Genomic DNA, 57671 nt, shown 5'->3' with positions numbered 1-57671 from the left:
GGCGAGCGCAGCCGCCGCCGCCGGTCGGCAGGGCAGGTGGGCCGCCGCCTCCACCAGGTAGGGAGTGGCCATCACCTGCACGAGAACCTGACCGCGCCCGGTGCCCAGCCGGGCCAGTGACGCCAGCCGGTTCGCGGCCTCGGCGTGCCGGCCGTCGACCAGGTCGAGCACCGCCAGGGCCCACCCGGCGAGCGCGTGCGGACGGCTGCCCGGCGTGGGCGTCTCGCCCATCTCGCGGATCCGCCGCAGGCTGGTGTCCCGGTCGGCCCGGACGGCGGCAAGCACGGCGAGCATGCCGAGGTGGACGTTGGCGCAGTTGACCTGGCCGGTGGCCCGGGCGACCCGCAGCCCGTCGCGGGAGCTCTCCGCCGCCGCTTCGTGCCGACCCAGCCAGTACTCGGCGACGGCCCGCAACTCCAGCGCCCGAGACAGCATGGACAGCTCACCCCGCTCCCGGGCCAGCGCGGCGGCGCGATCGGCGAGGCGGTGTGCCGCCCCGTCCACGGCGACCACCAGGCCGGCCGCGGCGGCACAGCTCAGAGCGGTGGGAGTCAACGCCGACCCGGTCAGTCGGCCACCCAGCACCACGGCGCGACGCAGCGCGGGGCCGGCCCGCTCGTGGTCGCCCCGCAGGGTCGCCGCCACCCCGCCGACCAGACTGCCCATCAGCTCCATGGCGGGAGGATCGTTCGGCCGCCGCAACGCCGCCGCCCGGCGGCCGACCTCGGCGTACCGGTACTGGTCACCGGCGAAGCAGACCGCCTCGCCGGCCCGGACCAGCCCGGACATCGCCAGCGCGCGGTCGGTGCCGGCCACCGCTCCGGCCGAGGCCAGCAATCGTGCCGACGCCCGTGCGGCGGTGCCGCACCGCAGCTCCAACTCACCGCGCAGCAGGTCGGCGCGACCCCGGAGGGCCGGATCCCGGTAGACCGCGCGGAGACGGTCGAGCAGGAGCCGGGCCACGTCGGGCTGGCCACCGGTCCAGGCGTAGTGGGCGGCGGTCAGCAGGCGGGCGGCTGACTGGGTCGGTTGGTCGCTGAGGTCGGCGGCCCAGCGCAGCGCCGCCGACGCGGTGGCCCAACCGTCGGCGCCGCCGGCTGCCGCCGCTTCCAGCTCGTCGGCGAGGGCGGGATCGGCACCCGCCGCCGCGCAGGCGAGGTGCATCGCGCGGCGCAGCCGCTGCCCGTCGGCCACCAGCACACCGGCCAGCAGTCGGTGCGCCGCGCGCCGCTCCGCCAGCGGGGCACTGGCCGCGATCATGGTGCGCACCAGGGGCTGCGGAAAGGTGACCCCTCGCGGCTCGACGCGGACCAGGCCGGCGACCTCCGCCGGGGCGAGCGCCTCGATCTCGGACCCGGCGGCGCCTGCGGCCCGGATCAGGGTGCCCGGCTGGCCGTCCTCGTCGAGCGCCGCGAGCAGCAGCATCCGCCGGGCGTCCGGCGGCAACCGGTCCAGCCGGGCCCGGTACGCCCGGCCCAGGGCCCCGTCCGCCGGTGGCGCGGTGGGCAGCGACTCCTCCCCCCGCCACTGACCGGGACTGAGCACGTCGACGAGGTCCACCAGGGCCTGCGGGTTGCCGCCGCCGATCGCGGCCAGCGCGGTCACGACCGACTCGGCGGGCCGCTCGGGAAGCCGGTCGCCTCTCCCCCGCTCGATCACCGACCGGAGCCGGTCGGTGAGGACGGCGGCGCTCTCGTGCTCGGTCAGCGCGCGCAGTCGGTGCGCCGGTATCCCGTCGACCGTGGTGGTGACGTCCGCGGTGAGCAGGATGGCGATCGGCAGGTGCCTCAGCCGACGGGCCACGAAGGCCAGCACCTGGGCGGTCTGCGGGTCACCGCGGTCGACGTCGTCCATCGTGGTGAGCAGCGGACGGTCTCCGGCGGCGGCGGTGAGCAGCCCGAGCACCGCCATCGACAGTGTCAGCCGGCGGTCGGCCGGGCAGCCCTCGCCGGCCAGCACGCGCCGCAGCAGCCGGCACTGCTCGTCGGGCAGAACGGTGGCCCGGTCGAGCACGGGGTCGACCAGACGTTGCAGGCCGGCATAGGGCAGGGCGGCCTCCTCGGCGAGCCCGCTCCCGGCGAGCACGGTGCAGCCCTCGGCGTGCCGGTGGGCGTAGCCGACCAGCGCCGTCCGACCCGACCCCGGCTCACCGTGCAGCAGCAGGGCACTCCCGCCGTGGGGCACGCCGTCGAGGAGGCTCCGGACCGACCGGCACTCGTCGTCCCGGCCACGCAGCACGGTTAGTTGCACTCTCGATGCAGTAACCATGCACGTCAGTGTTACCCATCGGAAACCGAATGGAAAGAGGGGGCGATATCGGGCCGGGCCGGAATCAGTCGGACGCGACCTCGGCCAGCAGGGCACCCACGGTCCGGGACATCACCGCGCGGGCCTGGTCCACGCCCAGCCCCAGGCCGTAGCGCAGCATCGACCAGGCCTGCCACATGCTCGCCGCCACCACGGCGTTGAGCAGTTGCTCCCGCTCCTGCCCGGCCTGGGTCAGCTCGACGGCGAACAGCTCCTCGACCTCGTCGCGGACCCGGTCGATGTGCATGAGACGGTTGCGGTGCAGTTGCTCGGAGACCGGCTCCCGCATCTGGGCGGCCCGCGCCGACGGTGCGATGAGCTGGAGCAGCCGGGCCCGTTGCCGGCAGTACGCGTCGACCCGCTTCGCCAGCGGCAACGCGGGCGAGACCGGCCGGTAGGCGGCGTCCTGCTGGCGGAGCACCTCCGCCCCGCTGGCCTCGAAGAGCGTCTCCATGTCCTTGAAGTTGGTCCAGAGCGTGCGCAGCGAGATGCCGGCCCGTTCGGCGATGCGCTCCCCGGTCGGGCGGAGGTCCCCCTCGCCGATCAGCGCGAGGTGGGCCTCGACGATGGCCGCCCGGGTGCGCTCGGCCCGGGCGGTACGCCCGTCGACCCGGCTCGCGACCTCGACCCCGTCCATCCGTCCCCGCCCTCTCACCGCCACGGCGCCTCCTGACGCACCGCCGAGTCTAGACAGGCGGTGATCAGCGGTTCCGGGCCGACCGCCGGGGGTGTCATCCGGCTCGACCGGTCAACGAGACGCCGCCGTCGCAGACGATGGTCTGCCCGGTGATCCAACTGGCCTCGTCGGAGGCCAGGAAGGCGACCGCGCCCGCCACGTCCTGCGGCAGGCCGAGACGGCCCAGCGGGTACCGTGCCGCGACCTCGTCCTCGCGCCCCTCGTAGAGCGCTGCGGCGAAGCGGGTCTTCACCACGCCGGGGGCGACGGCGTTGACCCGGACCGTCGGCCCCAGCTCCACGGCGAGACTGGCGGTGAGGTGATTGAGCGCGGCCTTGCTCACCCCGTAGAAGGCGATGCCGGGCGAGGGCGCGAGACCGGCGATCGACGAGACGTTGACGACGCAGCCACCCCGCTCGGCCATGCCGGCGGCACACACCTCCTGCACCCAGCCGAGCGTGGCGATCACGTTGACGTCGAGGATCTTGCGGGCCGCGGCCGGGTCCAGCCCGATCAGCGGGCCGTGCACCGGGTTGATGCCGGTGTTGTTGACCAGCAGATCCACCGGGCCGAACGCCTCGCCGACCTGGTGCACCGCCTGGGCGCGATGCTCGGGGTCGTCGGAGCGGCCGGGAACGGCGACGGCGTACGCCGACCCGCCCAGGGCGGCGACCGCCTCGGCGAGCGCCTCGGGACGTCGGGCGGTCAGCCCGACCCGGGCGCCTTCGGCGACGAGGCGTTGGGCGATGGCCAGGCCGATGCCCCGACTGGCGCCGGTCACGATGGCGACGCGTTGCGCGAGCCGACCCGAATATGCATTCACGGTGCAGATAGTAGGAGGACTGATCGGTGTCGGTCAACGTCTCGGACAGCGGGTCGGGAGACCCGGTCACCCGGGCGCGCACAGCCGTCCGACCGGGCGTGGTCACGCGAGACCAGGCCCGGTCGGACGTCGCTGGTGCGGTTCTCAGGAGACGGTCGGCACCCCGTTCGCCGGCGGCGCGGCCGGAGCGGCGGTGTACTCGTTGACCGGCCCGTCCGCCTCGTCGGTCTCGTACGCGGGCCCGAAGTAGGTCTGCACTCCCCCGGTCACCCGGCTCAGCCGCTGGCCGCCGTAGCCGGAGTGGTCCTTGGCGGAGAAGCGCAGCGGCACCAGCCCGGGGCCCTGGAAGCCGCCCTTCTGCACGGCCTCCAGCACCTTCTCCCGGGTGACGTCCTTACCGGCGGCGAGCAGCACCTGCACGAAGAGGTAGCCGACCGACATGCCGTAGACGGTGTTGCCGTCGAACGGCGCGTCCCCGTTGTGCTCCTTGTTGATCTTCGTGAAGAGCTGCACCCACGGGTTCGCGGTGTCGTTCTGCATCGGCAGGTAGTTGGTGCCGACCAAACCCTCCAGCAGCGGGGCGGCGGCACCGAGCTGCTTGGCCAGGGTCGGGTGGTCGGCGCCGACGTTGGACACCAACCACTGCGGCTTGAAGCCCAGCCGAGCGGCGGTGCCGACGGACAGCGCGGTGAAACCGGGCACGGTGGCGAGCACGACGACCTGGCATCCGGCCGCCTTGAACGCGCCGATCTGGGGCGCCACGTTGGTGTTGCTGGTGACGTACGTCTGCTTGACCGCCACGGCGGTGGCGCCGAGCACCTTCTCCACGCCGGCCAGGCTGTCACGGCCGAAGTCGTCGTCCTGGCCGAGGAAGCAGACCTTCTGGCCGGCCAGGTTCGTCTTGGCGTAGGTGGCGAGGATCTTGCCCTCCACGGTGTAGTCCGGGTTGAACCCGAACGTGCCGGGATACTTGTCCGGCTGGTCCCAGCTGCGGCTGCCGGAGGCGACGAAGAGGTCCGGCACGCGGTTGCTCTTCAGGAAGTCGAGCACTCCACTGTGGGTGGGCGTGCCGAGGCCGTTGAGGATCGCGAAGACCTTGTCCTGGAGAACGAGCTGACGCACCACCTGCTGGGTGTTCGCCGGGTTGTAGCCGTCGTCCATCACCTTGTAGGTGATCTTCCGACCGTTCACACCGCCGTTGGCGTTGACGTAGTCGAAGTACGCCTTCGTCGCCGGAGCGATCTTCGAGTAGCCGGCCGAGGCCGGCCCGGTGAGCGGCATGTGGGTGCCGACGACGATCTCGGTGTCGGTCACGCCCGGCACCGACGCCGCGCCGGGACCGGAGCCGTCGTCGCCGCTGCAAGCAGCGGCGGCGGCCAACAGGGCGATGGTGCTGGCGATCGCGAGACCACGTTGTGCCAAACGGTGCATGGAGAACACCGACCTTTCTCGGTCTGGTTCGGGGAACGGTGTGGGTGGTGGAACGCCCGGCCGCGGCCGGGCGCGGAGCAGCTCAGGAACGCCGGGCCCGCAGGCGCCGACCAAGACGGGACAGCAGCCCCTGGATGCCACCGGGTGCGGCGATCATGACGACGATCAGGGTGAGGCCGAAGATCGCCAGCGGCAGGTTGCCCTCCAGCCGCTGCGCCACCGCGGGAGAGAGCGTGAGCATCTCGGTCGCGGAGTGGGTGAGGTCGGGCAGGGCGACCAGCAGGACGGCCCCCCAGAGCGCGCCGGTGAGCCGGCCGAGACCGCCGATCACCACGGCCATCAGCAGGAACAGCGACAGGGTCAGCGAGAACGCCCCGGGCGAGACGCTCTGCGCGAGCACCGCCAGCAACGCCCCGCCGAGCCCGGCGGTGGCGGCACTGACCACGAATGCGAGGACCTGGGTGCGGGCCACGTGGATGCCGGCGAGACGGGCCGCCACCTCGTCGTCCCGCACCGCGCGGAAGGTGCGCCCGTACCGGCTGCGGATGAGGTTGGCCAACAGCAGCAGGGCGAGCAGGGTGGCGGCGCCGGTGAGCCAGAGCTGCCACCGCTCGTAGGGGAAGTACGGGCCGAGCGCCATCGGCGGCGGCTCCACCGGCACCGACAGCCCCTGCTCGCCGTTGAAGACGCCATCGAAGGTGACAGCCAGCGCCGGCACGACGATGGCCACCGCCAGGGTGACCCCGGCCAGGTAGGGACCACGCAACCGGGCCGCCGCCACGCCGACGACCGCGCCGACCGCGACGGTGCTGACGATCGCCGCGCCCAGCGAGAGCGGCAACAGCCAGCCGCCGGTCATCCCCCGGTCGGCGAACGCGTTCTGGCACAACGCCACCGTGTACGCCCCGGTGGCCATCAACGCGCCGTGCCCCAGCGACAGCTGACCGTTGAGACCGGTGAGGACGGTCAGCCCGGCGGTCGCACAGAGGTAGGCCGCCACGGTGGCGAGCTGGAAGTTGCGGAACGGCTCGACGGCGTAGCTGACCCCGACCAGCAGGAGCCCCACGACGAGCACGACCGCGAGGTGGCGCAGCAGGGTCGAGCCGCGACGCCGGTCGACGGGTCGGCCCGTGTCGACGAGCTGCTGTTTCGGCGGCAGGGCCGCCCTCGTGGCGCTCACACCCGCCTCGCCGTGACCGGGGCGAACAGCCCACCGGGCCGGACCAGCAGCACCGCCAGCAGCAGGACCAGCACCGCGAGCGGCGTGAGGTCGCTGCCGGCGTAACCGCTCACGTAGGACAGCAACAGCCCCACCACCAGGCCGCCGACCACCGCCCCCGGTGGGCTGTCCAGCCCACCGACCACCGCCGCCGTGAACGCGGAGACGAACACCAGGTCCATCGCGTGCGGGTGCAGGCCCAACTCGGTGGGGATGACCAGCATGGCGGCCAGCGCGCCCACGCCGGAGGCGAGCGCCCAGCCGAGGGTCAACATGCCACCGACGTTGACGCCGAGCAGCCGGGACACCTCGGGGGCGAAGGCCGCCGCGCGCATCCGCAACCCGACCGGGGTACGGGCGAACATCCAGGCCAGGCCGCTGACCACCACGCCGATCGTGGCGAAGACGAACAGGTCGTACGGCGACAGCACCGCCACCCCACCCACGGTGAGGGCGGACCGGCTGAACGGCGCCTCGGCGGGACGGAACTCGTTGCCGTACACCATGCCCAGCACGGCCTGGATCAACAGCACCAGCCCGAGCGCGACGATCACGGGGTTGAGGTGTGAGGTGTGGTCGACGTGTCGCATCACGACCCGGTCCACCAGCGCACCGAGCAGCAGACCGGCGACGAGCGCGACCGCGAAGCCCAACCAGTAGGAACCGGTCGCGGCAGAGACGGTGTAGGCGACGTACGCGGCGGCGACGGCCATCGCGCCCTGGGCGAAGTTGACGACCCGCGCCGCCCGCCAGATGAGCACCAGGGCCAGCGCGAACGCGGCGTACACCGCGCCCCGGGACAGGCCGTCGATGGTGAGGAAGACGAAGCGGTCCAACAGTCCTCCTTCCGGGGGACGAGGTGGTGGTCAGAAACCGAGGTACGCGTGGCGCAGGTCGACGTCGTCACGCAGTTTTTCCGCCGGGGCGGCGATCACCACCCGGCCGAGGGACATCACGACGCCCTGGTCGGCGACGGCGAGTGCGCTGCGGACGTTCTGCTCGACCAGCAGCACGGTCAGGCCGGTGCGGTCGCGTAGCTGACGGAGCAGCGCCATCGTCCGGGCGACGACCCGCGGCGCCAGACCGAGCGACGGCTCGTCGAGCAGCAGCAGGCGGGGTCGGCCGACCAGAGCCCGACCGAGCGCGAGCATCTGCCGCTCACCGCCGGAGAGCTGGTGGCCGAGGTGCCGGCGACGCCGGGCCAGGGGCTCGAAGAGCTCGTAGACCTCGTCGAGGGCACGCCCGGCGTCGGCCCGGTCGCGCCGCCACAACCCGCCGAGGCGCAGGTTCTCGTCGACCGTCAGCTCGCTGATCACGCCCCGCCCCTCCGGCACGTGCGCCATGCCGCGTCGGACGAGCTGCTCCACCGGCGTGCCGCGCAGGTCCTCCCCGGCGAGGAGCACCTGGCCGGCGGCCGGGCGGATCATGCCGGAGAGCGCGCGCAGCAGGGTGGTCTTGCCGGCGCCGTTGGCGCCGACGACCGCGGCGATCGTGCCGGCCGGGACGGTGAGGTCGATGGCCTGCAACACGGGCGCGGCACCGTAACCGGCCACCAGCCCGCGCACCACGAGCAGGTCGGCCGTGCTGTCCGCGCTCACGGGTAGGCCTCCTCGACGGTGGCGCCGAGGTAGGCGTCGGTCACCGCCGGGTCGTCGCGGATCTCGTCCGGGGTGCCGGCGGCGATCACCCGACCGAAGTCGAGCACCACGAGCTCGTCGCAGACGGCCATCACCAGGTCCATGTGGTGCTCGACCAGCAGCACCGCGCAGGGGTTGTCGTCGCGCCGGGGCAGCCCCCGGACCAGCTCGGCCAGCTCGGCGATGTCGTCGGCGCCGAGGCCACCGGCGGGTTCGTCGAGCAGCAGCAGCCGGGGCCGCGCGGCGAGCGCACGGGCCAGGGCGACCCGCTGGCGTACGGCGAAGGGCAGGGTGGTCGGTGCGGCCTCGGCGTGCCCGGCGATCCCCAGGTCGTCGAGGATGTCCAGGGCGTCGCGGCGCAGCCGGCGCTCGTCGCGGTCGCTGGCCGGCAGCCCGAGCAGCGCCGGGACGAAGCCCGCCCGGGCGGTGTGCGAGGCGCCGGTCATCACGTTCTCCAGCACGGTCAGCCCGGCGAAGAGCCCGGTCCCCTGGAGGGTCCGGGCGATGCCGAGCCGGGTCAGCCGGTGCGGCCGTGGCCGCAGCGGTCGACCGTCGAGGGTGAGCGAACCCGTCTCCGGTGCGACGAAACCGCAGATCACGTTGAACAAGGTGGTCTTGCCGGCGCCGTTGGGCCCGATGACGCCCACCACCCGGTTGGGTGGCACCCGCAGTGAGACGTCGTCGAGGGCGGTAAGGCCGCCGAAACGGACGCCGATGTGGTGCAGTTCGAGGCCGCGCTCCATCACCCATCCCTCTGTCGTGGCGGGTGTTTATTTACACTCGCAGTGTACGTTTCTCGGGTATCGCGTCAAGACCTTCAATACCCCGCCCCACACGCGGACGGGGCGGCCGCCACCGGCGACCGCCCCGCGACCACGATCAGGCGCTGGGACAGGTGTTGCGGTACTCCTGGATCTGCGACCCGCTCGGGCCCGGGCACAGGAACTGCTCGTAGCGGGTGTCGTCGTCGACGAAGCGCTTCAACCAGGCGACCATCTGCCGGGCGGTCGGCGTGTTCGTCGACTGCGGGAAGAAGTGGCTCGCCCCGTTCAGCTCCAGGTACGCCTTCTCGGCGGAGGCCGGGATGCTGTTGTAGAACGGCACCGAGTGCGACGAGACCGGTGCCACGGTGTCGCTCTCCCCGCCGATGATCAGCGTGGGCACCCGCAGCTCGGACCAGCTCTTGTCCGTGTTCCACGGCGCGAGCGGCACCGCGGCCTGCAACGACGGCCGCGACGAGGCCGCCTCCAGGCTGCCCCCGCCACCCATGGAGTGACCGGCCACCGCGAGTCGACTGCTGTCGATCCGGGTGCGCACCGAGCTGCGCTGGGTGAGGTAGTCCAGTGCGGCGAGGAGCTGCCGGCCACGGCTGGCCGGCTGGTCCAGCCGGCTGTTGGTCTCGATGCCGATCACGACGAACCCGTGCGAGGCGAGACGCGGCCCGAGCCAGCTGATGCTGGACCAGGCGGCGGTGTAACCGGGCGAGATGGCGATGGCGCCGAAGGTGCCCTCGCTGGTGCTGGTCGGGTAGTAGATGACGCCGCCGCCGAAGCCGGTGACGCTGAGCGAGGACACGCTCTGCGACGCCGTGGCGAACGGACCGCGACTGGCCTCCAGGATCGCGGTGGTCGGTGCGGGGCCCCGCTCGTACGGGCCGGCGGCCTGGGCGGCGCCGGACGACCCGGCCAGGACGCCGCCGGCGGCCAGGACGGCGGCCAGCGCGAACCGGGTGGCTCGGGCGGCGACGGAACGGGGGGCGGTGGTGGTTGGTGACGACACGTCGGGCACTCCCTAGAGTCGAGGGATATCGACGTGCGTCAGTTTTGGCTGTTCCGCCGATCCACACATCGGTGAAATCACCAGTCCCGGTGACGGATGCCGCCGCCAGTTGTGTTTCGACCCTCTGACCAGGGGTAGCAGGGCAGGCGCCTGCCCGACACGCACCACGGAGAGGTTCGTTCAGTGGATTCCAGCAAGCCCGCCGAGGCGGTCAAGAACGTTGTGAAGAGCGCCTCAGGAAAGATCGCCGACGCGCTGTCCCCCGATGTTCCCGGCGCACCGGGCAGCGCGACGCCCACCGTCGAGGAGCCGACGACTCCGCATGACCCGCTGCCGCCGAAGCCGGAGCAGGGTGCGCCGCAGACGCGTACGCCGACCGGCGCCGAGACCGGCGCGCCGACGATCGCGAACGGTCAGCAGGGCGCGTACCTCACGACCGCTCAGGGGGCGCGGCTGCGCGACACCGATCACTCGCTCAAGGCCGGCCCGCGTGGCCCGGTGCTGCTCCAGGACCACCACCTGCGCGAGAAGATCACCCATTTCGACCACGAGCGCATCCCGGAGCGCGTGGTGCACGCCCGTGGCGCCGGCGCGCACGGTGTGTTCACCGCGTACGGGAACGCCGAGGCGGTCACGAGGGCCGGCTTCCTGAAGAAGGGACGGGAGACCGAGGTCTTCGTACGGTTCTCCACAGTGCTCGGCTCGCGTGGTTCGGCCGACACGGTCCGCGACACCCGCGGCTTCGCGACGAAGTTCTACACCGACGAGGGCACCTTCGACCTGGTCGCCAACAACATGCCGGTGTTCTTCATCCAGGACGCCATCAAGTTCCCCGACATCATCCACGCGGCCAAGCCGCACCCGGACCGCGAGATCCCGCAGGCGCAGAGCGCCCACGACACGTTCTGGGACTTCGTCTCGCTGCACACCGAGGCACAGCACCACGCCCTGTGGAACATGTCCGACCGCGGCATCCCGCGCTCGTACCGGACCATGGAGGGCTTCGGCGTGCACACCTTCCGCCTCGTCAACGAGGCCGGGGAGACGGTGCTGGTCAAGTTCCACTGGAAGCCGAAGCTGGGCGTGCACTCCCTCACCTGGGAGGAGGCCCAGATGCTGGGCGGGATCGACCCGGACTTCCACCGCCGGGACCTCTACGACGCCATCGAGGCCGGCGCGTACCCCGAGTGGGAGCTCGGCATCCAGGTCTTTCCGGACACTTCCGAGGAGACCTTCGCGGGGATCGACCTGCTCGACCCGACGAAGATCGTGCCGGAGGAGCTGGCGGAGGTGCAGCCCGTCGGGAAGCTGGTCCTCAACCGGACGCCGACGAACTTCTTCGCCGAAACCGAGCAGGTTGCCTTCCACCTCGGTCACCTGCCGCCGGGCATCGACGTGACGAACGACCCGCTGCTGCAGGGCCGGCTCTTCTCGTACGTCGACACGCAGCTCACCCGGCTGGGCGGGCCCAACTTCTCGCAGATCCCGATCAACCGCCCGCACGCCGCGGTGAACGACATGCTGCGCGACGGCTTCCACCAGCACGCCGTGCATGCGGGCGTCGCGCCGTACCGACCGAACTCGCTCGACGGCGGCAACCCGTTCCCCGCCGGTGACGCCGAGAACGCGTTCGTCGACGTGCCGGTCACGGTGGCCCAGGCGCCGAAGGTACGCGCGAACCCAGCCTCGTTCGACGACCACTACAGCCAGGTACGCCTGTTCTGGCTGAGCATGTCGCCGGTCGAGAAGGAGCACATCATCCGGGCGTACACCTTCGAGCTGGGCAAGTGCTACCACCAGGCGATCAAGGAGCGCCAGCTCCAGTGCCTCGCCAACATCGACCCGGTGCTGTGCCAGCAGGTCGCCACCGGTCTGGGCCTGCCCGCACCGCAGCCCACCGTGCCGCTGGCCGAGGTCACGCCCAGCCCCGCGTTGTCGCAGGTCGGCCGGGAGTGGCCGGCGGACGGTCGGATGGTCGGGATCGTGGTCGACCCCGACGGTGACCTGGACGGTGTCGCCGCGGTCCGTCAGGCCGTGTTCGACGCCGGCATGGTGCCGCTGCTGATCGCCCCGCACGGTGGCATGGTCGACGGCATGCCGGTCCAGCGCACCTTCGCCACCGGCCGGTCTGTGGAGTTCGACGCGGTCCTGCTGGCCGGAGCGCCGGCACCCGCGCCGGATGCCATCCCGGCCCGCGACGACAAGGCGGGCCAGCCGGGCCCGGCGGCCGTGGACCCCCGCGTGCTGCTCCTCGTCGAGGAGTGCTGGCGCCACGCCAAGGCGATCGGCGCCTGGGGCGCCGGCGTCACCGTGCTGGAGCAGGCCGGGGTGGCGGGCACCCCGGGCATCGTGGCGGCGGGCTCCGGCGCCGAGGCTCTGACGGCGGTGCAGCAGTTGATGGCCGCGCACCGGGTGTGGGAACGGTTCCCGGCCTCGGTCGCCTGACCCGTCTCCGCCTGACCGATCACCGGCGAGGGCTGTTCTCCGCAGTACGGGAGGGCAGCCCTCGCCGCTGCTCAGGCTGTCACTTCCGGGTCCACCGGAGGTGGTTCGTGTCGGGGGCGCAGCTCCGCTGCTCGATCGACGCGCCGCTCGCGGTGCTCTGGCCGACCGCCCCCAGGCACATCCCGCTGTGCGCGTTGACCAGGTGCTGGTCCTTGTCGAGGGTGAACTGCTGCGCCGGTGTCGTGTTGCAGGTGGTGAGCTGGATCGCCGCTCCGGCGTCGCTGGACGCGCCGAGCACGTCCAGGCAGCGCCCGCCCAACTGCACGCTCCCGTCCGGCCGCATCGTCCAGAGCTGGTTGCGGGCCCGGTCGTCCCCGCAGGTCGCGAGCTGGAGCCGGACCGGGTCGGGTGAGTCCGGCGTCGCGATGTCCAGGCACCGGTTGCTCGCCACCCCGACGAGCCGGTGGCCCGACCGGCCGGCAGGGGCGCTGGGCGTCGGTGACACGCTGAGGTCGGGCCTGGCCGACGGGGTCGCCCCGCCCGCCGTCGACACCGGCCGGAAGCCCGCGGTCACCTCTCGGAACGCGTCCACCCCGGCCGCCCAGGCGGCCTCGGGCGTCAGCCAGGCGATGCTGTAGCCCTTCCGCTTCGCCGTCGTGAAGGTGCGCTGGCGCGCGTGCATCGCCGTGCCCGCGTCGCTGGTGTACACCCACTCCAGGTCGGCGGCCCTGAGCTGGTAGTTGACGGCGTGCAGCTCGACCCGGCGGTAGTCGCGGTACCGCTCACCGACCGCGGGGCGGCCCAGCTCGACCACCGGGTCGGTGGGCGGTGAGTCGGTCTGGCCGACGACCAGCACCCGTTCGCCGTCCGGCTCGCGGAACTCGACCTGCTGACCGTGCCGGACCACCCGCCAGTCGCGCGGCGCCGGCACGGCGAAGCCGCTGCCGTCCCGGTAGAGGGACCAGGAGACCGGCGGGAGGGTCGCGGCGGTCGGTGTGCTGTCAGGGGTCGACGGCGCACCCGGCGCGGCGGCGTCCACCAGTTCGGCTTCGCCGCTCGACCCGCGCGGGTGGTGGCGGCCGACCAGCGGGACCCCGATCACCAGGCCGAGCGCGACCAGGGCCGCGAGGCCACCGAGGAGCACGGTCCGCCGTCGGCGGGCCGGCCCCGGCCCGTCACCGTCCACCGCGTCCCCGGCCCCTGCCCGGGGTACGCCGTGAGCGCCGATCGGGTGCGGCACCGCCCCCGCCTTCGGCACGGTCGCCGCCGTCGACGAGGGAACGGTGGGCGCTGGACGCCAGGTCACCGTGATGGGCGGTGGTACGCCGTCGAGCGCGGCGCGCAGCAACTGCTCGGCGGCGTCGGCGTCCAGCCGCTCGGCCGGGTCCTTGCGCAGCAGGCCGGTCAGCACCGGTGCGAGCGGTCCGGCGTGTCGCGCCGTCGGTGGTGGCTCGGTGACCAGCGCGGTGAGGCTCATCAGACTCGACGGCCGGGCGTACGGCGACTGCCCCTCGACCGCGGCGTAGAGGGTCGCGCCGAGCGACCAGAAGTCCCCCTCCGGACCCACGGTGCCGCGCATGGCCCGCTCGGGCGAGACGTACGCGGGCGAGCCGAGCACCACACCGCTGAGCGTCAGGTTCACGTCCTCGACGGCGGTGGCCAGGCCGAAGTCGGTGAGGACGATCCGGCCGTCCGCGCCGACGAGGATGTTGGCCGGTTTGACGTCGCGATGCATGATCCCGGCGCGGTGGGCGGCGCGCAGCGCGCCGAGCACGGCCAGCCCGATGGCGGCCGCCCGCGCCGGTGGGATCGGGCCGTCGGTGGTGATGGCGTCGTGCAGGGAACGGGACGGCACGTACTCCATCACGATCTGCGGGTCACCGTCGGCGCTCAACAGCACATCGAAGACCCGGACGACGTTGACGTGGTCGAGCTGGGCGATCGCCCGGGCCTCCCGGAGTGACCGAACCCGCAATTCCTGTCGCGCCTCAGTGGTCAGATTGGGCGGCGGAACGATCTCCTTGATGGCGACGTCCCGTTGCAGCATCCGGTCGCGGGCTTTCCACACTCGACCCATTCCGCCCTGGCCAAGGAGCTCCACGACGTCATACCGATCGGTAACAAGTAGCGGTGGGATCTGCGACACCCGGAGAGGCTACCTGGCACGCCTCGTGAACAATTTCCGGCGGCCCGGACGACCTTTATCTGGGGGATCATTCTGCGTCTGCGACAACTGGGACCATCCTGCGGAGAGCCCCGTAACGACGCCGGCCCTGGTGACCACTCGACCCGTGCGTCTGCTCCGAGGTCGCCGGCCGGCCCGGACGGTGTCGGCCGTCGCTTCCACAGTGGCGCCGTCGGGTGAGAGCACGGTCGGCTCCGCAGTGGGCGGTGGTCGGATGCTGGCAGGCCGTGGTGCCATCCGACAGATACCACCCTGAAACTACCTCAATCGTCATCAGACACAGGTGGACGCCAGCTTCCGTTGACCCCGCCGGACTACGTCGTTTCAGGTGCTTGACGTGTCAATTTTCCGCCGGTAGTTTAAATTTGCATCTACAAGCATCTATCTAAAGCAGGTGAACCGTGCTGTTGAAATCCATCGCCATCGCCATCGCCGCGTCCGTCGCAGGCGTGCTGGCCGCCGCCCCCACCGCCTCGGCGGCAGCACCCGGAGTGTCGATACAAGGCTGGGGGTCCGGGAACTGCCCGCAGGGCAAGCTCTGCATCTGGCCCAACTGGAATCACCCGCCGCAGGGCCCCGTGGAGACGCCGTCTCTGACGACCGACAGCGAGTGGACCGGCAGCATCCAGGGATTCACCTTCTACAACGGCACAGGCCGCGACGCCGTGATATCCGGGTTCACTTTCGGCTCGTCGACTCCCTTCAAAAACTGCGCTCCTGCCGGCGGGACCGGGGGCGACCTGTATATACCGGTCAACGTGACGAAGGTGACCTGGCAGCTGACCCCCTGCTGATCCTCCACCGGGCCTTTTCAAACAGGCTGTCCTGGTGATCCGCTGGCTGATCGACGGCACCCGCATCTCGCAACTCGCCGGCGACAACGAGCCGACCGTGTGACGGACGCAGCCGCGCCTACGCGCCCGAGATGGCAGTGAGTGCCGTGTCGAGTGCCTGGTCCGCCGGGACCTGCACATCGGGGACCACTCCGACTCCTTCCCAGTTGGTGCCGGTGACGCTGTTGATGGTCCGGGCGGTCGGCACGGTCACGAGGATGTGTTCGGTGACCGCGTGGCGGGCCGTCGGATGCGCGCCGCCACGTGTCGTCTCACCGACGACGACGCTCCGGCCGTGCGCCTGCAGCGTGTACGCCACGTCCTCGCCCCCGGAGAACGTGATCGCACTGGTGAGCACGTAGACCGGGCGGTCCGTGTAGCGCGGCGCGGGAAGGTGCGCGGTCGTCCAGAACTGGCGGGTGGCGCCGGTGGACCGCTCGTAGAAGTCGTTGAGGTGCACCTGATCGTCGGGGAAGAAGTAGCTGCACCACATCGCGGCTCCTTCGGGTGCTCCGCCGGCGCATGCGCGCAGGTCCAGGATGAGCGCGGAGCTGAGGGCGACCAGTTGCATGGCCGCGCCGATCGCCTCGGCGCCTTCGTTGGCGTACGCGATGCGCCGCACGTCGATGAGCCCGACGTTCCCGTCCAGGTGCTCGACCCGGCGAATGCCCTGGTTCTCCGCCCGGAGCAGCGCGAGGAAGGCGGCCCGTCCTCCGTCCTCGTCCGCTGGATCCAGCGACTGCGGCTGGTCGGACCACAGCAACCGCAGATGCTTGTCCGGGCACGCCTCTTGAAGGTGAGCGGTCACCGTCTCGCAGAGCGTCGGCCCGGCCAGGCCGTCGTACTCGCCCGCCGCGAGACGGCGGCGGATCGCGGCGTCGATGTCCACGACCTTCGCAGGAAAGACGTACCCTGCCTCGATCCGATCCAGGGCCTGTCCGATGATCTGTTCGTTGGTGAGCACGGCGGGCCACGCTAGACCGCGGACAGCCCCACGACCACCGAATTTCGCGCAGCGGGATCAGCCGATGTCGGCCAACCGCGGCAGCACCTCGCCGCCGAGTCGCTGGGCGAACTCCACCGGGTGCCGATCCGGCGTGACCTGCACCTCGGTGACCCCGAGCGCGGCGTAGTCGGACACCTCGGCGAGGAACCCGTCGGTGTCGTCCAGGGGCGAGGTGTGGGCGACCACCGTCTTCTCGATGGTGTCGTAGTCGCGGCCCTCGGCGGCGCAGTGCCCGCGCAGCACGTCCAGCTTGCGCGCGACCTCGTCGGCGCCCTGGCCGGTGCCGAACAGGTTGCAGGCGTCGGCATAGCGGGCCACCAGCAGCAGGGTCTTCTTCTCGCCGCTGCCACCGATCATGATGGGCGGGCGCGGGCGACTCAACGGCTGCGGCGAGTTGATGGTCTCGGCGAGCTGGTAGTGCTGACCGTTGAACGGGCCGTCGTCGGCACTCCACATCTGCAGGCAGATGCGCAGCGTCTCCTCCAACCGCTCGAACCGCTCGGCCACCGGAACGACCGGCACGCCCAGCCCGAGCTGCTCCCGCTCGTACCAGGACGCGCCGATGCCCAGGCGGGCCCGGCCGCCGGACAGCACGTCGAGGGTCGACACGGTCTTGGCGAGCAGACCCGGGTAGCGGTACATCACACCGGTGACCAGCACACCCAGCGTCATCCGCTGAGTCTTCGCCGCGACGTAGCCCAGCGTGGTGTACGCCTCCAGCATCGGCTCCTCGGCCGCGAACACCGCGTCCATCTGGAAGAAGTGGTCCATCACCGTGAACGACGCGACGCCGGCCTGCTCGGCGATGGTCGCCGTCTCCGCCAGGGTGGGTGCGATAGCGGCCGGGTCGGCCGGGGTCGAGTAGTTCCAGTAGTGCAGCCCGAGCTTCATGTCTGGCACCTCCGAAACGAGCCTAGTGCTCCTCGGCGTCACCGACACGCCGCTCGGCGTCACCCCGGCGAACCGGTCCCCGACGTCCATTACCGGTTCATGACAATTCGGGGATCACGTGCGGATATCCGGCTGGCAGCTTCTGACGAGTGATCCAAGAGCTGTCCCACACCGAGTCCAGGCCCACCGAGACGGAGCCCGACGCGACGCGCGTCCGGTTCCGTCACCGGACCAGGACCACCCTCGCGGTGGGACGACCACAACGGGCTGAGTGGGCCGACACCGCGAAGGGCGTCTGCATCATTCTCGTCGTCCTGTGGCACGTCGTCGTCAAGGACTACCTACAGATCGACTGGCACGTCGGCGTACCCGTGCCAGGCCTGTGGGGGACGTTGGGTGAGCAGTTCCTGCCGCTGCGGATGCCGCTGTTCTTCACCATCTCGGGCGTCTTCGCGGCGAACGCCGCCCAGCGGCCCTGGCGGGTCGTCGCCCGCAGCCGGATCGCCGGGTTCCTCTACCTGTACGCCGTCTGGCTGCTGATCCACACCGCGATCCTCGCCGCCGCCCCACAGCTGCCGACCGACCGCGCCACCTCCGCCCTCGGCCTGCTGGAGCAGCTCACCATCACGCCGTCCAACCTCTGGTACCTGTACGCCCTGGCGCTGTACTTCACGATTGCCAAGGCAACCCGCCGGGTGCCCCGGGCGTTGGTGCTGGTACCCGCAGGTCTGCTCTCCGCCGTCGCCGCCGCCGGCCTGCTCGACACCCCGGGCAACCGCGGCGGTCTCTACCAGAACCTGGTCTTCTTCCTGGCCGGCCTGTCCCTGCGGCCGCAGATCCAACAGTGGGCCGCCACCGCGAGCCGGCGTCGGCTCGTGCTGACCGCCGGCGCCTACGTCCTCGCGCTCGCCGCGATGGCGGCGGCCGGCGCCCAGCAGTGGTTCGGCGTGTGGACCGCGGTCTCGGTGGTGGCGGTCACCTTCGGTGTGACCGCCGCCGCCCGACTGGTTCGTTGGTCGGCGATCAGCAGGCCGCTGGCTAGGCTCGGCCGCATCACCCTGCCGATCTACGTCGTGCACATGCCGGTTCTGGCCCTACTGCACCGGCTGTTGCTCGTACCGATTTCCGGCCTGGGTGGGTCCGCTCAGGGCCTGATCGTGCTCGGTTATCCGATTCTGCTGACCGGCCTGGTGATCGGGTTGAGCCTGGCCGTCCACCGCGGGCTCCTGGCGGTACGCGCGGGCTGGCTGTTCGCGCTCCCCGGTCCGCGCCGGGTGGGGGCGGCCGGATGAGCGCCCTGGCCGAGGCGCTGGTCGACCTCGACGCGATCGCCGGCAACGTGCGGGCCGTCACGTCGGTCACCGGCACGAACCTGATGGCGGTGGTGAAGGCCGACGGGTTCGGTCACGGCGCGGTGCGGGTGGCCCGGGCAGCGCTTGGCACCGGCGCCACCTGGTTGGGGGTGACCTCGGTGACCGAGGCGCTGGCCCTGCGCGACGCGGGTGTGACCGCGCCCATGTTGAGCTGGCTGCACGGGCCGGACGACGACTTCGCTGCCTTGACCAACACTGGCGTCGACATCGGCGTGTCGACGACGACGCACCTGCACGCCGTCGCCGACGCGGCGCGCCTGCTCGGCGTACCGGCGATGGTCCAGCTCAAGGCGGACACCGGCCTGTCGCGCAACGGGGCCACCGGGGACGACTGGCCCGAGTTGGTCGCCTGGGCCCGCAAGTACGAACGGGAGGGCGGGATCCGGGTGCGGGGTGTGTGGTCCCACCTCGCCGACGCGGACCTGCCCGGCGCTCCCGAGTTGAACCGGCAGGTGGCGACCTTCGAGGAGGCCCTGCGGATCGCGCGGTCGGCGGGTCTCGACCCCGATCTGGTCCACCTGGCCAACTCGGCGGCCGCGCTGTCGGCGCCACGGACCCGCTTCGACCTCTGCCGGATCGGGATCGCGTTGTACGGCGTCGACCCGTTCGGCGCGACCGGCCCGGGTGAGTTCGGCCTGCGCGCCGCGATGACCCTGCGCACGAGCGTGATCAACGTCAAACGGGTGCCCGCCGGCACGGGCGTCTCCTACGGGCCCGAGCACGTGACCGGGGCGCCGACCACGCTGGCGCTGCTGCCGCTCGGCTACGCCGACGGGCTGCCCCGGGCCGCCGAGGGCCGCGCCGAGGTGTGGGTCGGCGGTCGGCGGTGCCCGATCGTCGGGCGCATCGCCATGGACCAGTGCGTGGTCGACGTCGGGGACCTTCCCGTGACGATCGGCGACCCGGTCGTGGTGTTCGGTCCCACCGAGGGTGACCAGCGCCCACCGACGGTCGTCGAGTGGGCCCGCTGGGCGGGCACGAACCCGCACGAGATCTTGACCGGCATCGGGGCCCGGGTGGCCCGAGAGCACCTCCACGGAAGGGCACGTACCTCATGACGATCCGACTGGCAGTGCTGTACGGCGGGCAGAGCGGCGAGCACGACGTGTCCTGCCGCTCGGCGGCCAGCATCCTCGCCCACCTGGACCGGAAGCGGTACCAGGTCACCGAGGTGCTCATCGACCGCGACGGCGGGTGGCACGTCGGCGGACGCCCGACGCCACTGCCTGCGGCGCTGCGCGTCCTGCGCGCCCAGGACGTGGTGTTCCCGGCCCTGCACGGCCCGTACGGCGAGGACGGCACCGTGGCGTCGTTGCTGGAGTGGCTCGGCGTGCCGTACGTCGGCAACGGTGTCTTCGCCAGTGCCGCCGGGATGGACAAGGGTGTCACCAAACGACTCCTCGCCGCGGAGGGCCTGCGGGTCAGCCCGGGAGTGACCCTGCGGCCGGGCGAGGAGCTGTCGTCCGACGACCAGCGACGACTGGACCTGCCGGTCTTCGTCAAACCCGCGCGGGCCGGGTCCAGCCTGGGCGTGGTCAAGGTGGACGACTGGGCCGGTGTTCCCGCCGCTCTGGAGCAGGCCCGACAGGTCGACCCGAAGGTGCTCGTCGAGCAGGGGGCGCGGGGCCGGGAGATCGACGTGGCGGTCCTCGAACACCCGGACGGCCGGGTGCAGGCCGGCCCGCCGTTGGAGATCCGGGTGACCGGTGCCGGCTTCTTCGACTACGACGCGAAGTACGACGGCGGGGCGGTCTTCCAGATCCCCGCCCCGCTCGACGCGGCCACCACCGAGGTGCTCCAGGACCGTGCGATCCGCGCCTTCCGGGCCCTCGACTGTCGCGGTCTGCTGCGGGTCGACTTCTTCCTGCCCGCCGAGGGGTCGCCCGAGCCCATCGTGAACGAGGTCAACACGTTCCCCGGTTTCACCGCCGCGTCGCAGTTCCCACAGATCTGGCAGCAGGCCGGCATCGGGTTCGCCGCCCTGATCGACATTCTGATCTCCGGTGCGCTGGTCGACCGGGACCGGAGCCGGCACAGCGCGTTGCCCCGGCCACGAGCGGCCAACCTGGTCTGAGGCGGTGGCCGGCCACGCTCACCGGATCGGGCACCGCCGGGGCGGTCGCGCGCCGTCGGGCCCGACGATGGTGACCGGTGCGGAGTTCTCCGCGAAGCCGACCTGCGCGGCGGCGTCGGCGACCGTGCAGATGATCTGGTCGGCCGCGTCGGCCGACAACGGTCGCGCGGCGGTGGTCGTGCGGACCGTGAGTCCACCGGAGGGATCGGCCCCCGACGTCACCGTGACCGGGTCGAGCCCGGCCGGAACGTCACTGGTGAAACCCTGGCGGCGCTCGTTCTCCTCCGGACCGGCCGCGAGCAGGGCGAGCGCGTCGGCGGGCGACGGATCCGCCTTCGCGGGGCGCAGGACCAGCACGAGTTCGCCCCGCGCGAGCAGGTAGAGCCCCATGCCCTGTGCCGGGCCGCTGACCGCCGGGCGCCCCCTGATGACGTCGCTGGGGCGGACCCCGCAACCGGGCGCGAGCAGCGCGAGCAGCAGCCCACCGGCGAGCAGGGCGCGGCCCGTCCGCCGGCCGGTCACCGGGCATCTCCGGTGTCCGCCGTGTCCCGGGGCAGGCGAAGCGTGAACACCGCGCCGCCGCCGGGGCCGTTGGCCGCGACGAGACTCCCCCGCCGCTCGCCGTGGCGGTGCAGGCGCGCGTTCTCCCAGGCGATGGCGAGGCCGAGGCCGCTGCCCTCGGAGCGGGTGCGCGCGGTGTCGGCCTTGTAGAAGCGGTCGAAGACGTGCGGCAGCACCTCCGGGTCCAGCCCCGGCCCCTCGTCGGCCACCTCGATGGTGACCCAGTCCGGGTCGGCATCCAGGCGTACGGACACCGGCTCGGCACCGTGGCGGAAGGCGTTGCCGACGAGGTTGGCGACGATGACGTCGAGCCGACGGGGATCGAGGCGGGCCACCACCGCGGGTGGCAGCTCGGTGTGCACCCGGTCCAGCCAGCCCCGGATCCGCAGGGTCGCGGTCACCGCCGCGGCCACGTCCACGTCGTCCAGGGCGAGCCGCGCGGTGCCGGAGTCGAACCGGCTGACCTCGATGAGGTCGTTGACCAGTTGGGTGAGGTTCTGCGTCTCCTGGCTGACCAGCCGGGCGGCCCGTCCCGCGTCCCCGGGCAGGTGGTCCGCCTCCTCGTCCAGGACGTCGGTGACCGCCGTCATCGCGGCCAGCGGCGTACGGAGCTCGTGCGAGACGTCGGCCACGAAGCGGCGGGCGTCGGACTCCATCCGCCGCAGCTCACCGACCTGCCGCTCCAGCGTGCCCGCGGTGTCGTTGAACGTCCGCGCCACGTCCGCCAGCTCGTCAGCGCCCCGAACCGTCAGCCGGGTGCTCAGGTCGCCCTCGCCGAGGCGGCGCGCCGCCCGGCCGAGGTCGCGGACGGGTCGCAGCACGCCCCGGGCGGACAGCAGGGCCAGCAGGACGGCGAGGATCAGGGACAGGCCGCCGGTCATCCACGCCCGGTTGGCGAGGCGGTTGATGCTCTGCTGCTCGGGCGCGAGGTTGCGCACCGAGTAGACCTCCAGCCCGGACGATCGGGACGTGCCGTCGGGCCGCTCCAGCTCCAGCTGGGTGCCGATGAGCAGCCACGGCTGCCCGTCGAGCGAGACGCGTTGCCAGGCGATCCGGCCGTCGCCGACCTCCTGGCGCAGTTCGGGGGTGAGCGGGTCGGCGAACTCGGAGCCACCCCGCGACCGCATGTCCCGGTAGACGACCACCGCGAAGCCCTCCCGGTCGGAGAGGCGCTGGGCCAGCAGGTCCAGCTCGCCCTGGGTGGGCGGGAGCTGGGCGATCGGGTAGATCTTGGTGATCTGGTCGGTCAGCGACATCACGGCGGCGTCCTGTGCCTGCTGGAGGATGACGGTCCGGGCCTGGACGTAGCTGCCGCTGGCCACGACCGCCGTCGTGGTCACGCCCAGCAACGCGAACGCCAGGAGCAGCCGGACCCGCAGGCCCGAGACGCGGGCGCCGACCCAGCGCCACGGTGTCACAGCGGCCCGAACCGGTATCCGAAACCGCGCACGGTCTGGATGAAGACCGGCGCCGACGAGTCGGCCTCGATCTTGGCGCGTACCCGCTGGACGCAGGCGTCGACGAGCCGCGAGTCGCCGAGATAGCCGTGTTCCCACACCGCCTCGAGCAGTTGCTGGCGGCTGAGCACCTGGCCCGGGGTGTGGGAGAGTTCCAGCAGCAGGCGCAGTTCCGTCGGAGCGAGGCTGACCGGTGCCCCGTCCCTGCTGACCACCAGCGCGGCCCGGTCGATGGTCAGGGCACCGTGCTGTTCCAGGCCGGCCCGCTCGCCACCGGCACGCCGCGACTCGCCACCGGTCCGTCGGAGCACCGCCCGGATGCGTGCCTCCAGCACCCGGGCCTGCACGGGCTTGACCACGTAGTCGTCGGCGCCGGCCTCCAGGCCCGCCACCACGTCCATGTCGTCGTTGCGGGCGGTCAGCATGATGATCGGCAGGTCGCCGAGCTGCCGGATCCGGCGGCAGACCTCGAACCCGTCCATGCCGGGCAGCATGAGATCGAGGACGACGACGTCGGCCGGGGTGGTGCGCAGGCGCTCCAGGCCCTGCTCGCCCGTCGCCACGGCCTGCACCGTGTGGCCCTGTCGGGTGAGCGCCAACTGAAGCCCGTCGCGCACCGTCTGGTGGTCTTCGATCAGCAGGACCTGGGACATGTCGTCAAGTATCCCATCATGAGATCTTTTGAGGTTCGGCCACCGGTTGCGGTGGTCCGGTGCGGCGCGCGGAGAGCGGGACCGCGAAATCGGCCGAACGCACCAGGAACACCACCGAACCCACCAGGAACATCGTGGCCGCGCCCGCCGCCACGATGGCGACGAGCGCCCCGCGCTGCACCGACGCGGCCAGGCCGGGCACGACGACCACCAGCGCCCAGACCAGCCCGACCAGCGCGAGCGCCGCCTCGGCCAGCCTGCGCCACAGACCGCCACCGTCGGGTCCGCCGGCCCTGACGTGGTCGCCACGCCAGCCCGCCAGCAAGGCGGCGGCCAGGCAGAACAGCGCCACACTCAGCAGTACGCCGCCGAGCGCGTCACTGAACCGGTGCCAGCCCGTGATCATCGTGGCTGCCGCGATCACCGAGACACCTGCCGCGCCCGGCAGCGCGAGCCACCGTCGAGCCCACCCGGGCAGGACCAGCATGAACGCCAGCAGCAGTGCCGTCGCCGCCGCGACGTGGCCGCTGGGGAAACTGTTGTGGGTGGTCGAACTCTCGATCTGGAGGTCCGGGCGGGGCAGCGCCGACTTCACCGCACCGGCCACCACCACCGCGCAGAGAACCATTGCCACGCCGACGATGCCCGCCACCAGCCGACGGCGGAGCACACCCACCAGCAGCATCGCGCCGAGCAGGGCAGCGAGCAGTGTCGGGCTGCCGAACGTGGCCAGCACGGTCTTGGCCGGACCCACCAGGACGGTCTGCTGCTCGTACCCCCCGCCCCGCTCCGCCCTCGGCAGGAGCACCCCGTCCAGCCACTGGCCGGGGTACGTCCGGACGAAGACGGTGGCGGTGAGGGTCAGGGCGAGCACACAGCACAGCGCCACCGCGAGCAGCCGGAGGCCGAGAGGGGCCGCCGCGTGGGCGTGTGGCAGCGGTCGCGCCGGTTGCGGACCGGGCGTCGACCGCCCGACGGGGTACGACGATCCGATGGACATGCCGACCATGCTCGCCCCGGCACGTCCGTACGCCGTACTCGAATTGTCTTGGTTCTGTCACAACCACCCCCGCCGCTGCCGGAAAGCGGATCGTCGGCGGTGGGGCCGGGTGAGCCTGGACGTCGCAGCGGGATCCACGTGCCTGTATGCAACGATGTTTTACCCGGCCGAGATCAGCCACCACTAGGGTCAGGACGCCGATCGATGTCTCATCGACGGTGCGAGAAATCCATCCGGAGTGAGTTGGGGAACCGGAAGGGGTTGGGGAATGCAGGAAACTCCAGTCGCCAGCCTGGTCATCGGCATCGCGTCCTCGCCGGCCGAACGCCGTCACCTGGCCCGGCTGCTCGGCGGCAGCGACGCCTTTCTGATCGTCTCGAACGTCGACCAGGCCCGAGAGTTCCTCGGGGTGATCGAGGCGCCCGCGGTCGCGGCCCCGCAGGCCGTCGCCGTGCTCGCCGAGGTGGCGCCGAGCCCGCAGCCGCCGCCACCGGATCTGGCGGTCGACTCCGACCGCCGGGTGCTGCGGTGGCGCGACCAGGAGATCGACCTGACCCGGTTGGAGCACGACGTCCTGCTCTGTCTGGTGCACGCGCCCGGGCAGATCTGGACCTACGAGCGGCTGCACCTCGAGGTCTGGGGCAACCGGCACCTCGGCCGCAACTCCGACATGCACTCGGTGGTCCGCCGGGTGCGCGGCAAGCTCGCGCGACTCAACGCCGCGACGACGATCCACTCGGTACGCGGGGTCGGCTTCCGGCTGGCCCCGATCTAGGCCGGCCTGCGGGCCCTGTTCGCTGCGGCGAATCAGCGGTCCCGGACCCGGCTGAGGAACCGCTCACCGATCTCGGTGACGTCCTCGGTGGTCCAGTCGAGACCGGGTGCGGCCACGGTGATCTCGGTCATCGCCATGCCGGGCAGGTCCGTGTCCTGCCAGCCGGCGGCGAACCACACCTTCTCGTCCTCGGCGAGCGCCAGCGCGGCGTCGTCGAGCGCCTGCGCCGGATGCGGCAGCCACAGACGGAACCTCTGGGTGTGCGGAGGCTGCGGGAAGACCAACGCGCCGGGCAGCACGGCGAGTGCCGCGGCGACTGTCCGTGCGTGTCGCACGTACTCGGGGATGCGGGGCAGCTCCCGGTCGAGACCGGCGAGCGCGCTCAGCGCGGCCGGCCACTGCTGGAACACCTGACCGCCGTAGCGGTGCCGCCAGAGGCGGGCGTAGGAGGCGAACTGCGCGGTGCCCGCGAGCGCCGCGCCGCTGAGACCGCCGATCGTCTTGTAGAACGAGACGTAGGTGCTGTCGGCGAGGTCGGTGATCTCGCTCAGGGTGTGCGCGAGGTAGGGGGTGGATTCCCACAGTCGGGCGCCGTCGAGGTGGAGGCGGGCACCGATGTCGTGCGTCGCGGCGGACGCGGCGGCGAGTTCGTCCCAGGTGGGGAGGACGAAGCCGGCGTCGCGCAGCGGGAGTTCGATGACGACGGTGCTCACGGGTTCGGCGAGCGCGCCGATCTCCGCGGCGGTGGGGTTTCGAGGTGCGGTGGTCGGCCAGGTGCTGCGCAGCCCGCTCAGGTTGGCGTAGGCATGACCTTCGTGCACCTCCAGGTGGCCGAGCGGGTGCAGAGCCACCGTCGGGTGCCCGCTGCGCTCGGCGCCGTAGCGCAGCGCCACCTGCTGCGCCATGGTGCCGGTCGGGAAGAAGACCGCGGCCTCGGTGCCCAACAGCTCCGCCACGCGCTCCTCCAGCGTGGTGACCGGGCCGTCGCCGTAGAAGTCGGGCTGACCGTCCAGGTCGCCTCCCGCGGCCAGGTCGGCGAGCCGCTCCCGCATGGTCGCGGGCCGGCTGCCGGACAGGATTCGGTCGCAGACGCTTTGGGCGGCCAGCCGGCGCTGCTGTGTGTTGTGGGACATCGGCGGATCTTCGCACGCCACGGCGGGAGGGCAAATCAGTCTGGCCGGCGGCCGGCGAGCGGTGTCGGTCACCGCGACGACTCCTCGGGACACGGTCCGGCCCGCCTGCTCGGTGACCAGGCGGGCCGGAGGTTGTTCGCTACCGCGCGGGCGTCAGCACTTGATGGGCGTCAACCCGAAGTCCTCCACGGTGGGAGCGGCGGTGGCGATCTTCGCCTGACGGGTCTGCGGCTTCCAGCCGTCCTTGGCGACGATCATGGTGAGCGGGTTGTTGCGGCGGTCCATCCAGTAGGCGTACCTGCCCTCGGCATCGGTGGCGAAGGTGTACGACGCCGCCCACGAGTCGACCTGGACGACCGCGCCGGTTATCGGCGAGGTCGCACCCTGGCAACTGGTGCCGGTGACCGTACCCATGAGCTTGCCCCAGGTCTTCGGGGGGTTCGCGGTCATGGTCACCGCGACCGGTGCCACCGAGTACGGGGTGTTCTCGGAGATCCCGACCGAGCCGGAGTAGGTACCCGGCTGGTCGACGTTCGCCGTCATCGCGACGGTGACCGTGACCTTCGCGCCCGGCGCGAGGGTGACCGACGACTTGTCGATGGTCATCCAGCTGACGTCGGCCGCCGACTCGGCGCACCCCTCGAAGCCCGGGAGCACCTCGCTGTTGGCCGCCGCGTTGAAGGCGCCGGACGATCCGCCGACCTTGTAGAAGCCGCACGCCGCACCGCCGCGGTAGCGGGCCGTGTTGGCGTTCGGCAGGTTGGACCACGAGCCGGCGGCCGGGTCGAAGGCGAAGCCGGCGTTGCTGATGGCCCCACCCTGCGAACCACCGACGACGAGCAGCTTGCCGCTGGCGACGGCATACGAGCTGGCCCAGTTGTCGGCCGGCGCGTCGGCGATCGCCGTCCAGGTGTTGGCACCCGGGTCGAAGGCGTAGCTGGACTTCTGCGAGGCGGAACCGTCGTTGCCGCCGGTGCAGTAGAGGATGCCGTCGATCCCGCCGCAGGAGGCGAAGGCCACCGACTTCGGGTAGTTGGCCATCGTCTCCCAGGTGTTGGCGGCCGGGTCGTACCGGACGACGCTGTTCGACATCGGCAGGCAGTCCGCGGTGGTGCAGCCACCGACGGCGTACAGCTTGCCGTCGACGACGGCCTGACCGGCCGCGGCCCGTGGCGCCGGGTTGTCGGCCAGCTCGGTCCAGGTGTTGGCCCCCGGGTCGTACGACCAGGTGGCGGAGTCCGGGCCGGCGTCGCCCCACCCACCGGTGGCGATGATCTTCCCGCCGGCGACACCCGCGGTCAGGGCGTTGCGGGCGCCCGGAAGGTCGGCGATCGCCGTCCAGGCCTGGGTGGCCGGGTCGTAGGCGTAGTTCTTCGCGGTGGACGCGCTGCCGTTGCCACCACCGAGCGAGTACACCTTGCCGTCCAGGTGCACGACCCGGTTGTCCATGATCACGGACGGGTAGTTGGCGATGTCGGTCCACGGTGCCGCGTTCGGGCCGACCCCGGCCACGGCGGCCTTGCCGAACGTGCCGGACGCCTTGGCCGCGAACGACGTCGGAGCGTTGAGCCGCTGCTCGGGCGCGCCGGTGGCCCCGAGCACCTGCTGCCGGGTGACCGTCGAACCGTCCGCGCGGAGGAGTTCGAACCCGTTGTCCCGCTCGCTGAACTTCACCTCCACCGGCGCGCCGCCGGTGTTGGTCACCGTGAACGTCCTGCTGGCCTTGCCGTTGGGCATCTGCAGCGTCGCGCTCACCTGCGTCGGCGTCACCGACAGTCGTCCGGCCGCGAGCTGGAAGTTCGCGACGGTCGCCCAGTCGGCCTCGACGTCGACCTGCTTGGTCTGGCTGACGTAGTTGCCGGCGGTGGCGGTGAACGGGTGCGTGCCGGTCAGCGTCGAGTAGATCCAGTAGAAGCCGTCGGCCAGCCCCGGGTCGTCCGGGGTCGCCACGGTGACGGCCTTCTCGGCGGGCCGGTCCTTGCTGGTGACGGTCGCGCCGTTGACGTAGCTGTTGTCGTTCTTGTCGCGGACGTTACCGACGACCAGACCGCCGTCGACCGGCACGCAGGTGACCTGGCTGCCGATCAGGACGTTGTCGACCTCCCACCACCACTCGTACGTGGCGTCGTAGTAGCGGAACCGCACCTGCACCTGCGCCTGGCCGGCGGCCTGCGGGATCGGGATCTCGGTCACCTTCGGTCCCCGGACGTCGGTCTCCTGCCGGAGCAGGTTGGTCCAGGTGGTGCCACCGTCGATGCTCAGATCGACGTCGGCGGTGTCGTCGTTGAGCTGGTTGAAGTCCTGGTTGAAGCGGACGACCGGGGCCGTGACACCGGTCAGGTCGACAACCGGGCTGACCAGGGACGTGTCCTGGCTGCTGCCCGCACCGTAGGCGTCGCTGTCGATCATCGCGAAGTTGCCGCTGCCGCCGGTCAGGTTGCCCCGGTCGCCGTCGTCGGTGAACTTCCAGACCTGACCGCTGCCCGCGTTGTCCACGACGGTCCAGCCGGCCGGCGTGGTCGTGCCGTCGAAGGTCTCGTACTCACCGTCGGAGCCGAACGTGTATCCGGGGGCGGTGGTGCAGGTGGTGGTGTCCACCGGCACGGCGACGTTGGCGGTGACGTTGCCGGAGCCGACCACGACCTCCTTGGTGACGGTCTGGTAGCCCGGGTACTGCGACTCGTACTTCAGGGTGTACGTCTGCCCGGCCGGCAGCGAGATGCTGTAACGGCCGTTCGACGGGGTGGTGTAGTCGTAGACGCCGGACACGCCCGTGACGGTCACCTTCGCGTACAGGGGCCAGCCGTGGCCGGAGCCGTCGGTGACCGCGCCGGTGACGTTGACACTCGGCACGGGCGTCAGCGCGACGGCGAGCGTCGTGGTCGCGGCCTTGGTGATCGTCGCCGGCTTCGTGGTGCTGGCGTAACCGAAGGCCGACACGGCGACCTGGTAGTCACCGGTGGGCAGTTGGGTGGAGAACGTGCCGTCGGCACCGGTGGTCAGCTCACGGGCGCTCGGGCCGGTGAGGGTGAGGGTCGCGCCGGCGATCGGGGCGCCGGTGGTCGCGTTGGTGACCGTGCCGGCCAGGGTGCCGATGTCACCGGTCGGGGCGGCGTTGAGCAGCGCGAGGGCGTCGAGCCGGCCTTCGCCGTAGACGTTGTTGTCGGCCGCGGTGCCACCGCACTGGTCGTCGGCCTTGTCGATAGCGGCGCCGTTGAGCAGCGCACGGGTCGCGTCGACGTCACCGATGAGCGACGGGGCCGCCGAGTACAGCAGCGCGATCGCGCCCGCGAGGTGCGGAGCGGCCATCGAGGTGCCGCTGATGCTGCCGTAGGAGTTGCCGGGGATGCTCGACCGGACGTTCACGCCGGGGGCCGAGATGTTGGGCTTGATCTCGCCGTTCTGCCCGGCGCCCCGGGCCGAGAAGCCTGCGACGTTGTTGTTGACGTCGTACGCGCCGGTCGAGTAGTTGCTGGCGAGGCTGCCCGGCGAGCCGCTGGTCTGGCATGCCGGGCCGCTGTTGCCGTTGGACCAGACACCGAAGATCCCGGACGCGGTCCAGGCCTGCGTCACGTCCTCCATGAAGGGCTCGTTGGACGGGTCCCGGGTGCCCCACGAGTTGTTGATGACGTTCGGTCGCTTGCTCGCGTCCGCGTTCTGGCCGTTGAGGTCCAGCGGTTCGAGCATCCACTGACCGGATTCGATCAGAGCGGCGTCGCTGGGGCAGCAACCGTTCGCCGCGATCCACGTGACCCCGGGCGCGACACCGATCTGGTTCGCGCCGTCGGAGCCGGCCATGGTGCCCATCGTGTGCGTACCGTGGCCGTCGTCGTCACAGGGCGCGGTCGCGCAGGCCCCGGCGGCGTCGAACCAGTTGTAGTTGTGGTCGAACGTCCCGTCGCCGTTGTTGCCGCGGTAGGAGTTCACCAGCGCCGGGTGGTCGAACTGGACCCCGCTGTCGATGCTTGCGACGGTGATGCCCTCGCCCTTGACGCCGTACTGGGACCAGACGTCGTCGGCGTTGATGTTGGCCACGCCCCACTCCAGGGCGTTGACGGTCTTCTCGTCGGCACCCTTGGTGGTCTCGGGCACCTTGTAGGCAACCGGGGCGTAGAGGCCCTCGACCTCGGAGTGGCCGGCGAACTTCTGCACCATCGCCAGCGAGCCGCTGCTCACCTTGATCGCGTTGGTGGCCCAGAAGGTCTGGTACTTCGCGCCCGAGCTGTCGAGGTCGGCCCGGATCCTGCCCTGGCTCGCCGCGGCGGTCTTGCGCAGAGCGTCCGCGACCGCGGTGCCACGCTTCGACCAGTCCTTGATGGCGCTGGCCTTGCTGAGGTCCGCCCGGTCCTTGAACCGGATCCAGAAGTCCCCTTCACTCTTGGCCTGGAGCTGCCTGGCGAGCTCCGGTCGGATCTTGTCGCCGGTCGGGGCGCCCGCCTCCATCCCGCCGCCCGGCGCGGCCTGCGCGCCCGAGCCCATCGTGGCCAAGCATGTCGCGGCGAGGATCGTCGCCGCGCCGGCGCTCACCAGTGATCTGGCTGTGCGCCGCCATTGTGGACGTCTGAACATCGGTGCTGCCTCCCTCAGAACGACCCAGGGTGAAAATGGGCCATGGTGACCTCCCCCATGCACCGCGCGGGTCACGCCGGTTGCCCGACTGGACACTATGATCGAGAAGAAAGGACGATCAAGAACTTGCCGTGAGCAACTTGTCGCTAAGAGTTGCCCTGCTGGCGGCGCGCTTGCCAATCATTGTCAGGACCATGACGAGAGCTGGGCAGGGATGCCCATCGATCCCGGGCGGTGCTGTGGCCGAGGACGACGAGGCGACGATGGACAGGGGTGATCCGGCCGACGAGCCGTTCCCGCTGCTGATCGCGGTGACCCCGTCGCCGGCCGAGCGCATCCGGCTCGCGGAGCGCCTCGACGGCATCGCCCCACTGCTGCTGGTGGCCGACCTCGACGAGCTCCGCCGGCTGATCGCCGCACCGCAGCAGATGGCCGCCGCCGCGTCCGAGCCGGCGCCGGCCGCCGCCCTGGTGATCGACTCGTCCCGGTCCAGCGCCCGTTGCGGTGACCGCGAAATCGATCTCACCCGGCTGGAACACGACCTGTTGACCTGCCTGATCACCGAGCCGGCCCGGGTCTGGAGCTACGCGGAGTTGCACCGCTCGGTCTGGGGTGACGAGGGGCGCGAACGCAAGGCGGACGTGCAGTCACTGGTGAAGCGGCTGCGCCGCAAGCTGCACGACCTCGGCACCGGGGCCACCATCGACGTCGTTCGAGGCGTGGGGCTCCGGCTGACCGACCACCAGCAGGCGCGGGTCGAACGAGCCTGACGCCACGTCGCATGAACCGGTCTCACGGGGGGTACGACGTGAAGATCAGCAACAGAACAGGCGACGACGAACGCTGGTTAGGAGAGTCAAAGTGCCATTCCCGAACCCCTCAAACGTGTCCATCGGCCTCAAGTCGGCCGCACACGTCGGGATCGCGGTGAGTGACCTGGACCGCTCGGTCGCGTTCTACCAGGCCCTGCTCGGCGAGGAACCGGTCGTACGGGACGAGAACATGCACGGCGCCGGCTTCGCACAGTCGCAGGGGCTGCCGACGACGAAGCTGCGGTACGCCACGTTCAACCTCGACAACCTCGGGATCGACCTGATCCAGTTCCAGGAGCCGGTCGGTGACGCGGCCCAGGTGGCGGCCAACCGCCCCGGCTCGATGCACCTGTGCTTCCACGTGGACGACGTGCGCTCGGTCTTCGACCGGATGAGCGAGGCCGGGTTCGAGTTCCTCGGGCAGCCGTACACCTTCGCGTCCGGCGAGGTGAACCCGCCGGCTGCGGTCGGCACCGAGGTCGCGTACTTCAACGACCCCGACGGCACGAACCTCGAGATCATCGCGCCGAAGGGTGGCTTCGCCCGCAGCTAGTGGGCGCAGAGCGTGGGGGCTGGCCGGACACGGCTCGGCCCCCACGCGTCTCAGCCCTCACGCGTCTCATCGGGGGGTCAGATCAGCCCGGCCCGGGCCCACAGCAGACGCCCCGGCCCCGCCACCAGGCCAACCCCGGCCAGATTGGCGTGCACGCGGGCCGCCGACCAGCGCAGGGTGGCACGCCAGTGCGGGTTGGCGCGGGCAGCGGCACGACCGACCGCCGGCGGAATGCCCACCGCCGCGTACACGTCGGGATGGACCAGGCGGTTGGCGATCGTGGAGGCGGCGCGACCGACCAGCAGCCGGGCGTACGCCATACCCACCGGGCCGGTGGCGGCGACCGCGGCGGCCAGTTCCTCGCGGGCGAACCGGACGTGTCGCGCCTCCTCCACCACGTGGATGCGGGAGACCATCCGGATGAGCGGCTGGAGCGACTCGTCGGCCATGATCTCGCGCTGGAACGCGTCGAGGATCTCCTCCGCGATGAGGATCGCGGCGTACATCCGGGGGCCGCTGGCGGTGGCCTTGAGGAAGCGCCCGAGGTGGTGGTCCACGGTGCTCGCCCGGTAGACCGGACAACCCATCGCCTCGATCAGCCGGCCGAACATGATGGAGTGCCGGCACTCGTCGGCGACCTCGGTCAGCGCGTACTGGGCCTGCCGACTGGTCGGGTCCGCGCGGTAGTACTCCCGGATCAGCATCTGCATGAGGATCGTCTCGAACCACAGCCCGGCGCTGGCCGCGCTGGCCACCTCGTGTTTGGTGAGCTCGACGCGCTGCTCCTCGCTGAGCTGCTCCCACAGTGGCGTGCCGTAGAGGCTGCTGCGCTGCGGCGGGAGCCAGTAGGCGCCGGGGGTGTGCGGGGCGGCCCAGTCGATCTCGACGGTGGGGTCGTAGCTGGTCCGCAGCGAGGACGTGAGTAGTCGCTCGGCGACCGCCGCACGCCCGGTTTCCGTCGGTGCGGCCTCCATGGCTCCTCCACATTGACGTGACGACTGGTAACTGTTACGAGTAGTAGCATGCAATCGCCGCTCACCGATGTCAATGCGTCCGACCCGTCGGCCCCGCCCCCCGACGGCGGTCCGAAGGCGAAGGGAAACGGCCGCCGGGACCGCTGGGCGGGCCATCGTGAGCAACGGCGGCAGGAGCTGGTCGGGGCCGCCGTGCAGGCGCTGCTGCGGCACGGGCCGGAGGTCGACATGGAACAGGTGGCCGCCGCCGCGGGGGTCAGCAAACCGGTTCTGTACCGCTACTTCGCCGACAAGTCGCAGCTCTGGGTCGCGGTCAGCGAGGTGGTGGCGGCCCGGATGGTCGACACCATCGCGCCCGCCGTCGCGCAGGTCCGTGAGGAACGCGGCCTGGTCGAGGCGACGATCGACGCCTACCTGGGCGTGATCGAGTCGGAGCCGAGGCTCTACCGGTTCCTGATGCACCAGTCCGGCGACCCCGGCATCCACCAGGTGATCGCCGGCACCAGCCGGCAGGTGGCCGCCGGGCTCGCCCGGGTGATCGGCGACCGGCTCCGCACGCTGGGCCTGGACGCCGGCCCCGCCGAGCCCTGGGCGTACGGCCTGGTGGGCTTCGTGCAGGCGGTCGGCGACTGGTGGACCACGCACGGCCAGCCGATCAGCCGGGCCGCCCTCACCGACTACCTCACCGCTCTGCTGTGGAGCGGCATCGAGGGGGTGCGCGCCAGCGCTGACCTGCCACACGAGCTCACCCGAGCCCACGAGCGGATCGTGCCGTGAGCTACCACGGCCCGGCAGGGGTCGAGGGCACCTCGGTCCACGTGCACCTCAGCGGGCGCTGGGAGCCGGTCGACGGCCGCTTCCACTGGGGCGGCCGGATCGAGCCCGAGCCACGGATCGTCCACCTGCTGCGCTCCGGCCGGCGCGACGTCGAGGTGCGCATCGCCGACCGCGTCCGGGCCGCCCGACTGGCCGAGGTCGACCCGTGGGGCGGCGTACGGATCACCGGCGTGGGCGACCCACCCTGGCCGCCCGTGGCCGACCCGACACCCGCGCCCCAGCTCACGGAGGAGTGAATGGAGACAGACGTTGCCATCATCGGCGCCGGCTTCGGTGGCCTGGGCGCCGCCATCCGCCTCCAGCGGGCCGGCTTCACCGACTTCCTCGTCTTCGACCGGGGTGCGGACGTCGGCGGCACCTGGCGCGACAACACCTACCCGGGCTGCGCCTGCGACGTCCCGTCGCACCTCTACTCGTTCTCCTTCGCCCCCAACCCCCGCTGGTCGAACACGTTCTCCAGCCAGCCCGAGATCTGGGACTACCTGCGCGGCTGCGTGGACCGCTTCGGGCTCCGCCCGAGGTTGCGCCTGCGCCACGAGGTGCGCGAGGCGAGGTGGGACGAGCAGCGCCAACGCTGGCTGCTGCGCACCTCCGGCGGCGACCACAGCGCCCGGGTCCTGATCTGTGCCGCCGGCCCGCTCAGCGACCCGGCCATCCCCGACCTGCCCGGGATCGACGCGTTCGCCGGCACGGTGTTCCACTCCGCCCGTTGGCGGCACGACCACGACCTGACCGGCCGGCGCGTCGCGGTGGTCGGCACCGGCGCCTCGGCCGTCCAGTTCGTGCCACAGATCCAGCCGACGGTCGGGCAACTGACGCTCTTCCAGCGCTCCCCCGCATGGATCATGCCGAGGCGGTCGCGCCGCATTAGCGGCGTCGAGCAGGCCGCGTTCCGCGCCGTGCCCGGCGCGCAACGGGCCGTCCGGGCAGGGCTCTATCTGGTACGCGAGAGCATGGCTCTGGGCTTCCTGCACCCGGCGGTCAACCGCCTCGCCTCGCGGCTGTCCCTGCGTACGCTGCGGCATCAGGTCCCCGACCCGCAGCTGCGCGACAAGCTCACCCCCCGCTACGCGATGGGCTGCAAGCGGGTGCTGATCTCCAACGACTACTGGCCGTCGCTCACCCGACCCAACGTCGACGTGGTCACCGCCGGCATCGCCCGGATCGTGCCGGACGGCCTCGTCACCGACGACGACGTCCACCACCGGGCGGACACGATCATCCTCGGGACCGGCTTCCACGTCACCGACTCCCCCGTCGTCCGGCGCATCTACGGCCGGGGCGGGCGCAGCCTGGCAGAGGCGTGGACGCCCAGCATGCACGCGTACCAGGGCACGACGATCGCCGGCTTCCCCAACCTGTTCTTCCTGCTCGGCCCCAACACCGGGCTCGGGCACACCTCCGTGGTGCTGATGATCGAGGCGCAGCTGCACCTGGTGCTCGCGGCCCTGCGTCACATGCGGGCCACCGGCATCCAGGCCATCGAGCCCACCGCGCGGGCGCAACGACGCTGGACCGAGCGGGTCGACCAGAAGATGGCCGGCACGGTCTGGCAGACCGGCTGTTCGAGCTGGTATCTCGACGCCACCGGCCGCAACACGACCATCTGGCCGGGCTTCGCCACCAGCTTCCGGATGCGGCTGCGCCGGTTCCGCCCGGCGGACTACCAGATCGCCTCGACCGGCAGCACCCCCAACGAACCGGAGCGGGAGCACGTTGATGCGGTATGACCTGGAGGGCAGGACTCTGCTCATCACCGGCGCGGCGCGCGGCATCGGGGCGCAGCTGGCCCGCGAGGCTGTCGCCCGCGGGGCCCGGGTCGCCCTCGTCGGGCTGGAAGGCGACCTGCTCAGGCAGCTCAGCGCCGAGCTCGACGCGCACTGGTACGAGTGTGACGTCACCGACCAGGCGGCGTTGGACGCCGCGGTGGCCTCCACGGTGGACCGCTTCGGTGGCATCGACGTCGTCGTGGCCAACGCGGGCATCGCGAACCTCGGCACCGTCGCCGTCGGACCGGTCGACGCGCTGGTCCGTACCGTCGAGGTGAACCTCTGCGGCGCGATCCGCACGGTCAGCGCGGCGCTGCCCCACGTCACCGCCGCCCGTGGCCACGTCCTGATCATCTCGTCGGCGGCCGCCTTCACGGCGATGCCCGGGATGGCCGCCTACTGCGCGTCCAAGGCAGGTGTGGAGCAGTTCGCCAACGTGCTGCGCCTGGAGACCCGCCCGCGGGGCGTCACCGTCGGCACGGCGCACCCGATCTGGATCGACACCGACCTGGTCCGCGACATCCGTGACGACCTGGCGTCCTTCCGCACCACGCTGCGCCGGTTGCCGTGGCCGCTGTCCACCGTCGTGCCCGTCGAGCAGTGCGTCGAGGCCCTGCTGCGCGGCATCGAGCGCCGCAGGCGCAAGGTGTACGTGCCACGGGCGCTCGCCGTGGTGCAGGCGCTGCGTCCGGTGGTGCTCAGCGGCCTCTCGGACGCGCTGATCACCCGCTTCGGCGGCCAGACCATGGTCGGCCAGATGGAGGACGAGGTACGCCAGCTCGGGCGTTCCTTCGGCAGGACCTCGGTGGAAGGGCGGCCATGAGCGTTCACTTCCGACGTGCGGGCAGCGGAGAGCCCCTCGTGCTCATCCACGGCATCGGTCACCGCCATCAGGCGTGGGAGCCGGTGTTCGACCGGCTCACCGCCCACCACGAGGTGATCGCGCTCGACCTGCCCGGATTCGGGAACTCCCCGGTGCCCGGCACCGGCATGCCCGCCGACATGGCCGCCACCGTGGCCGGGGTCCTGCCGGTCCTGACCGAGTGGGGGCTGGAGCGCCCGCACGTCGCCGGCTACAGCCTCGGTGGGGCGATCGGCCTGGAGCTCGCCGCCACCGGGGCGGTCGCCTCGGCCACCGCCTTCTCCCCCGCCGGCTTCTTCACCCCGGCGGAGCGCCGCCGGGCACTGGCCATCCTGCGGATGCTGCGGGCCAACTCGTACCTGCCCACCCCGATCATGCGGGTCGCGCTGCGCTCGGCGTACCTGCGGACGTTGTGCTTCGCGCCGCTGATGGCCCGCCCGACGCTGCTGGATGTCGAGCGCGCGCTGGGCGACGCCCTCGCCCTGCGACGGGGCCTCGGCTTCAACGCGGTGGCCCGCGCCGCCCGCGACTATCGCTTCGACTGCCTTCGGCTGACCGAGGCGACGGTGCCGGTGACCATCGGGTGGGGGGACTGCGACCGGATCTTCGGCGTCCACCAGGCCGAGCGCGCCCGGGCGGGCCTGCCGGCGGCACGGGTGGTGACGCTCCCCCGTTGTGGCCACGTGCCGATGAGCGACGACCCGGACCTGGTCGCCGCGCTCATCCTGGAGACCACGGGCGCCGTGCCCCGCACCGACCGACCGGATCCGTCGGTCGCCGCCTAGCGTCACCGGGTCAGGAAGATCACTTCACAGTCTAAAAACTTGCAGCGTGTGCAAGTTCGCTCCTAGTCTCGCCCGCGTGACCGACACCGACCACGCTGGCACCGGGCGACGCGACCGCAAGAAGGCGCAGACGCGGGCCGCACTGACCGCCGCCGCGCTGCGGCTGGTCGCCGAACGCGGCCTGGAACACGTGACGGTGGAGGAGATCAGCGAGGCCGCCGACGTGTCCTCGCGGACCTTCTTCAACTACTTCACCTGCAAGGACGAGGCGCTCACCGACGATCCGGCGCTCGACGGGAACCCGGTCGTGGCACGTCTGGCGGCCGCCCCCGCACAGGTGTCGGCGTTGCAGGCCGTCCGGGTCGCCCTGGGCGAGGCGATCGACACGATCCAGGCCGACCGGGAGTTGTGGCGGCTGCGACTGGCGGTCATCGCCCAGAACCCCGCGCTGCTGCCCCGTCTGGTGGCCGGCAACAGCGCGACCGAGCAGGCCATGGTCGCGGTCATCGCCAGCCGGCTCGGCGTCGGCCTCGACCACGGCCACCCGCCGCTGGTCACCGCCGTTGCCGGTGCCGCCTTCCGCACCGCGATGCTGCGCTGGGCCGCCGACGACGACGCCCGGCCCCTGCACGACTTCGTCGACGAGGCGTTCACCGCGATCGCCGCCGGCCTGCCGGATCCCCCGTCCCCCTCCTGACCGCCAGTCCCCGCCCCGCCGCACCAGCTCCGGGGCCAGCCACTTCGCCAGAAACCCGACAAGGGAGCGTCAATGACCACCACCGTCCCGCCCGCCGACACCGCCGACGTCGGCACGCGCATGTCGCGTCGGGAGGTTCTCCAGGCCCTTTCCGGCCTGATGGTCGGCATGTTCGTGTCCATCCTCGCCTCCACGGTGGTGGCCAACGCGCTGCCGCGGATCATCGCGGATCTGAACGGCAGCCAGACCGTCTACACGTGGATCGTCACCAGCGAACTGCTCGCCATGACGGCGACGGTGCCGCTGTGGGGCAAGATGGCCGACCTGTACAGCAAGAAGCTGCTGATCCAGTTGTCACTCGGCCTGTTCGTGGTGGGTTCACTCATCGCGGGCTTCACGCCGAACGTCGAGGTCCTGCTGCTCAGCCGTGTCGTCCAGGGCATCGGCGCCGGCGGCATGACGGCGCTTGCCACCATCGTCATGGCGGCGATGATCCCGCCACGTGAGCTGGGCCGCTACGCCGGCATCTTCGGCGCGGTCTTCGGTGTGGGCACCATCGCCGGTCCGCTGATCGGCGGCCTGCTCGTCGACACGTCGTGGCTGGGCTGGCGGTGGTGCTTCCTGATCGGCGTTCCGTTCAGCATCATCTCCATCGCCCTGCTCCAGCGCACCCTGCACCTGCCGGTCGTCCGCCGCAAGGCAAAGATCGACTGGCTGGGCGCCCTGCTCATCACCTCGGGCGTCTCCACGCTGCTGATCTGGTCGTCGCTGGCCGGCAACAAGTTCGACTGGGCCTCCAACTGGACGGCCCTGATGGTCGTCGGCGGTCTGGTTTTGCTGGCGCTGGCCGTGGTCGTCGAGTCGCGGGCGGCGGAGCCGATCGTCCCGCTGGGCATCTTCCGAAACCGCACGGTCTCCCTGGCCACGATCGCCAGCGTGCTGGTCGGTGTCGCGATGTTCGGCGGCACCGTCTTCCTGTCCCAGTACTTCCAGATCTCGCTGGGCAAGTCGCCCACCGTCGCCGGCCTGATGAGCCTTCCGATGATCTTCGGTCTGCTCGTCTCCTCGACGGTGGCCGGTCAGCTCATCACGAAGTACGGCCGCTGGAAGGCGTACCTGGTGGCCGGCGCCGCGGTGATGACCGTCGGGATGCTGCTGCTGGGCACCATCGACGCCACCACCAGCGTCGTCGTGCTGTCGATCTACATGGCCGTGCTGGGCGTCGGCGTCGGTATGCTGATGCAGAACCTCGTGCTCGCCGCGCAGAACGACGTGCCGGCCCACGAGCTCGGTGCCACCACCTCCGTGCTGACGTTCTTCCGCAGCATGGGCGGCGCGATCGGCGTCAGCGCCCTCGGCGCGGTCCTGGCAAGTCGGGTGACCTCGCTGACGACCGAGCGGCTCGGCCCGGCGGCGACCGCCGGCGGTGGCTCCGCCGAGGTGCCCGACCTCTCCACCCTGCCCGAGCCGGTGCTGCGCATCGTGCAGGACGTGTACGGCATCGCCACCGCCGACCTCTTCCTGGTCGGCGCGCCCTTCGCGCTGCTCGCGTTTATCGTCGTGCTGTTCATCAGGGAGAAGCCGCTGCACACCCTCAGCGGGGACGAGCGACGCGCCCAGGAGGAGGCGGCCGCCAAGGCCGCGATCCACTGAGCGGTACGACAGCAGGACGGGGGCGGGCCGGTGGGCCCGCCCCCGTCCCTGTGCCACGTGTCGCCGCGTTTTTCGGTAACGACATGGTGCGAACCGACTGACACGTAACGTGAGGTAGAGCCGGTCATCGGCTGACGCCAGACGTGCGCCGGGCCGCCACTGCGGCGGCGCCGCTCGGCCAACTGCCGCGTCGGACAGCTCGGCAACGTCGCGGCCCACGCAGCCGCAGGAGGTGTGGACGATGCCCATGCTGTCGGTATTCGATCCCCGGCACACGGTCGCTCCCCCGGGATACAGCCGCTGGCTCATCCCGACCGCGGCACTGGCCGTGCACGTGTGCATCGGCCAGGTCTACGCGACGAGTGTCTACAAGAACTCCCTCATCGCGCACTTCGACACCAGCCAGACGGCGATCGGGGCGATCTTCAGTATCGCCATCGTCATGCTGGGTTCGTCCGCGGCGGTGGGTGGCCGTTGGGTGGAGCGGAACGGACCGCGCCGCGCGATGTTCGTCTCCGCCTGTTTCTGGGCCGTCGGGTTCCTGGTCGGCGCGCTCGGCATCGCGACCCAGCAACTGTGGCTGCTCTACCTCGGGTACGGCGTCATCGGCGGCATCGGGCTCGGCATCGGCTACATCTCGCCCGTCTCCACGCTGATCAAGTGGTTCCCGGACCGCCCCGGCCTCGCCACCGGGCTGGCCATCATGGGGTTCGGCGGCGGCGCCCTGGTCGCCGGCCCGCTCGCGCGCCAACTGCTCTCCCTCTACGACTCCGGCTACAACCCCAACAATCCGGCCGCCGTCGCGTCGGGCCATGCCCTCGTGGCGCTCTTCGTCACGTTCGGCATCGGCTACTTCGTGATCATGATGTTCGGCCCGTTCAACGTCCGGGTTCCCGCGCCGGACTGGCGGCCCGCCGGGTTCGACCCCGCGACCGTCGCCGCCCGACCTCTGGTGACGACGGCGAGCGTGTCCGCGTCGAACGCCGTGCGTACCCGGTCGTTCTGGTTGCTGTGGATCGTGCTGTTCTGCAACGTCACCGCGGGCATCGGCATCCTGGAGCAGGCCAGCCCGATGATCCAGGACTTCTTCCGGGACAACGGCACCGCCACCACGATCTCGGTGTCGGCGGCGGCCGGTTTCGTCGGAGTGCTGTCGCTGTTCAACATGGCGGGGCGGTTCGTCTGGTCCACGACGTCCGACCTCATCGGCCGCAAGCCCATCTACATGGTCTACCTCGGCGTCGGCATGGTGCTGTACGTGCTGCTCGCCGTGGCCGGCCACTCCGCGACCGCGGTCTTCGTGCTGATCGCCGCCGCGATCATCTCCTTCTACGGCGGTGGCTTCGCCACCATGCCCGCCTACCTGCGGGACCTGTTCGGCACGTTCCAGGTCGGGGCCATCCACGGCCGGATCCTGACCGCCTGGTCGGCCGCGGGTGTCGCCGGCCCGCTGATCGTCAACGGGATCCTCGACACGCAGGGCAAGCCGGGCACCCTCACCGCGTCTGCGTACCGGCCGGCGCTGTTCACCATGGTCGGCATCCTCGCCATCGGCTTCATCGCGAACCTGCTGGTCCGTTCCGTGCCCGAGCGGTTCCACGAACCCAACCGAGGGCCGACCTCGCCCGTGGCGAAGGCGACCGTCACCGACCCGGTCGCCCTCGGGCGGGACAGCCGGCCGCCCGCGCCGCCGCGCGTCGGCAACCAGACCGGACGGCTCTGGTTGTCCTGGCTGCTGATCGCGGTGCTGCTCGGGTACGGCATCGTTCAGACCGCCATCACCGCCGCGAAGCTGTTCACCGGCTGACGCTCCTGTGTCGAAACGGGAGGCGCCCCCATCACCGGGGCGCCTCCCGTTCATTCCGATCCGCTCAGACCGGGGTGGTCGACCGGCTCTCGGCGAGCCGCTCCCGTTGTGGCACGACCGTGTACTTCGGATCGCGTGCCGACACCCGTCCCGCCTCGAAGACGCCGAACCGGGTGGCAACCGATGATGCCACCAGCGCTGCGCCGGAGAGCACCGACAGGACCCGGCTGCGTCGGCTGACCAGCGCGGTGGCGGTGCCCACGGCCAGCAGGGCGCGTCCCGCCTTCACCAACCGGCCGCTGCGTCCCTGCGTGTAGGGCTCGCTGGTCAGGCCCTGCCGTTCCAGCCGGTGCCCCCCGCCCAGCTCGATGGCTGCGGCGGCCAGGACGAGTCGTCGCAGTGGGGCGGTCTCCGCGGCCGGTGCCGCGATCAGTCCGACCCCGGACGCGGCGGCGAGCGCGCTGCCGGCGAAGACGAACGGCAGCGACGGGTAGGCGTCGTGCCAGGACGGCACGGCCGTGTCGGCGAGCAGCACCCCGGTGTACGTCGCCAGCGCCGGCGCGGTGGCCGCGGCGGCCAGACCGGCGACGGTGCCGATGGGCGGTGCGATTCGACGGGCGAGGCCGAGCACACCGTGCTGCGGGAGCAGCGGCGCGAGTTCGGCGACCGCGGCCACGCCGGCCAGTGGCCCGAACGCCGCGAGGATCCAGGTGCCGACCGACATCGGTGAGGTCACCTTGGCCACGCGGAGCATGTGGTGGAACCGGGACGGCCGGCCGAGGTCGTGGACCAACAGGTACGTGCTGGCGGCGACACCACCGAGGGCTGTCCAACGGCCCACCGTGCGCAGCCCGGGTCGTCCGGTCAGTTGGGCGCCCGCGCCGATCAGCGCGCCTCCGGCGGCGAGGCCGCCGGTGAACAGGTAGCCGGCGATGTCGTACTTCCACACCGGCGGCTTCAGCACGGGCCGGCCGTAGTAGGACGCGAACTCGGCTGGCGGCACCGTGAGCTGCTCACCGTCGCCACCTTTTCGGCGGGGCTTCCGGTGGCGCTGTCCGTCGGGCTGATCGAGGCCGGCCTGGAACTCGCGGAACCGGGCGCCGACCGGCTCGTTCGACGGCGTCTCGTCGGTCATCGCCGCCTGCCCAGGAACGCGACCGCCGTGGCGAGGGCCATCGTCACCGCCGCCAGACCGGCGCGTTTCCACATCTTCGGCAGGTCGCGGGTGGTCACGATCGGGTCCGGTGGCAGCCCGTACACCTCCGGCTCGTCCAGCAACAGGAAGAACGCCCCGTCACCACCCACCCCGTCGTTGGGGTCGTGCCCGTACAGGCGCGCCTCCGGCACACCGCGCTCGTGCAGCGTCTCGACCCGCGCGGCCGCCCGCTCCCGCAACTCGTCCAGCGGCCCGTACTGGATCGACTCCGTCGGACACGCCTGCGCACACGCCGGCGTCATACCCGCACCCAACCGGTCATAACACAGCGTGCACTTCCACGCCCGACCATCGTCCTTACGCTGGTCGATCACCCCGTACGGGCAGGCGGAGATGCAGTAACCACAGCCATTGCAGATGTCCTCCTGCACCACCACCGTGCCGAACTCCGTCCGGAACAACGAACCCGTCGGACAGACATCCAGACACGCCGCATGCGTGCAGTGCTTACACACGTCCGACATCATCAACCAGCGAAAATCCGTCCGCCCCTCCTCGCCCGTCCCACGCCCCGGCGGCTGCGCCCCCGGCATACCCAGGAACTCCGGGCCACCCGACATGCGGGCCGCCGCGGCGGGCGAGCCGGTGTCCAGGCCGGGGTCCGTTCCGGTGTCGGTGCTGGTCCGCGCGCCGACCGCCGCCGTGACCGGGCTGATCGCCGGGCCGTCCGGGTCCCCCGCGAACGCCGGGGTCGCCCAGCCGGCCGAGCGGGGCTGCTCCACGAACGCGACGTGCCGCCACGAGTTCGCGGTCAACGCGCCGGTGTTGTCGTAGGACATGCCGAGCAGGTCGAGCCCACTCTCCGGGACGCCGTTCCACTCCTTGCAGGCCACCTCGCACGCCTTGCAGCCGATGCAGACGCTGGTGTCGGTGAAGAACCCCATCCGGGGCGGCGGGTTCTCGTAGCCGGCGTCCGGCGCCGGATCCAGCGGACCGTACAGGGCATTGGTGTGGGGCATGGGTCAGACCTCCTGGTCCGGGCCGCTGTCGGCGGAGTCGGTCGTGACCTGCGGTGGGTAGTGCGGACTGAGGTCCCCGGACCGTCGCCGGTAGTCGACGACGAGAGCCAGCAGCTCGGCGCCTCGCGGGCGTCGCCCGGACCGGACGTCGCAGGTGCCGACCTTGCTCTCCTGGATCAGCACGTTCGGGTCCAGGCTGATGCCGAACAGGTCGTTGGCCGAGTCGCCGGTCACCAGACCCTCGAAACCGAAGTGGTACGGCAACCAGACCTGGTGGATGATCCGGTCGTCCACCCGCAACGGGGTGAGGCGGTCGGTCACCAGCACCTTCGCCTCGATGGCCGCACGGGCGGTGATCAGGTGCGCCCAGCCCAGGTGGGTGAGGCCCCGTTCGACGGCCAGCTCCGGGGACACCTCGACGAACATCTCCGGCTGCAACTCGGCCAGCGGCGACACCGTCCGGCTCATCCCACCGGCGGTGTGGTGCTCGGTGAGCCGGCTGACCGTGAACACGTACGGGAACACCTGGCTGTACGGTTCCGGCGGGCTCGGGTTGAGCGTGTTGATCGGGTGGGTGTAGACCTTCCGGGTCGGGTTGGCCTGCTGCTCGTAGAGCGGGTTACGCACCGGCGACTCCACCGGCTCATAATGCGTGGGCATCGGTCCGTCGAGCACGCCGGTGGGCGCGTACAGCCAGCCCTTGCCGTCGCCCTGGAGGATGAACGGGTCGTCCCCGGCGATGCCCGCCACACCGGAGGCGTCGCGCTCCGGTCGGTAGGACGGCGGTTTGGTCTTCTCGAAGTCCGGCACGTCGTAGCCGGTCCACTCGCTCTTGTCCGCGTCCCACCACACGTAGCGCTTGCGCTCACTCCACGGGTTGCCGTCCGGGTCCGCCGACGCACGGTTGTAGAGGATGCGCCGGTTCGCCGGCCACGCCCACCCCCACTCGGGCGCCACGAGGGACTGCTCCGAGCCGGGTTTGCGCCGGGCCGCCTGGTTGACGCCGTCGGCGTACACCCCGGTGTAGATCCAGCACCCGCCGACGGTGGAGCCGTCGTCCTTCATCTCCGTGAACGACGCCAGCGGCCGGCCGGTCGCCACGTCGTACCCGTTGATCTCGCGCAGCACCGCCTCGGCGCTCGGCTCGACGGTCGGGCCGTGCGTGGGGTAGTCCCAGGCGAGGTCGAGCAGCGCGCGGTCGCGCGGCTTCGTCGACGTCGCCAGGCGTTCCCGGATGATGCGGCCGAGGTGGTAGAAGAACCACAGCTCGGAGCGGGCGTCGCCTGGTGGCTCGACGGCCTTCTCGCGCCACTGCAACAGCCGCTGCGTCTGGGTGAACGTGCCCTCCTTCTCCACGTGCGAGGCGGCGGGCAGGAAGAACACCTCGGTGCGGCACTCCTCGGGGGCGATCTCGCCGGTCTCGATCTCCGGCGCGTTCTTCCAGAACGTGGCGCTCTCGATCTCGAACAGGTCCCGGACCACGAGCCAGTCGAGGTTGGCCATGCCGAGGCGCTGCGCCCGGCCGTGCGCCGAGCCGACCGCCGGGTTCTGCCCGAGCAGGAAGTAGCCCTTGATCTTTCCGTCGATCATGTCGAGCACCTGCTGGTAGGTGCCGTGGTCGCCGGTCATCCGCGGCATGTAGCCGTAGCAGTAGTCGTTGTCGGCGGTGGCGGCGTCCCCCCAGTACGCCTTGAGCAGGTTGACGCCGTAGGTGCGGGCGTTGCCCCAGAAGCCCTTCTGCCCGGGGTGCGCGATGCTGTCCACCCACTTGTCCAGGGTCGGGTGATTGGCGTGGTGGGGCATCGGCAGGTAGCCCGGGAGCAGGTTGAACAGCGTCGGGATGTCGGTGGACCCCTGGATGCTGGCGTGCCCGCGCAGGGCCATCACCCCACCACCGGGGCGGCCCACGTTGCCGAGCAGCAGCTGGATGATCGCGCCGGTGCGGATGTACTGCACGCCGACGCTGTGCTGCGTCCAGCCCACCGAGTAGACGAGCATGCCGGTGCGGTCCCGGCCGGAGTTCTCCGTCCACGCGCGGGCCAGCTCGAAGAACTTGTCCTGCGGGATGCCACAGACCCGTTCCACCATCTCCGGGGTGTAGCGGGCGAAGTGCCGCTTGAGGATCTGGTAGACGCAACGCGGGTGCTGCAACGTCTCGTCACGTTCGGTCTGGCCGCCGACCGGCGCGCCGTGCGACTCGTTCTCCAGCCCGGCCGCCGTCTCCCGCTGCGTCTCGCTGTCGCGGGTCGTCTGGGTCTGCGAGTGGCCCTCGTAGCGCCAACTGGCCTGGTCATAGGTGGCGTTGTCGTCGTTGAAGCCGGAGAAGAGGCCGTGCATGTCCTCGGTGTCGGCGTACTCCTCGGTCACGATGGTCGCGGCGTTGGTGTACGCGACGACGTACTCCCGGAAGTCCAGCTCGTTGTCGAGGATGTAGCGGATCACGCCGCCGAGCAACGCGATGTCCGTGCCCGCGCGGATCGGCAGGTACGAGTCAGCCAGCGCGCTGGTGCGGGTGAAACGCGGGTCGACGTGGAAAACCTTCGCCCCGCGGCGCTTGGCCTCCATCACCCACTGGAAACCCACCGGGTGTGCCTCGGCCATGTTCGAACCCTGGATGACGATGACGTCGGAGTTCGACAGGTCCTGCTGGTACTGGGTGGCACCGCCACGACCGAAGCTGGTCCCCAGACCGGGGACGGTGGAGGAGTGTCAAATACGGGCCTGGTTCTCGATCTGGAGCGCCCCCATCGCGGTGAACAACTTCTTGATGAGGTAGTTCTCCTCGTTGTCCAGCGTCGCCCCACCCAGGCTGGAGATGCCCAGGGTCCGGTTGAGCGGTCGACCCTCGGCGTCGACGTCCTCCCAGGTCTCGTCCCGGGCGGCCAGGACCCGATCGGCGATCATGTTCATCGCGGTGTCGAGGTCCAGGTCCTCCCACTCGGTGCCGTACGGCCGGCGGTAGCGGACCGTGGTCTGCCGCAGCGGGCTGGTCACCAGGCTCTTGCTGGCCGCGCCCTTCGGGCAGAGCCGACCCCGCGAGATCGGGCTGTCCGGGTCGCCCTCGATCTGGCTGACCTGCCCGTCCTTCACGAACACCCGCTGACCGCAGCCGACGGCGCAGTACGGGCACACCGACCGGGCCACCGAGTCGGCCGTGTCGGTGCGGGCGGTCAGCGCGCGGGACCCGTCGGACTTCGCCGCGGCACCCCGACCCAGCGGGTCGGTGCCGGTGAGCTGGCGGTAGACCGGCCAGCCCTCGATCCAGCTACGCACCCCCATCGCGGCACCTTCCCGACCAAGCACGCCAAATATGAACACTCTGACGTTAGATGAGGTGCCGGTCCGGTCGCAGCGAGATCACCAACAGTCATGCCTCTCCCGACCTTTCGTGCGGGCCGGGAGAGGCATGGGGTACGGCGATGGTCAGTTCGGTTGGAGCTGCCCGACGGGGTGCTCGCCGAAGGTCCGGTAACGGCGCAGCTCCCAGAGCAGCCAGCCGATGCTGATGATCGCCAGCACGACGAAGACCAGCGAACCGGAGAACGTGTCCCAGAGGGTGTGCAGGACGACGACGCCCAGGAACGTGCCGATGAACCCGAAGAGCCGCCCGACGCTCGGGCTGGCCAACAGCGCCCACAACGCGCCTGCGGTGAGCCCGGTCCAGGCGGTGTGACCGGCGGGCGCGGTCAGACCACGAATGAACAGCGTCTGCTCCACCGCACCGATGTTGCCCTGCGAACTCAGCAGCGCGCTGAAGGCGTAGCCCATCGTCTCCAGAGCGGCGAAGCCCATGCCGGCGGCGATGCCGATGACCAACCCGTCGGAGGGCACCCGACGGCGATGCTGGGCCACCACCGTGAACAGCAGCACCACCGGGACGATCAGCTTCGCCGACTCCTCGATCAGCGCGACGAACAGCATCGGCAGGGTGCCGAGCCCGCGCAGGGTGTCGTACTCCAGCGTGCCGGCGACCACCGTGCCGATCACGCCACCGAAGAACGCCGACGTCACCAGCACCGAGGCCGGCACCTGCCACCGCCCGGTGCGAGCCTGCGCGAACGTCAGGAACGTCAGCGGCACCAGCGTCGCCCCGAGCAGGATCAATGCCGGTACGAAGTTCGGATTCTTGGTGCTGACCAGGGTCCGCAGCACCGCCACGTAAAGGATCAGCCCGACGACGAGCACCCCGACCCACGCCCACCGGCGCCAACGATCACCCATACCGCGCAGTCTGGCGGACCAAGGTTACGAAGACCAGCCACGGCGTTGAGATCCTGACAACGTCCCGCCCTCTCACGGATCAGCGTTTCTGGAACATCAACGCCGCCACGTCGGCGATCACCTCGATCGCCCAGTCGAGCTGCGGGCAGGCATTGCGACTGCGGCACTCCAGGCATCCACCTACCCGCCACGGCCGGTCGAGCGCCCGGGTCCAATGCGCGTCCAGAACCCTCTTGGCAGGGATCAACTGGGTTGCCGCAGTGATCGGCTCGTCGATCGACACGATCGGCACCCTCCCCGCGATCATGATTGGTCCCCACCTGGGAGGCAGAGTCCGTGCGTCGTACTCCCCCAGGTGGGTCTGCCGCCGGGATCCCGGGAGTTTGCCGAAACCAGGGAACCCGACTGAGCCATCAACCTAATCCAACCTGTAGGAGTAGGTCAAGCTACAGCATGGAACTTGTTGGAACAGGTCCGCTCGTGATCGAATCGGGGTGCCGAAACCAGGGAACCCACGGAGATCACTCATGCCGACCGAGAGAGTGGACTACCGGCGCATCGCCAACGAGATCGCCGAAAAGATCAAATCCGGCGAACTCGCGCCGGGAGAGAAGCTGCCGTCCACACGCGAGCTGGCCGAGCAACACAAGGTGCACATCTCGACCATCAACCGCGTCATGACGATTCTCAAGGATCGAGGGGTGGTCGAGGGGCATCCGGGCAAAGGTGTCTACGTAGCCGAGGCTGGCCAATCGAACTAGGACATCGAGTCTGGCTGCGAGATCAGCAGCGGTTGTTCAGCTTGATGAACGCCAGCGGCATGGTGCTTGCCCGTTGATCGTTGGCAGCTGAGCAGCTCGACACGCCGAGCACCGCACTGCTGAGCTGCCACCGATCGCCCGCCCCGGAGGCCAACCGGCCACTGCCGCCCGTGCTCGCCTGGAGACGCGCAGACCTAGGGTCGGACGACGTGCACCAGCCGGAACCGTTCGGCTACCACCAGAGTGTCGTCGTCCACCGTGAAGCCCGGATCGCCCAACTCGGCGCGCACCTCAGCGCTGTGCCAGAACGTCTCGTGCCCCGCGCGCCACTGCGCCACCGACTCGTCGCCCTCGCCCTCGTCCAGGGCGTGTTGCAGGTCGACGTCCGCGAGCCGGACCACCCGTACGTCGGTCAGCTCGATGACCGCGACGCGCCGACCCTCGGAGTCCACCAGGGCAGACCGTTGGCCCACCTCGGGCAGCGGCTCGTTCGCGCGCTCGTACCCGATCAGCAGGCCGGTGGTCGAGGTCTTCGCGCCGGAGAGGATCGCGGCGACGAGGCTGTCGCGCAGCGGTCCCGGAAACGCGAACTCGGCCAGCGGAAGATCATCGATTTCCATCCGCGGATGGTATGCGATGCGGCGCGCGGTGAGGGACCGCCGTCGACAAGCCCGTGGCGACATGACACGGTCCTGTGGTGGCCACCTATGGCGTCGCCCTCGTGCTGCTGGTCGATCCGTCGGGCGCGGTGCTGCTCCAGCACCGCGACGAGGACGCGGCCGCCTCGCCCGGTCAGTGGAGTCTGCCGGGTGGCCACATCGAGCCGGGCGAGTCGCCGGAGGAGGCGGCCCGCCGCGAGCTGCAGGAGGAGACGGGTCTGACAGCGGGTGAGCTGCACCTGCTGTGGAGCGGCCCACGTCCGTACGAGCCCGGGTTTCCCCACACCGTCACCGTCCACGTGTTCCGGGGCACCACCACGGCCCGGCAGGAGGACGTGGTTCTCGGCGAGGGGCAGGCCATGGTGTTCGTCCCCCGGGACGAGGTGCTCGACCGTGAGTTGGCGGTCTCCGCGGCGCTGGTCCTGCGCATGATCTAGCTCGAACTGCCCTGCGGGGCGGGGGGTGGGGCTTTAGGGGTGGTGGATGGGGGTTGTCAGGTTGCTGAGTGGCTGGCCCGAGCCGCCCCAGGCCTGGGCGGTGATCTCGGCGGCGATTGCCACGGCCGTCTCCTCGGGTGTCCGCGCGCCCAGGTCCAGACCGATCGGTGAGTGCAGTCGGGCGAGCGCGGCCTCGCTCACGCCCGCCTCGCGGAGCCGGCGCATCCGGTCGTCGTGTGCGCGGCGGCTGCCCATCGCGCCGATGTAGCGGGCGGGTGTGCGGAAGGCGACCTGGAGCAGCGGCACGTCGAACTTGGGGTCGTGGGTCAGCACGCAGAGCACCGTGCGGTCGTCGACGCTGGTCGACTCCAGGTACGCGTGCGGCCACTGCACCACGAGGTCGTCGGCGTCCGGGAAGCGGGCGCGGGTGGTGAACACCGGGCGGGCGTCGCAGACCGTGACGTGGTAGCCGAGGAACCTGCCGATCCGGGCCATCGCGGCGGCGAAGTCGATCGCGCCAAAGATGATCATTCGGGGTGGCGGCACGTACGACTGGACGAACACCGCCACGTCGTCGCCGCGCTGCTCTCCCCGCCGGCCCAGGTGGATCGTGCCGGTGGCACCGAGGGCGAGCATCCCCCGCGCCTGTCGGGTCGCCGCGTCGTCCAGGTCGGGTGCGCCGAGGCTGCCGGAGACCCGGTCGGGCCAGATCACCAGTTGGGCGTTCTCGACCGAGGCGGTGGCGACCGGGCGGCCGTCGGAGATCGCGGCGAGCACCTCGTCGGCCCCGGTCATCGCGACGCCGGGCTGCACCAGGATCTGGATCGTGCCGCCACAGGTCAGGCCGACGTCGAACGCGTCGTCGTCGCTGACGCCGAAGGTCTGGGTGTGAGCCGTCCCGGTCTCCAGCGCGCTGCGGCACAGCTCGTAGACGGTGCCTTCGACGCAGCCGCCGGAGATGCTGCCCAGGACCTCGCCGTGCGCCGACACGGCCATCGCCGCGCCGGGTTGCCGGGGCGCGGACTGCCAGGTCCGCACGACGGTCGCGACGGCGAAAGCGACGCCGGCCGCCCGCCAGGTCGTCAGCCCGTCGACGATGTCCCGCATGGCCGCACGATCCGCGAGCCCCGGCGGCACCGTCAACGGCGACCTAAGCAAGTGCTTAGGTCGCCGTTGACTTTGGTCACCGTCCGGCAGAGATTTTGCCGGACTGCGGAGGTACGACATGCAGGTGCCGGCACCGTTCGAGTATGAGCGAGCCACCAGTGTGGACCATGCGATCAGCCTTCTGGAGCGCCTCGGCGGCACTGCCCGCCTGATCGCCGGCGGGCACAGCCTGCTGCCGATGATGAAGCTCCGGCTGGCCAACTTCGACTATCTGATCGACATCAACGACCTGCACGCCGAGCTGGGCTACGTCGAGACGGGCCCGGACGAGGTACGCATCGGGGCGCTCACCCGCCATCGGGAGCTGCTCGAATCCCCCGTGCTGGCGGCGGCGTTCCCCATCTTCGCCGACGCCGAACGGGTGATCGCCGACCCGGTGGTGCGCAACCGGGGCACGCTGGGCGGCTCGCTCTGCCAGGCCGACCCGTCCGAGGACCTCTCGGCGGTGTGCACCACGTTGGACGCGCGGTGCGTGATCCGTGGGCCGGGCGGCGCGGAGCGGGTCGTGTCGATGGAGGAGTTCCACGTCGGTCCGTACGAGACGGCCGTCGCGGACGACGAGATCCTGGTCGAGATCCGGGTGCCGGTGCGGCCCGGCTGCGGCAGCGCGTACGCCAAGGTCGAGCGTCGGGCCGGCGACTGGGCCGTGGTGTCGGCCGGCGCGGCGGTGTGGCTCGACGGCGGCGCGATCGTCGACGCCCGGGTCGGGCTCGCGGCGGTCGGCCCCAACACGACGGGCATCCCGGAGATCTCGGCGGCGCTGCGCGGGCAGGAACCCTCGGAGGGCCTCTACGAGCAGGCCGGGGCGATCGCGGCGCGCAGCTGCGACCCGGTGACCGACCAGCGCGGCAGCGCGGAGTACAAGCGGCATCTGGCCGCCGAGCTGACCAGGCGGACCCTGCGCCGGGCCGTCGAACGGGCGAGGAGCTGAGCATGCAGGTCACCATGACCGTCAACGACGTCGAGGTCACCCGGGAGATCGAGGCCCGGCTGCTGCTGGTGCACTTCCTGCGGGACGTGCTCGGTCTGACCGGCACGCACTGGGGCTGCGACACCAGCAACTGCGGCACCTGCGTGGTCTGGATGGACGGCGAGCCGGTGAAGTCGTGCACCGTGCTCGCGGCGATGGCCGGCGGCCACCAGGTGCGTACCGTCGAGGGTCTCGCCAAGGGCGCCGAGCTGGACCCGATCCAGCAGGGTTTCATGCAGTGCCACGGTCTCCAGTGCGGCTTCTGCACGCCGGGCATGATGATGACCGCGCGGGCGCTGCTCGACCGCAACCCCGACCCGAGTGAGACGGAGATCCGGGAGGCGATCTCGGGTCAGATCTGCCGGTGCACGGGTTACGCCACCATCGTCCGCTCGGTGCGTTGGGCGGCCGTGGCCGAGGCGCAGGCCGCGGCACAGGTCACCGAGACCACCGAATCGACCGAGGCCGGCGAGATCGACAACGCCGGCCAGCCCGCGGAGGCCGTCGCATGACCACCGTGCACGAGCGCGTGGACACGTTCCACGACAACGACCAGAAACCCGTCGGGTACGGCCGGATGCTGCGCAAGGAGGACCCGCGGTTCCTGCGGGGTCGCGGCCGGTACGTCGACGACGTGCAACTGCCCGGCATGCTGCACCTCGCGATCCTCCGGTCGCCGGTGGCGCACGCCCGGATCGTCAGCATCGACACGAGCGCCGCCGAGGCGTCGCCCGGGGTGAGGGCGGTGGTGACCGGGGCCGCCCTGGCGCAGCAGAACCTGGCCTGGATGCCGACCCTCTCCAACGACGTGCAGGCCGTCCTCGCCACCGACAAGGTGCGCTTCCAGGGTCAGGAGGTCGCGTTCGTCGTCGCCGAGGACCGGTACGCGGCCCGCGACGCGCTGGAGCTGATCGAGGTCGAGTACGACGTGCTCGACCCGGTGATCGACGCGCGTCGCGCGTTGGAGCCGGACGCCCCGCTGATCCGCGACGACCTGGACGGCAAGACGAACAACCACTGCTTCGACTGGGAGACCGGCGACGAGGCGGCCACCGAGGCGGTCTTCGCCCGCGCCGACGTCGTGGTCAGCCAGGACCTCGTCTACCCCCGGGTGCACCCGGCGCCCATGGAGACGTGTGGGGCGGTCGCCGACTACGACGCCGTCGACGGCAAGCTGCGGCTCTGGTCGACCACCCAGGCGCCGCACGCGCACCGCACCCTCTACGCCATCGTGGCGGGCCTGCCCGAGCACAAGATCCAGGTGATCGCGCCGGACATCGGCGGCGGGTTCGGCAACAAGGTGCCGATCTACCCCGGGTACGTCTGCGCGATCGTCGCCTCGATCGTCACCGGCAAGCCGGTGAAGTGGATGGAGGACCGCTCGGAGAACCTGATCAGCACCGGTTTCGCCCGCGACTACATCATGCGCGGGGAGATCGCGGCGACCCGCGACGGCCGGATCCTCGGCATCCGCACCAACGTGCTGGCCGACCACGGCGCGTTCAACGGCACCGCCGCCCCGGTGAAGTACCCGGCCGGTTTCTTCGGGGTGTTCACCGGCAGCTACGACATCGAGGCCGCGTACTGCAAGATGACGGCGGTCTACACCAACAAGGCCCCCGGCGGTGTCGCGTACGCGTGCTCGTTCCGGATCACCGAGGCCGTCTATTTGGTCGAGCGGATCGTCGACTGCCTCGCCGACGAACTCGGCATGGACCCGGCCGAGCTGCGCCTGAAGAACTTCATCCAGCCGGAGCAGTTCCCGTACACGACGAAGACCGGATGGGTGTACGACTCGGGCAACTACGAGCCGACGATGCGGCTGGCGATGGAGATGGCCGGCTACGACGAGCTGCGCCGCGAGCAGGTTGAGAAGCGGGCCCGGGGCGAGCTGATGGGCATCGGCATCGCGTTCTTCACCGAGGCCGTCGGCGCCGGGCCGCGCAAGGACATGGACATTCTCGGGCTGGGCATGGCCGACGGTTGCGAGCTGCGCGTCCACCCGACCGGAAAGGCCGTGGTACGCCTCAGCGTGCAGTCACAGGGTCAGGGGCACGAGACGACGTTCGCGCAGATCGTCGCCGAGGAGATCGGGATTCCACCGGCGGACATCGAGGTGCTGCACGGCGACACCGACAACACGCCGTTCGGCCTCGGCACGTACGGCAGCCGGTCGACGCCCGTCTCGGGAGCCGCGGCGGCCCTGGTGGCCCGCAAGGTGCGTGACAAGGCCCGGATCATCGCCTCGGGGATGCTGGAGGTGTCGGTGGCCGACCTGGAGTGGGAGAAGGGCACGTTCCGCGTCGCGGGCGACCCGGGCAGGTCCGTCACCATCCAGGACATCGCGTTGCGCGCGCACGGCGCGGGTGACCTGCCCGAGGGCATCGAGGGCGGGTTGGAGGCGCAGATCTGCTACAACCCGTCGAACCTGACGTACCCGCACGGCGCGTACATCTGCGTGGTGGACGTCGACCCCGGCACCGCGCAGGTGAAGGTCCGACGGTTCATCGCGGTCGACGACTGCGGCACCCGGATCAACCCGATGATCATCGAGGGGCAGGTGCACGGCGGGCTGACCGACGGGGTCGGCATGGCCCTGATGGAGATGATCGCGTTCGACGAGGACGGCAACTGCCTCGGCGCGTCCCTGATGGACTACCTGATCCCGACGTCACTGGAAGTGCCGGACTGGGAGACCGGGTTCACCGTGACGCCGTCGCCGCACCACCCGATCGGCGCGAAGGGTGTGGGTGAGTCCGCCACGGTGGGGTCCCCACCCGCGATCGTCAACGCGGTCATCGACGCCCTGAAGCCCTTCGGCGTACGCCACGCCGACATGCCGCTGACGCCGTCGCGGGTCTGGGACGCGATGCGCGGCCAGGCCCGGCCGCCGATCTGAGGGAGCCGAGATGACCACCATCGCGGAGCGCGCCCGGGAGCTGACCGACACCCGGGAGCCGTTCGTCCACGCCACAGTGGTCCGCGCCCAGGACCCGACGTCGGCCCGGCCGGGCGACGCCGCGGTGATCCGGTCGGACGGCTCGATCGAGGGCTTCGTGGGCGGGGTGTGCGCCGAGAGTTCGGTGCGGGCGGCCGCACTCGACACCCTGCGCGACGGCACCGCCCTGCTGCTGCGGGTGCTGCCGGAGGGCGCGACCCCGTTCCCGGACACCCCGGGGGCGCGGGTGGTGGTCAACCCGTGCCACTCCGGTGGGGCGATCGAGGTCTTCCTCCGACCGATGCTGCCGGCGCCGGCCCTGCGCGTGGTCGGCAGCACGCCGATCAGCGCGGCGGTGGCCAACCTCGCCGCGTTCCTCGACTTCGACGTCGTCGCGGCCGACGACGGCACCGGCTGCACCGCGGTCGTCGTGGCCGGGTTGGGCAAGGGCGAGCAGGAGGCGATCCGGGCCGCGCTGGACGCCGGCGTCGGGTTCATCGCGCTGGTGGCCAGCGGCAGGCGTGGCGCGGCCCTGCTCGACGAGCTGGGGTTGACCGACGCGGAACGCGCCCGCGTCCACTCACCGGCCGGTCTGGACATCGGCGCCCGTACACCGGCCGAGATCGCCCTGTCGATCATGGGTGAGGTGGTCCGGGCGATCCGGGTGGACGGGTTGGCCCCGGCCTCCGGCGCGTCGGCCGCCCGACCCCAGCAGGCCGTCGACCCGGTGTGCGGGATGACCGTGCTGGTCGGGCCGGAAACGCCGCACGCGCGGGTCGTCGGGCAGGACTTCTGGTTCTGCTGCGCCGGCTGCCTCGCGAGTTACACGGCGGCGTAACCCGTGTTCCTGACCGGCCTGGTGCTCGCCGCGGGCGCGTCGGTGCGGCTCGGCGAGGCGAAGCAACTCCTGCCGTACCGGGGGCGGACTCTGCTCGACGCCACCCTCGACCTGGCCCGCTCGTGCGGCTTCGACCAGGTGCTCGTCACCCTGGGCGGCGCGGCGAGCGGCATCCGCGACCGGGTCGACCTGACCGGGTGCCAGGTCGTGGAGAACCCGGCGTTCAGCACCGGCTGCGGGTCGTCGGTCAGCACGGCCGCCCGGGCGGTGGACCCCCGTGCCGACGCGCTGGTGCTGCTCCTCGGTGACCAACCCGGCGTCCGCGCCACGGACGTCCGCCGGGTCGCCGAGGCCGCCACCCCGCTGGCCGTCTGCCGGTACGCGGACGGGCTGGGCCACCCGTTCCGCTTCGGCCGGGTGGTCCTCCCCGAGCTGTACGACCTGCACGGCGACAAGGCCGTCTGGAAGCTGCTGCACTCCGGCCGTCACCCGGTGACCGAGGTGCCCGCCGACGGGCCGGTGCCGATCGACGTGGACACCCGCGCGGACTACCAACGGCTGCTGGCGGGCGAGGCATGAGGGACGCCCTGGCCGTGCGGCACCGCCTCGACGCCGTCGACTACCTGGTCGACGACGGCCTGGCGATGGCCCTGTTCCTGGCCCTGCGTCTCGGTCGGCCGCTGCTGCTGGAGGGCGAGCCCGGTGTCGGCAAGACCGCCGCCGCGAAGGCGTTGGCCCGCGCGCTGGAAACGCCGCTGATCCGGTTGCAGTGCTACGAGGGGCTGACCGCGGGCGAGGCGCTCTACGAGTGGAACTACCAGCGACAACTGCTGGCGATCCGGCTTGCCGAGGCACAGGACGCGCGACTCACCGACGCGGACCTGTTCAGCGCCGAGTTCCTCCAGGAACGGCCGATCCTGCGGGCCGTACGCCACCGGGGGCCGGTGCCGCCGGTGCTGCTGATCGACGAGATCGACCGGGCCGACGACGAGTTCGAGGCGCTGCTGTTCGAGTTCCTCGGCGAGGCCGGCATCACGATCCCCGAGCTGGGCACGTTCACCGCCCGTACGCCGCCGGTCGTGGTGCTCACCTCCAACCGCAGCCGGGAGCTGCACGACGCGTTGCGCCGCCGCTGCCTCTACCACTGGATCGACTTTCCCGACCCGTCCCGCGCCGTCGAGATCGTCCGCCGCGCCGTGCCGGGCGCCACCGAGCCGCTGATCCAGACGGCCGTCCAGTTCGTCGGCGGCGTACGCGGCCGGGACCTGGAGAAGCCGCCCGGGATGGCGGAGACCATCGACTGGGTGGCCGCGCTGTCCGTGCTGGGCGTCGCCGATCTGGCCGCCGATGACGTGGCGCTGACCATCGGCACCATCGCCAAGACACCCGACGACCGCGCCGTGGTCGCCGCCGCGCTCGGCGCCTACCAGGAGAGCCAGCCATGAAGATCACGAGCGAGTTCGCGGTCGCTGTCCCGATCGACGAGGCGTGGGCGGTGCTCACCGACCTGGAGGGGATCGCGCCGTGCCTGCCGGGCGCCCAGTTGACCGGCGTCGACGGTGACGTCTACCGGGGCAGGGTGAAGGTCAAGGTCGGGCCGGTGATCTCGGAGTTCGCGGGCACCGCCCGGTTCGTCGAGAAGGACGACGCCGCCTATCGCGGGGTGATCGACGCCAGGGGCCGCGACGCCCGGTCGACGGGGAACGCGTCCGCGCTGGTCACCGCCCACCTGCGGCCGGACGGCGACCGCACGCTGGTCAGCGTGGACACCGACCTGAAGATCTCCGGCAAGCTGGCCCAGTTCGGCAGCGGCATGATCAAAGAGGTGTCGGGCAAGTTGGTGGCCCAGTTCGTCGCCAACCTGGAGGCCAGGCTCGCGGCCGACCAGCCGACCACGGCCGTGCCAGCCCCGGACGCGACCGTGCCATC

At 71.3% G+C, this 57671-nt stretch carries 50 protein-coding genes and 1 pseudogene (1 of these 51 running past the window's edge); 25 read left to right on the top strand and 26 right to left on the bottom strand.

What is annotated here, in order from left to right; all coding sequences use genetic code 11:
- The 9 genes from LADH09A_RS16220 to LADH09A_RS16180 form a co-directional block, all read right to left on the bottom strand.
- On the bottom strand, positions 1-2268 hold the 5' portion of the coding sequence (locus tag LADH09A_RS16220; protein ID WP_238646038.1) for a helix-turn-helix transcriptional regulator. Its footprint begins 555 nt before the window's first position; only the first 2268 of its 2823 coding nucleotides appear in the window; it begins with the start codon at positions 2266-2268; its stop codon lies off the left edge, out of view.
- A 64-nt stretch (positions 2269-2332) separates the two neighbouring features.
- Positions 2333-2944, bottom strand: a complete 612-nt coding sequence (locus tag LADH09A_RS16215; RefSeq protein ID WP_238646075.1) for a TetR/AcrR family transcriptional regulator — start codon at positions 2942-2944, stop codon at positions 2333-2335.
- 94 nt (positions 2945-3038) lie between these two features.
- Positions 3039-3806, bottom strand: coding sequence for an SDR family oxidoreductase (locus LADH09A_RS16210; RefSeq protein WP_238646036.1), 768 nt, complete (start codon positions 3804-3806; stop codon positions 3039-3041).
- A gap of 144 nt (positions 3807-3950) precedes the next feature.
- The gene (locus tag LADH09A_RS16205) at positions 3951-5237 is read right to left on the bottom strand and encodes an ABC transporter substrate-binding protein (protein ID WP_238646035.1); all 1287 of its coding nucleotides are present in this window, start codon (positions 5235-5237) and stop codon (positions 3951-3953) included.
- A gap of 82 nt (positions 5238-5319) precedes the next feature.
- The gene (locus LADH09A_RS16200; RefSeq protein WP_238646034.1) at positions 5320-6417 is read right to left on the bottom strand and encodes a branched-chain amino acid ABC transporter permease; all 1098 of its coding nucleotides are present in this window, start codon (positions 6415-6417) and stop codon (positions 5320-5322) included.
- Positions 6414-7292, bottom strand: a complete 879-nt coding sequence (locus LADH09A_RS16195) for a branched-chain amino acid ABC transporter permease (RefSeq protein WP_238646033.1) — start codon at positions 7290-7292, stop codon at positions 6414-6416. The genes LADH09A_RS16200 and LADH09A_RS16195 overlap by 4 nt, the downstream gene beginning before the upstream one ends.
- A 30-nt stretch (positions 7293-7322) precedes the next feature.
- Positions 7323-8054 (bottom strand): ABC transporter ATP-binding protein, encoded by a 732-nt coding sequence (locus LADH09A_RS16190; RefSeq protein ID WP_238646032.1) that lies wholly within the window; start codon positions 8052-8054, stop codon positions 7323-7325.
- Positions 8051-8836: an ABC transporter ATP-binding protein gene (locus LADH09A_RS16185; RefSeq protein ID WP_238646031.1), complete on the bottom strand. Its 786-nt coding sequence runs from the start codon at positions 8834-8836 to the stop codon at positions 8051-8053. Before LADH09A_RS16185 ends, LADH09A_RS16190 begins: the two co-directional genes overlap by 4 nt.
- A gap of 136 nt (positions 8837-8972) precedes the next feature.
- Entirely contained in the window at positions 8973-9872 is a 900-nt protein-coding gene (locus LADH09A_RS16180; RefSeq protein ID WP_238646030.1) for an alpha/beta hydrolase family protein, read from the bottom strand.
- 183 nt (positions 9873-10055) lie between these two features.
- Between LADH09A_RS16180 and LADH09A_RS16175 the strand changes: the two genes are divergently transcribed.
- Complete coding sequence (locus LADH09A_RS16175) at positions 10056-12317, top strand: catalase (protein WP_308194579.1); 2262 nt, start codon at positions 10056-10058, stop codon at positions 12315-12317.
- 79 nt (positions 12318-12396) lie between these two features.
- Here the strand turns inward: LADH09A_RS16175 and LADH09A_RS16165 are convergent, their stop codons facing one another.
- Positions 12397-14463 carry a serine/threonine protein kinase gene (locus LADH09A_RS16165; RefSeq protein ID WP_443677158.1) on the bottom strand — a complete coding sequence of 689 codons (2067 nt, stop codon included), beginning with the start codon at positions 14461-14463 and terminating at the stop codon, positions 12397-12399.
- Between the two features lie 440 nt (positions 14464-14903).
- Between LADH09A_RS16165 and LADH09A_RS16160 the strand changes: the two genes are divergently transcribed.
- Positions 14904-15296 carry a hypothetical protein gene (locus tag LADH09A_RS16160; protein ID WP_238646029.1) on the top strand — a complete coding sequence of 131 codons (393 nt, stop codon included), beginning with the start codon at positions 14904-14906 and terminating at the stop codon, positions 15294-15296.
- Between the two features lie 118 nt (positions 15297-15414).
- Here the strand turns inward: LADH09A_RS16160 and LADH09A_RS16155 are convergent, their stop codons facing one another.
- Both LADH09A_RS16155 and LADH09A_RS16150 read right to left on the bottom strand, forming a co-directional pair.
- The gene (locus LADH09A_RS16155) at positions 15415-16299 is read right to left on the bottom strand and encodes a S41 family peptidase (protein WP_238646026.1); all 885 of its coding nucleotides are present in this window, start codon (positions 16297-16299) and stop codon (positions 15415-15417) included.
- A 57-nt stretch (positions 16300-16356) separates the two neighbouring features.
- Positions 16357-17232, bottom strand: coding sequence for an LLM class F420-dependent oxidoreductase (locus LADH09A_RS16150; protein ID WP_238646024.1), 876 nt, complete (start codon positions 17230-17232; stop codon positions 16357-16359).
- Between the two features lie 248 nt (positions 17233-17480).
- Between LADH09A_RS16150 and LADH09A_RS16145 the strand changes: the two genes are divergently transcribed.
- Genes LADH09A_RS16145 through LADH09A_RS16135 form a run of 3 tightly spaced genes read left to right on the top strand, consistent with a single transcriptional unit; the run spans position 17481 to position 20679 of the window.
- Positions 17481-18524 (top strand): acyltransferase family protein, encoded by a 1044-nt coding sequence (locus LADH09A_RS16145; protein WP_238646023.1) that lies wholly within the window; start codon positions 17481-17483, stop codon positions 18522-18524.
- On the top strand, positions 18521-19663 hold the full coding sequence (gene alr, locus LADH09A_RS16140) for an alanine racemase (protein ID WP_238646022.1): 1143 nt from the start codon (positions 18521-18523) through the stop codon (positions 19661-19663). The genes LADH09A_RS16145 and alr overlap by 4 nt, the downstream gene beginning before the upstream one ends.
- A complete protein-coding gene (locus tag LADH09A_RS16135) occupies positions 19660-20679 on the top strand; it encodes a D-alanine--D-alanine ligase family protein (protein WP_238646020.1) in 1020 nt (339 codons plus the stop codon). The genes alr and LADH09A_RS16135 overlap by 4 nt, the downstream gene beginning before the upstream one ends.
- Positions 20680-20697: 18 nt before the next feature.
- Here the strand turns inward: LADH09A_RS16135 and LADH09A_RS16130 are convergent, their stop codons facing one another.
- From LADH09A_RS16130 to LADH09A_RS16115, 4 genes are read right to left on the bottom strand one after another with little or no spacing between them, the layout of a single operon-like run.
- On the bottom strand, positions 20698-21201 hold the full coding sequence (locus tag LADH09A_RS16130; protein ID WP_238646019.1) for a hypothetical protein: 504 nt from the start codon (positions 21199-21201) through the stop codon (positions 20698-20700).
- Positions 21198-22658, bottom strand: coding sequence for an ATP-binding protein (locus LADH09A_RS16125; RefSeq protein ID WP_238646018.1), 1461 nt, complete (start codon positions 22656-22658; stop codon positions 21198-21200). The genes LADH09A_RS16130 and LADH09A_RS16125 overlap by 4 nt, the downstream gene beginning before the upstream one ends.
- Entirely contained in the window at positions 22655-23350 is a 696-nt protein-coding gene (locus LADH09A_RS16120) for a response regulator (RefSeq protein WP_238646017.1), read from the bottom strand. The genes LADH09A_RS16125 and LADH09A_RS16120 overlap by 4 nt, the downstream gene beginning before the upstream one ends.
- A gap of 16 nt (positions 23351-23366) precedes the next feature.
- Positions 23367-24350: a phosphatase PAP2 family protein gene (locus tag LADH09A_RS16115; RefSeq protein ID WP_238646016.1), complete on the bottom strand. Its 984-nt coding sequence runs from the start codon at positions 24348-24350 to the stop codon at positions 23367-23369.
- A gap of 268 nt (positions 24351-24618) precedes the next feature.
- On the opposite strand from LADH09A_RS16115, the gene LADH09A_RS16110 reads away from it, so the two are divergent.
- Positions 24619-25125, top strand: coding sequence for a winged helix-turn-helix domain-containing protein (locus tag LADH09A_RS16110; RefSeq protein WP_238646015.1), 507 nt, complete (start codon positions 24619-24621; stop codon positions 25123-25125).
- Positions 25126-25157: 32 nt separating this feature from the next.
- Here the strand turns inward: LADH09A_RS16110 and LADH09A_RS16105 are convergent, their stop codons facing one another.
- Positions 25158-26258, bottom strand: a complete 1101-nt coding sequence (locus LADH09A_RS16105) for a threonine aldolase family protein (protein ID WP_238646013.1) — start codon at positions 26256-26258, stop codon at positions 25158-25160.
- Positions 26259-26411: 153 nt separating this feature from the next.
- Positions 26412-30737 (bottom strand): S8 family serine peptidase, encoded by a 4326-nt coding sequence (locus LADH09A_RS16100; RefSeq protein WP_238646011.1) that lies wholly within the window; start codon positions 30735-30737, stop codon positions 26412-26414.
- A 353-nt stretch (positions 30738-31090) separates the two neighbouring features.
- Between LADH09A_RS16100 and LADH09A_RS16095 the strand changes: the two genes are divergently transcribed.
- On the top strand, positions 31091-31597 hold the full coding sequence (locus LADH09A_RS16095) for a winged helix-turn-helix domain-containing protein (protein ID WP_238646010.1): 507 nt from the start codon (positions 31091-31093) through the stop codon (positions 31595-31597).
- Positions 31598-31712: 115 nt separating this feature from the next.
- Positions 31713-32192 carry a VOC family protein gene (locus tag LADH09A_RS16090; protein ID WP_238646009.1) on the top strand — a complete coding sequence of 160 codons (480 nt, stop codon included), beginning with the start codon at positions 31713-31715 and terminating at the stop codon, positions 32190-32192.
- 77 nt (positions 32193-32269) lie between these two features.
- Here LADH09A_RS16090 and LADH09A_RS16085 read toward each other — a convergent pair whose 3' ends face one another.
- Positions 32270-33166 carry an AurF N-oxygenase family protein gene (locus tag LADH09A_RS16085; protein WP_238646008.1) on the bottom strand — a complete coding sequence of 299 codons (897 nt, stop codon included), beginning with the start codon at positions 33164-33166 and terminating at the stop codon, positions 32270-32272.
- 48 nt (positions 33167-33214) lie between these two features.
- Between LADH09A_RS16085 and LADH09A_RS16080 the strand changes: the two genes are divergently transcribed.
- From LADH09A_RS16080 to LADH09A_RS16045, 8 genes are all read left to right on the top strand, one after another.
- Positions 33215-33943, top strand: coding sequence for a TetR family transcriptional regulator (locus LADH09A_RS16080; RefSeq protein ID WP_238646007.1), 729 nt, complete (start codon positions 33215-33217; stop codon positions 33941-33943).
- Entirely contained in the window at positions 33940-34239 is a 300-nt protein-coding gene (locus LADH09A_RS16075; protein ID WP_238646006.1) for a DUF4873 domain-containing protein, read from the top strand. Before LADH09A_RS16080 ends, LADH09A_RS16075 begins: the two co-directional genes overlap by 4 nt.
- Positions 34240-35733 (top strand): flavin-containing monooxygenase, encoded by a 1494-nt coding sequence (locus tag LADH09A_RS16070; protein WP_238646005.1) that lies wholly within the window; start codon positions 34240-34242, stop codon positions 35731-35733. It begins immediately after the preceding gene.
- Positions 35723-36595, top strand: a complete 873-nt coding sequence (locus tag LADH09A_RS16065; protein WP_238646003.1) for an SDR family oxidoreductase — start codon at positions 35723-35725, stop codon at positions 36593-36595. Before LADH09A_RS16070 ends, LADH09A_RS16065 begins: the two co-directional genes overlap by 11 nt.
- The gene (locus LADH09A_RS16060; protein ID WP_238646001.1) at positions 36592-37419 is read left to right on the top strand and encodes an alpha/beta fold hydrolase; all 828 of its coding nucleotides are present in this window, start codon (positions 36592-36594) and stop codon (positions 37417-37419) included. Before LADH09A_RS16065 ends, LADH09A_RS16060 begins: the two co-directional genes overlap by 4 nt.
- Before the next feature lie 76 nt (positions 37420-37495).
- Positions 37496-38116, top strand: a complete 621-nt coding sequence (locus LADH09A_RS16055) for an acyl-CoA-like ligand-binding transcription factor (protein WP_238645999.1) — start codon at positions 37496-37498, stop codon at positions 38114-38116.
- A 72-nt stretch (positions 38117-38188) separates the two neighbouring features.
- Positions 38189-39769 carry an MDR family MFS transporter gene (locus LADH09A_RS16050; protein WP_238645997.1) on the top strand — a complete coding sequence of 527 codons (1581 nt, stop codon included), beginning with the start codon at positions 38189-38191 and terminating at the stop codon, positions 39767-39769.
- A gap of 247 nt (positions 39770-40016) precedes the next feature.
- On the top strand, positions 40017-41576 hold the full coding sequence (locus tag LADH09A_RS16045) for an OFA family MFS transporter (RefSeq protein ID WP_238646072.1): 1560 nt from the start codon (positions 40017-40019) through the stop codon (positions 41574-41576).
- Positions 41577-41640: 64 nt separating this feature from the next.
- Here the strand turns inward: LADH09A_RS16045 and nrfD are convergent, their stop codons facing one another.
- From nrfD to LADH09A_RS16020, 5 genes and pseudogenes are all read right to left on the bottom strand, one after another.
- Positions 41641-42711, bottom strand: coding sequence for an NrfD/PsrC family molybdoenzyme membrane anchor subunit (gene nrfD / locus LADH09A_RS16040; RefSeq protein ID WP_238645995.1), 1071 nt, complete (start codon positions 42709-42711; stop codon positions 41641-41643).
- Positions 42708-43751 (bottom strand): 4Fe-4S dicluster domain-containing protein, encoded by a 1044-nt coding sequence (locus LADH09A_RS16035; protein WP_238645993.1) that lies wholly within the window; start codon positions 43749-43751, stop codon positions 42708-42710. Before LADH09A_RS16035 ends, nrfD begins: the two co-directional genes overlap by 4 nt.
- A 30-nt stretch (positions 43752-43781) precedes the next feature.
- Positions 43782-47030, bottom strand: a pseudogene (gene fdh, locus LADH09A_RS16030) (formate dehydrogenase); the annotation flags it as partial.
- A 144-nt stretch (positions 47031-47174) separates the two neighbouring features.
- On the bottom strand, positions 47175-47972 hold the full coding sequence (locus LADH09A_RS16025) for a PrsW family intramembrane metalloprotease (RefSeq protein ID WP_238645992.1): 798 nt from the start codon (positions 47970-47972) through the stop codon (positions 47175-47177).
- Positions 47973-48051: 79 nt separating this feature from the next.
- A complete protein-coding gene (locus LADH09A_RS16020) occupies positions 48052-48255 on the bottom strand; it encodes a hypothetical protein (protein ID WP_238645990.1) in 204 nt (67 codons plus the stop codon).
- Between the two features lie 244 nt (positions 48256-48499).
- Here LADH09A_RS16020 and LADH09A_RS16015 point away from each other — a divergent pair, with 244 nt between their 5' ends.
- On the top strand, positions 48500-48733 hold the full coding sequence (locus tag LADH09A_RS16015; protein WP_238645988.1) for a GntR family transcriptional regulator: 234 nt from the start codon (positions 48500-48502) through the stop codon (positions 48731-48733).
- A 194-nt stretch (positions 48734-48927) separates the two neighbouring features.
- Here the strand turns inward: LADH09A_RS16015 and LADH09A_RS16010 are convergent, their stop codons facing one another.
- Positions 48928-49353, bottom strand: coding sequence for an ASCH domain-containing protein (locus LADH09A_RS16010; RefSeq protein ID WP_238645986.1), 426 nt, complete (start codon positions 49351-49353; stop codon positions 48928-48930).
- Positions 49354-49430: 77 nt separating this feature from the next.
- Here LADH09A_RS16010 and LADH09A_RS16005 point away from each other — a divergent pair, with 77 nt between their 5' ends.
- Positions 49431-49829 (top strand): NUDIX hydrolase, encoded by a 399-nt coding sequence (locus tag LADH09A_RS16005; protein WP_238645984.1) that lies wholly within the window; start codon positions 49431-49433, stop codon positions 49827-49829.
- 33 nt (positions 49830-49862) lie between these two features.
- Here the strand turns inward: LADH09A_RS16005 and LADH09A_RS16000 are convergent, their stop codons facing one another.
- Entirely contained in the window at positions 49863-50936 is a 1074-nt protein-coding gene (locus LADH09A_RS16000; protein ID WP_238645982.1) for an XdhC family protein, read from the bottom strand.
- 118 nt (positions 50937-51054) lie between these two features.
- On the opposite strand from LADH09A_RS16000, the gene LADH09A_RS15995 reads away from it, so the two are divergent.
- The 7 genes from LADH09A_RS15995 to LADH09A_RS15965 form a co-directional block, all read left to right on the top strand.
- Complete coding sequence (locus LADH09A_RS15995; protein WP_238645981.1) at positions 51055-51927, top strand: FAD binding domain-containing protein; 873 nt, start codon at positions 51055-51057, stop codon at positions 51925-51927.
- Positions 51928-51929: 2 nt separating this feature from the next.
- The gene (locus LADH09A_RS15990) at positions 51930-52478 is read left to right on the top strand and encodes a (2Fe-2S)-binding protein (RefSeq protein WP_238645979.1); all 549 of its coding nucleotides are present in this window, start codon (positions 51930-51932) and stop codon (positions 52476-52478) included.
- Positions 52475-54865 (top strand): aerobic carbon-monoxide dehydrogenase large subunit, encoded by a 2391-nt coding sequence (locus tag LADH09A_RS15985; protein WP_238645978.1) that lies wholly within the window; start codon positions 52475-52477, stop codon positions 54863-54865. The genes LADH09A_RS15990 and LADH09A_RS15985 overlap by 4 nt, the downstream gene beginning before the upstream one ends.
- A 10-nt stretch (positions 54866-54875) precedes the next feature.
- Positions 54876-55742 carry an XdhC family protein gene (locus tag LADH09A_RS15980; RefSeq protein WP_238645977.1) on the top strand — a complete coding sequence of 289 codons (867 nt, stop codon included), beginning with the start codon at positions 54876-54878 and terminating at the stop codon, positions 55740-55742.
- A gap of 3 nt (positions 55743-55745) precedes the next feature.
- Positions 55746-56321 (top strand): nucleotidyltransferase family protein, encoded by a 576-nt coding sequence (locus tag LADH09A_RS15975; protein WP_238645976.1) that lies wholly within the window; start codon positions 55746-55748, stop codon positions 56319-56321.
- Entirely contained in the window at positions 56318-57187 is an 870-nt protein-coding gene (locus tag LADH09A_RS15970) for an AAA family ATPase (protein ID WP_238645975.1), read from the top strand. Before LADH09A_RS15975 ends, LADH09A_RS15970 begins: the two co-directional genes overlap by 4 nt.
- The coding region (locus LADH09A_RS15965; protein ID WP_238645974.1) for an SRPBCC family protein at positions 57184-57671 on the top strand (488 nt) is incomplete at its 3' end. The genes LADH09A_RS15970 and LADH09A_RS15965, both read left to right, overlap by 4 nt.

It is taken from the genome of Micromonospora cabrerizensis, from assembly GCF_022230955.1.
Taxonomy (GTDB): Bacteria; Actinomycetota; Actinomycetes; order Mycobacteriales; family Micromonosporaceae; genus Micromonospora; species Micromonospora cabrerizensis.
Note: the sequence above shows the minus strand (reverse complement) of the source record. Positions and strands in the feature narration are given on the sequence as shown.

What these genes read in the sequence shown, in the direction of transcription:
- LADH09A_RS16215 (WP_238646075.1), bottom strand. Translation starts at nt 2,944, where the DNA reads ATGGACGGGGTCGAGGTCGCGAGCCGGGTCGACGGGCGTACCGCCCGG.
- LADH09A_RS16205 (WP_238646035.1), bottom strand. Translation starts at nt 5,237, where the DNA reads ATGCACCGTTTGGCACAACGTGGTCTCGCGATCGCCAGCACCATCGCC.
- LADH09A_RS16185 (WP_238646031.1), bottom strand. Translation starts at nt 8,836, where the DNA reads ATGGAGCGCGGCCTCGAACTGCACCACATCGGCGTCCGTTTCGGCGGC.
- LADH09A_RS16150 (WP_238646024.1), bottom strand. Translation starts at nt 17,232, where the DNA reads ATGAAGCTCGGGCTGCACTACTGGAACTACTCGACCCCGGCCGACCCG.
- alr (WP_238646022.1), top strand. Translation starts at nt 18,521, where the DNA reads ATGAGCGCCCTGGCCGAGGCGCTGGTCGACCTCGACGCGATCGCCGGC.
- LADH09A_RS16135 (WP_238646020.1), top strand. Translation starts at nt 19,660, where the DNA reads ATGACGATCCGACTGGCAGTGCTGTACGGCGGGCAGAGCGGCGAGCAC.
- LADH09A_RS16120 (WP_238646017.1), bottom strand. Translation starts at nt 23,350, where the DNA reads ATGTCCCAGGTCCTGCTGATCGAAGACCACCAGACGGTGCGCGACGGG.
- LADH09A_RS16115 (WP_238646016.1), bottom strand. Translation starts at nt 24,350, where the DNA reads ATGTCCATCGGATCGTCGTACCCCGTCGGGCGGTCGACGCCCGGTCCG.
- LADH09A_RS16110 (WP_238646015.1), top strand. Translation starts at nt 24,619, where the DNA reads ATGCAGGAAACTCCAGTCGCCAGCCTGGTCATCGGCATCGCGTCCTCG.
- LADH09A_RS16105 (WP_238646013.1), bottom strand. Translation starts at nt 26,258, where the DNA reads ATGTCCCACAACACACAGCAGCGCCGGCTGGCCGCCCAAAGCGTCTGC.
- LADH09A_RS16100 (WP_238646011.1), bottom strand. Translation starts at nt 30,737, where the DNA reads ATGGGCTCGGGCGCGCAGGCCGCGCCGGGCGGCGGGATGGAGGCGGGC.
- LADH09A_RS16095 (WP_238646010.1), top strand. Translation starts at nt 31,091, where the DNA reads ATGGACAGGGGTGATCCGGCCGACGAGCCGTTCCCGCTGCTGATCGCG.
- LADH09A_RS16085 (WP_238646008.1), bottom strand. Translation starts at nt 33,166, where the DNA reads ATGGAGGCCGCACCGACGGAAACCGGGCGTGCGGCGGTCGCCGAGCGA.
- LADH09A_RS16080 (WP_238646007.1), top strand. Translation starts at nt 33,215, where the DNA reads ATGCAATCGCCGCTCACCGATGTCAATGCGTCCGACCCGTCGGCCCCG.
- LADH09A_RS16070 (WP_238646005.1), top strand. Translation starts at nt 34,240, where the DNA reads ATGGAGACAGACGTTGCCATCATCGGCGCCGGCTTCGGTGGCCTGGGC.
- LADH09A_RS16065 (WP_238646003.1), top strand. Translation starts at nt 35,723, where the DNA reads ATGCGGTATGACCTGGAGGGCAGGACTCTGCTCATCACCGGCGCGGCG.
- LADH09A_RS16060 (WP_238646001.1), top strand. Translation starts at nt 36,592, where the DNA reads ATGAGCGTTCACTTCCGACGTGCGGGCAGCGGAGAGCCCCTCGTGCTC.
- LADH09A_RS16050 (WP_238645997.1), top strand. Translation starts at nt 38,189, where the DNA reads ATGACCACCACCGTCCCGCCCGCCGACACCGCCGACGTCGGCACGCGC.
- LADH09A_RS16045 (WP_238646072.1), top strand. Translation starts at nt 40,017, where the DNA reads ATGCTGTCGGTATTCGATCCCCGGCACACGGTCGCTCCCCCGGGATAC.
- nrfD (WP_238645995.1), bottom strand. Translation starts at nt 42,711, where the DNA reads ATGACCGACGAGACGCCGTCGAACGAGCCGGTCGGCGCCCGGTTCCGC.
- LADH09A_RS16035 (WP_238645993.1), bottom strand. Translation starts at nt 43,751, where the DNA reads ATGCCCCACACCAATGCCCTGTACGGTCCGCTGGATCCGGCGCCGGAC.
- LADH09A_RS16025 (WP_238645992.1), bottom strand. Translation starts at nt 47,972, where the DNA reads ATGGGTGATCGTTGGCGCCGGTGGGCGTGGGTCGGGGTGCTCGTCGTC.
- LADH09A_RS16015 (WP_238645988.1), top strand. Translation starts at nt 48,500, where the DNA reads ATGCCGACCGAGAGAGTGGACTACCGGCGCATCGCCAACGAGATCGCC.
- LADH09A_RS16010 (WP_238645986.1), bottom strand. Translation starts at nt 49,353, where the DNA reads ATGGAAATCGATGATCTTCCGCTGGCCGAGTTCGCGTTTCCGGGACCG.
- LADH09A_RS16000 (WP_238645982.1), bottom strand. Translation starts at nt 50,936, where the DNA reads ATGCGGGACATCGTCGACGGGCTGACGACCTGGCGGGCGGCCGGCGTC.
- LADH09A_RS15995 (WP_238645981.1), top strand. Translation starts at nt 51,055, where the DNA reads ATGCAGGTGCCGGCACCGTTCGAGTATGAGCGAGCCACCAGTGTGGAC.
- LADH09A_RS15990 (WP_238645979.1), top strand. Translation starts at nt 51,930, where the DNA reads ATGCAGGTCACCATGACCGTCAACGACGTCGAGGTCACCCGGGAGATC.
- LADH09A_RS15985 (WP_238645978.1), top strand. Translation starts at nt 52,475, where the DNA reads ATGACCACCGTGCACGAGCGCGTGGACACGTTCCACGACAACGACCAG.
- LADH09A_RS15980 (WP_238645977.1), top strand. Translation starts at nt 54,876, where the DNA reads ATGACCACCATCGCGGAGCGCGCCCGGGAGCTGACCGACACCCGGGAG.
- LADH09A_RS15970 (WP_238645975.1), top strand. Translation starts at nt 56,318, where the DNA reads ATGAGGGACGCCCTGGCCGTGCGGCACCGCCTCGACGCCGTCGACTAC.